Source organism: Rhizobium sp. 0TCS1.26 (assembly GCF_050455525.1).
Classification (GTDB): domain Bacteria; phylum Pseudomonadota; class Alphaproteobacteria; order Rhizobiales; family Rhizobiaceae; genus Neorhizobium.
The window spans coordinates 1173034-1228643 of sequence record NZ_JBCIYV010000001.1 but is presented as its reverse complement, the minus strand read 5'-3'; the positions used below and the strand labels follow the sequence as shown (position 1 = coordinate 1228643).

At 63.1% G+C, this 55610-nt stretch carries 58 protein-coding genes (2 of these 58 only partly in view); 33 read left to right on the top strand and 25 right to left on the bottom strand.

The window, feature by feature from the left end:
• From AAIH46_RS06070 to AAIH46_RS06045, 6 genes are all read right to left on the bottom strand, one after another.
• A protein-coding gene (locus tag AAIH46_RS06070) for an ABC transporter ATP-binding protein (protein ID WP_430304739.1) crosses the window boundary here: on the bottom strand, positions 1-557 show its 5' portion. It extends 250 nt beyond the left edge of the window; only the first 557 of its 807 coding nucleotides appear in the window; the start codon lies at positions 555-557; its stop codon lies beyond the left edge, outside the window.
• A 4-nt stretch (positions 558-561) separates the two neighbouring features.
• The gene (locus AAIH46_RS06065) at positions 562-1566 is read right to left on the bottom strand and encodes an ABC transporter substrate-binding protein (protein WP_430304737.1); all 1005 of its coding nucleotides are present in this window, start codon (positions 1564-1566) and stop codon (positions 562-564) included.
• A 50-nt stretch (positions 1567-1616) separates the two neighbouring features.
• Positions 1617-2798, bottom strand: a complete 1182-nt coding sequence (ssuD, locus tag AAIH46_RS06060; RefSeq protein WP_430305017.1) for an FMNH2-dependent alkanesulfonate monooxygenase — start codon at positions 2796-2798, stop codon at positions 1617-1619.
• A gap of 153 nt (positions 2799-2951) precedes the next feature.
• The gene (locus AAIH46_RS06055; RefSeq protein ID WP_430304736.1) at positions 2952-3806 is read right to left on the bottom strand and encodes an NADPH-dependent oxidoreductase; all 855 of its coding nucleotides are present in this window, start codon (positions 3804-3806) and stop codon (positions 2952-2954) included.
• Between the two features lie 171 nt (positions 3807-3977).
• Positions 3978-5441 carry a glycogen synthase GlgA gene (gene glgA, locus AAIH46_RS06050; RefSeq protein WP_430305016.1) on the bottom strand — a complete coding sequence of 488 codons (1464 nt, stop codon included), beginning with the start codon at positions 5439-5441 and terminating at the stop codon, positions 3978-3980.
• Positions 5442-5727: 286 nt separating this feature from the next.
• The gene (locus AAIH46_RS06045) at positions 5728-6060 is read right to left on the bottom strand and encodes a DUF2934 domain-containing protein (RefSeq protein WP_430304735.1); all 333 of its coding nucleotides are present in this window, start codon (positions 6058-6060) and stop codon (positions 5728-5730) included.
• Between the two features lie 176 nt (positions 6061-6236).
• Between AAIH46_RS06045 and AAIH46_RS06040 the strand changes: the two genes are divergently transcribed.
• Complete coding sequence (locus AAIH46_RS06040) at positions 6237-6449, top strand: hypothetical protein (RefSeq protein ID WP_430304734.1); 213 nt, start codon at positions 6237-6239, stop codon at positions 6447-6449.
• Between the two features lie 101 nt (positions 6450-6550).
• Here the strand turns inward: AAIH46_RS06040 and AAIH46_RS06035 are convergent, their stop codons facing one another.
• The 4 genes from AAIH46_RS06035 to AAIH46_RS06020 form a co-directional block, all read right to left on the bottom strand.
• Positions 6551-7048 carry a ferritin-like domain-containing protein gene (locus tag AAIH46_RS06035; protein WP_430304733.1) on the bottom strand — a complete coding sequence of 166 codons (498 nt, stop codon included), beginning with the start codon at positions 7046-7048 and terminating at the stop codon, positions 6551-6553.
• Positions 7049-7150: 102 nt separating this feature from the next.
• Positions 7151-7312, bottom strand: coding sequence for a hypothetical protein (locus tag AAIH46_RS06030; protein WP_430304732.1), 162 nt, complete (start codon positions 7310-7312; stop codon positions 7151-7153).
• Entirely contained in the window at positions 7312-7524 is a 213-nt protein-coding gene (locus AAIH46_RS06025) for a hypothetical protein (protein WP_430304731.1), read from the bottom strand. The genes AAIH46_RS06030 and AAIH46_RS06025 overlap by 1 nt, the downstream gene beginning before the upstream one ends.
• A gap of 75 nt (positions 7525-7599) precedes the next feature.
• Positions 7600-8184 (bottom strand): cysteine hydrolase family protein, encoded by a 585-nt coding sequence (locus tag AAIH46_RS06020; RefSeq protein WP_430304730.1) that lies wholly within the window; start codon positions 8182-8184, stop codon positions 7600-7602.
• Positions 8185-8357: 173 nt separating this feature from the next.
• On the opposite strand from AAIH46_RS06020, the gene AAIH46_RS06015 reads away from it, so the two are divergent.
• Positions 8358-8699 carry a hypothetical protein gene (locus tag AAIH46_RS06015; RefSeq protein WP_430304729.1) on the top strand — a complete coding sequence of 114 codons (342 nt, stop codon included), beginning with the start codon at positions 8358-8360 and terminating at the stop codon, positions 8697-8699.
• Here AAIH46_RS06015 and AAIH46_RS06010 read toward each other — a convergent pair.
• Positions 8696-8875 (bottom strand): hypothetical protein, encoded by a 180-nt coding sequence (locus AAIH46_RS06010; RefSeq protein WP_430304728.1) that lies wholly within the window; start codon positions 8873-8875, stop codon positions 8696-8698. The two genes, AAIH46_RS06015 and AAIH46_RS06010, sit on opposite strands and share 4 nt — an antisense overlap.
• A gap of 191 nt (positions 8876-9066) precedes the next feature.
• On the bottom strand, positions 9067-9381 hold the full coding sequence (locus AAIH46_RS06005) for a hypothetical protein (RefSeq protein ID WP_430304727.1): 315 nt from the start codon (positions 9379-9381) through the stop codon (positions 9067-9069).
• A gap of 198 nt (positions 9382-9579) precedes the next feature.
• Here AAIH46_RS06005 and AAIH46_RS06000 point away from each other — a divergent pair, with 198 nt between their 5' ends.
• A complete protein-coding gene (locus AAIH46_RS06000; protein ID WP_430304726.1) occupies positions 9580-10392 on the top strand; it encodes a Ku protein in 813 nt (270 codons plus the stop codon).
• A gap of 95 nt (positions 10393-10487) precedes the next feature.
• Here the strand turns inward: AAIH46_RS06000 and AAIH46_RS05995 are convergent, their stop codons facing one another.
• Complete coding sequence (locus AAIH46_RS05995) at positions 10488-11384, bottom strand: Ku protein (protein ID WP_430304725.1); 897 nt, start codon at positions 11382-11384, stop codon at positions 10488-10490.
• Between the two features lie 178 nt (positions 11385-11562).
• Here AAIH46_RS05995 and AAIH46_RS05990 point away from each other — a divergent pair, with 178 nt between their 5' ends.
• Positions 11563-12063, top strand: a complete 501-nt coding sequence (locus AAIH46_RS05990) for a sigma-70 family RNA polymerase sigma factor (RefSeq protein ID WP_430304724.1) — start codon at positions 11563-11565, stop codon at positions 12061-12063.
• Positions 12064-12088: 25 nt separating this feature from the next.
• Here AAIH46_RS05990 and AAIH46_RS05985 read toward each other — a convergent pair whose 3' ends face one another.
• Positions 12089-12724 carry a UdgX family uracil-DNA binding protein gene (locus tag AAIH46_RS05985; protein ID WP_430304723.1) on the bottom strand — a complete coding sequence of 212 codons (636 nt, stop codon included), beginning with the start codon at positions 12722-12724 and terminating at the stop codon, positions 12089-12091.
• A gap of 165 nt (positions 12725-12889) precedes the next feature.
• Between AAIH46_RS05985 and AAIH46_RS05980 the strand changes: the two genes are divergently transcribed.
• On the top strand, positions 12890-15232 hold the full coding sequence (locus AAIH46_RS05980; RefSeq protein ID WP_430304722.1) for a glucose/quinate/shikimate family membrane-bound PQQ-dependent dehydrogenase: 2343 nt from the start codon (positions 12890-12892) through the stop codon (positions 15230-15232).
• A gap of 101 nt (positions 15233-15333) precedes the next feature.
• On the opposite strand, the gene AAIH46_RS05975 is transcribed toward AAIH46_RS05980, so the two are convergent.
• Together AAIH46_RS05975 and AAIH46_RS05970 are read right to left on the bottom strand one after the other, a co-directional pair.
• Positions 15334-15603, bottom strand: coding sequence for a BON domain-containing protein (locus AAIH46_RS05975; protein ID WP_430304721.1), 270 nt, complete (start codon positions 15601-15603; stop codon positions 15334-15336).
• Positions 15604-15659: 56 nt separating this feature from the next.
• Complete coding sequence (locus AAIH46_RS05970; RefSeq protein WP_430304720.1) at positions 15660-17210, bottom strand: ATP-binding protein; 1551 nt, start codon at positions 17208-17210, stop codon at positions 15660-15662.
• Positions 17211-17374: 164 nt separating this feature from the next.
• On the opposite strand from AAIH46_RS05970, the gene AAIH46_RS05965 reads away from it, so the two are divergent.
• The 7 genes from AAIH46_RS05965 to AAIH46_RS05935 all read left to right on the top strand — a co-directional run bounded on the left by AAIH46_RS05965 (position 17375) and on the right by AAIH46_RS05935 (position 26355).
• Positions 17375-17980, top strand: coding sequence for a TetR/AcrR family transcriptional regulator (locus AAIH46_RS05965; RefSeq protein ID WP_430304719.1), 606 nt, complete (start codon positions 17375-17377; stop codon positions 17978-17980).
• 43 nt (positions 17981-18023) lie between these two features.
• Positions 18024-19160: an efflux RND transporter periplasmic adaptor subunit gene (locus AAIH46_RS05960; RefSeq protein ID WP_430304718.1), complete on the top strand. Its 1137-nt coding sequence runs from the start codon at positions 18024-18026 to the stop codon at positions 19158-19160.
• Positions 19161-19183: 23 nt separating this feature from the next.
• On the top strand, positions 19184-22336 hold the full coding sequence (locus tag AAIH46_RS05955; protein WP_430304717.1) for an efflux RND transporter permease subunit: 3153 nt from the start codon (positions 19184-19186) through the stop codon (positions 22334-22336).
• 211 nt (positions 22337-22547) lie between these two features.
• The gene (cysP, locus tag AAIH46_RS05950) at positions 22548-23534 is read left to right on the top strand and encodes a thiosulfate ABC transporter substrate-binding protein CysP (protein WP_430304715.1); all 987 of its coding nucleotides are present in this window, start codon (positions 22548-22550) and stop codon (positions 23532-23534) included.
• Between the two features lie 78 nt (positions 23535-23612).
• Positions 23613-24434 carry a sulfate ABC transporter permease subunit CysT gene (cysT, locus tag AAIH46_RS05945; protein ID WP_430304714.1) on the top strand — a complete coding sequence of 274 codons (822 nt, stop codon included), beginning with the start codon at positions 23613-23615 and terminating at the stop codon, positions 24432-24434.
• Between the two features lie 2 nt (positions 24435-24436).
• Positions 24437-25324 carry a sulfate ABC transporter permease subunit CysW gene (cysW, locus tag AAIH46_RS05940; RefSeq protein WP_430304713.1) on the top strand — a complete coding sequence of 296 codons (888 nt, stop codon included), beginning with the start codon at positions 24437-24439 and terminating at the stop codon, positions 25322-25324.
• Positions 25321-26355, top strand: coding sequence for a sulfate/molybdate ABC transporter ATP-binding protein (locus AAIH46_RS05935; RefSeq protein ID WP_430304711.1), 1035 nt, complete (start codon positions 25321-25323; stop codon positions 26353-26355). Before cysW ends, AAIH46_RS05935 begins: the two co-directional genes overlap by 4 nt.
• Positions 26356-26425: 70 nt before the next feature.
• On the opposite strand, the gene AAIH46_RS05930 is transcribed toward AAIH46_RS05935, so the two are convergent.
• Positions 26426-27862, bottom strand: a complete 1437-nt coding sequence (locus AAIH46_RS05930) for an NAD-dependent succinate-semialdehyde dehydrogenase (RefSeq protein ID WP_430304710.1) — start codon at positions 27860-27862, stop codon at positions 26426-26428.
• A 231-nt stretch (positions 27863-28093) separates the two neighbouring features.
• Positions 28094-28540, bottom strand: a complete 447-nt coding sequence (locus AAIH46_RS05925; protein WP_430304709.1) for a MarR family winged helix-turn-helix transcriptional regulator — start codon at positions 28538-28540, stop codon at positions 28094-28096.
• Between the two features lie 125 nt (positions 28541-28665).
• Here AAIH46_RS05925 and AAIH46_RS05920 point away from each other — a divergent pair, with 125 nt between their 5' ends.
• Positions 28666-29043: a nuclear transport factor 2 family protein gene (locus tag AAIH46_RS05920; protein ID WP_430304707.1), complete on the top strand. Its 378-nt coding sequence runs from the start codon at positions 28666-28668 to the stop codon at positions 29041-29043.
• Between the two features lie 106 nt (positions 29044-29149).
• Here the strand turns inward: AAIH46_RS05920 and AAIH46_RS05915 are convergent, their stop codons facing one another.
• A complete protein-coding gene (locus AAIH46_RS05915; RefSeq protein WP_430304706.1) occupies positions 29150-30337 on the bottom strand; it encodes an acyl-CoA dehydrogenase in 1188 nt (395 codons plus the stop codon).
• 100 nt (positions 30338-30437) lie between these two features.
• Between AAIH46_RS05915 and AAIH46_RS05910 the strand changes: the two genes are divergently transcribed.
• The 15 genes from AAIH46_RS05910 to AAIH46_RS05840 all read left to right on the top strand — a co-directional run bounded on the left by AAIH46_RS05910 (position 30438) and on the right by AAIH46_RS05840 (position 45434).
• Positions 30438-31355 carry a LysR substrate-binding domain-containing protein gene (locus AAIH46_RS05910; protein WP_430304705.1) on the top strand — a complete coding sequence of 306 codons (918 nt, stop codon included), beginning with the start codon at positions 30438-30440 and terminating at the stop codon, positions 31353-31355.
• Positions 31356-31368: 13 nt separating this feature from the next.
• A complete protein-coding gene (locus AAIH46_RS05905) occupies positions 31369-32061 on the top strand; it encodes a phosphoribosyltransferase (protein WP_430304704.1) in 693 nt (230 codons plus the stop codon).
• An 85-nt stretch (positions 32062-32146) separates the two neighbouring features.
• On the top strand, positions 32147-33202 hold the full coding sequence (locus tag AAIH46_RS05900) for a dipeptidase (RefSeq protein WP_430304703.1): 1056 nt from the start codon (positions 32147-32149) through the stop codon (positions 33200-33202).
• Between the two features lie 48 nt (positions 33203-33250).
• Positions 33251-34891, top strand: a complete 1641-nt coding sequence (locus AAIH46_RS05895) for an ABC transporter substrate-binding protein (protein ID WP_430304702.1) — start codon at positions 33251-33253, stop codon at positions 34889-34891.
• Positions 34892-34909: 18 nt separating this feature from the next.
• A complete protein-coding gene (locus AAIH46_RS05890; protein ID WP_430304700.1) occupies positions 34910-35977 on the top strand; it encodes an ABC transporter permease in 1068 nt (355 codons plus the stop codon).
• The gene (locus tag AAIH46_RS05885) at positions 35974-36903 is read left to right on the top strand and encodes an ABC transporter permease (protein ID WP_430304699.1); all 930 of its coding nucleotides are present in this window, start codon (positions 35974-35976) and stop codon (positions 36901-36903) included. Before AAIH46_RS05890 ends, AAIH46_RS05885 begins: the two co-directional genes overlap by 4 nt.
• Positions 36900-37733: an ABC transporter ATP-binding protein gene (locus tag AAIH46_RS05880; protein ID WP_430304698.1), complete on the top strand. Its 834-nt coding sequence runs from the start codon at positions 36900-36902 to the stop codon at positions 37731-37733. The genes AAIH46_RS05885 and AAIH46_RS05880 overlap by 4 nt, the downstream gene beginning before the upstream one ends.
• Positions 37730-38482: an ABC transporter ATP-binding protein gene (locus tag AAIH46_RS05875; protein WP_430304697.1), complete on the top strand. Its 753-nt coding sequence runs from the start codon at positions 37730-37732 to the stop codon at positions 38480-38482. The genes AAIH46_RS05880 and AAIH46_RS05875 overlap by 4 nt, the downstream gene beginning before the upstream one ends.
• 47 nt (positions 38483-38529) lie before the next feature.
• Positions 38530-39462 carry a LysR family transcriptional regulator gene (locus AAIH46_RS05870; RefSeq protein WP_430304696.1) on the top strand — a complete coding sequence of 311 codons (933 nt, stop codon included), beginning with the start codon at positions 38530-38532 and terminating at the stop codon, positions 39460-39462.
• 132 nt (positions 39463-39594) lie between these two features.
• Positions 39595-41127, top strand: a complete 1533-nt coding sequence (locus tag AAIH46_RS05865) for an ABC transporter substrate-binding protein (protein ID WP_430304695.1) — start codon at positions 39595-39597, stop codon at positions 41125-41127.
• 211 nt (positions 41128-41338) lie between these two features.
• The gene (locus tag AAIH46_RS05860; RefSeq protein WP_430304694.1) at positions 41339-42286 is read left to right on the top strand and encodes an ABC transporter permease; all 948 of its coding nucleotides are present in this window, start codon (positions 41339-41341) and stop codon (positions 42284-42286) included.
• The gene (locus AAIH46_RS05855) at positions 42283-43107 is read left to right on the top strand and encodes an ABC transporter permease (RefSeq protein ID WP_430304693.1); all 825 of its coding nucleotides are present in this window, start codon (positions 42283-42285) and stop codon (positions 43105-43107) included. Before AAIH46_RS05860 ends, AAIH46_RS05855 begins: the two co-directional genes overlap by 4 nt.
• A 21-nt stretch (positions 43108-43128) precedes the next feature.
• A complete protein-coding gene (locus tag AAIH46_RS05850; RefSeq protein WP_430304692.1) occupies positions 43129-44565 on the top strand; it encodes an amidase in 1437 nt (478 codons plus the stop codon).
• A 100-nt stretch (positions 44566-44665) separates the two neighbouring features.
• The gene (locus tag AAIH46_RS05845) at positions 44666-44992 is read left to right on the top strand and encodes a DUF883 family protein (RefSeq protein ID WP_430304690.1); all 327 of its coding nucleotides are present in this window, start codon (positions 44666-44668) and stop codon (positions 44990-44992) included.
• A gap of 46 nt (positions 44993-45038) precedes the next feature.
• Positions 45039-45434: a hypothetical protein gene (locus tag AAIH46_RS05840; protein ID WP_430304689.1), complete on the top strand. Its 396-nt coding sequence runs from the start codon at positions 45039-45041 to the stop codon at positions 45432-45434.
• 75 nt (positions 45435-45509) lie between these two features.
• Here AAIH46_RS05840 and AAIH46_RS05835 read toward each other — a convergent pair whose 3' ends face one another.
• Positions 45510-46268, bottom strand: coding sequence for a Crp/Fnr family transcriptional regulator (locus AAIH46_RS05835; protein WP_430304688.1), 759 nt, complete (start codon positions 46266-46268; stop codon positions 45510-45512).
• Positions 46269-46399: 131 nt separating this feature from the next.
• Between AAIH46_RS05835 and AAIH46_RS05830 the strand changes: the two genes are divergently transcribed.
• On the top strand, positions 46400-46753 hold the full coding sequence (locus AAIH46_RS05830) for a hypothetical protein (RefSeq protein ID WP_430304687.1): 354 nt from the start codon (positions 46400-46402) through the stop codon (positions 46751-46753).
• Between the two features lie 26 nt (positions 46754-46779).
• On the opposite strand, the gene AAIH46_RS05825 is transcribed toward AAIH46_RS05830, so the two are convergent.
• Positions 46780-47346, bottom strand: coding sequence for an RNA polymerase sigma factor (locus AAIH46_RS05825; RefSeq protein ID WP_430304686.1), 567 nt, complete (start codon positions 47344-47346; stop codon positions 46780-46782).
• Positions 47343-47525 (bottom strand): NepR family anti-sigma factor, encoded by a 183-nt coding sequence (locus AAIH46_RS05820; RefSeq protein ID WP_430305014.1) that lies wholly within the window; start codon positions 47523-47525, stop codon positions 47343-47345. The genes AAIH46_RS05825 and AAIH46_RS05820 overlap by 4 nt, the downstream gene beginning before the upstream one ends.
• A gap of 170 nt (positions 47526-47695) precedes the next feature.
• Between AAIH46_RS05820 and AAIH46_RS05815 the strand changes: the two genes are divergently transcribed.
• The gene (locus AAIH46_RS05815) at positions 47696-48490 is read left to right on the top strand and encodes a response regulator (RefSeq protein ID WP_430304685.1); all 795 of its coding nucleotides are present in this window, start codon (positions 47696-47698) and stop codon (positions 48488-48490) included.
• A gap of 302 nt (positions 48491-48792) precedes the next feature.
• Entirely contained in the window at positions 48793-49803 is a 1011-nt protein-coding gene (locus AAIH46_RS05810) for a sensor histidine kinase (RefSeq protein ID WP_430304684.1), read from the top strand.
• A 311-nt stretch (positions 49804-50114) separates the two neighbouring features.
• Here the strand turns inward: AAIH46_RS05810 and AAIH46_RS05805 are convergent, their stop codons facing one another.
• The 3 genes from AAIH46_RS05805 to AAIH46_RS05795 all read right to left on the bottom strand — a co-directional run bounded on the left by AAIH46_RS05805 (position 50115) and on the right by AAIH46_RS05795 (position 53822).
• The gene (locus AAIH46_RS05805; RefSeq protein WP_430304683.1) at positions 50115-51038 is read right to left on the bottom strand and encodes an ABC transporter permease; all 924 of its coding nucleotides are present in this window, start codon (positions 51036-51038) and stop codon (positions 50115-50117) included.
• Positions 51031-52041: an ABC transporter permease gene (locus AAIH46_RS05800; protein ID WP_430304682.1), complete on the bottom strand. Its 1011-nt coding sequence runs from the start codon at positions 52039-52041 to the stop codon at positions 51031-51033. The genes AAIH46_RS05805 and AAIH46_RS05800 overlap by 8 nt, the downstream gene beginning before the upstream one ends.
• Before the next feature lie 77 nt (positions 52042-52118).
• Positions 52119-53822, bottom strand: coding sequence for a peptide ABC transporter substrate-binding protein (locus AAIH46_RS05795; RefSeq protein ID WP_430304681.1), 1704 nt, complete (start codon positions 53820-53822; stop codon positions 52119-52121).
• Between the two features lie 303 nt (positions 53823-54125).
• Here AAIH46_RS05795 and AAIH46_RS05790 point away from each other — a divergent pair, with 303 nt between their 5' ends.
• Positions 54126-55289, top strand: a complete 1164-nt coding sequence (locus AAIH46_RS05790; RefSeq protein WP_430304680.1) for a M20 aminoacylase family protein — start codon at positions 54126-54128, stop codon at positions 55287-55289.
• Positions 55290-55316: 27 nt separating this feature from the next.
• Positions 55317-55610: the start of an ABC transporter ATP-binding protein gene (locus AAIH46_RS05785; protein WP_430304679.1), read on the top strand. It continues 1554 nt past the right edge of the window; the window shows 294 of its 1848 coding nt (coding positions 1-294); its start codon is at positions 55317-55319; its stop codon lies off the right edge, out of view.

Genomic DNA, 55610 nt, shown 5'->3' with positions numbered 1-55610 from the left:
TCGCCCTGCAGCTGGGTGCGGGTGAGGGCATCGAGCGCGGCGAAAGGTTCGTCCATCAAGAGCACGTCGGCATCGGTCACCAGCGCGCGGGCGATCGCTGCGCGCTGCTTCATGCCGCCGGACAGCGTGTGCGGGTAGCTGTCGAGCACGCGCTCCAGCCCGACCTTTTTCAGTGTTGCCTCGGAGCGCTCACGAACATCCGTTCTGGACAGGCTGCTTGCCCTGTGCAGCGGGAACTCGACGTTCTGGCGGACCGTCTTCCACGGCAGAAGCTGGTCGAATTCCTGGAAGACGACGATCCGGTCGGGGCCGGGCCCTGTGACCGCGCGGCCGCGCACGCGGATTTCCCCGCCGGCAGGCTTCAGGAAGCCCGCCACTGCCTTGAGGATCGACGACTTGCCGCACCCCGAAGGCCCGAGCAGCACGAGGCGCTCGCCCTCTGCTGCGCGAAAGGAAACGTCGTCGACGGCCCGAACCGTGTGCTTCGCGGTCGGGTAGTCCAGCGTAAGGCGGTCGACTTCGAAGACGGCCGGAGGATGAGGATCGCGTGCGAGCATGGCTTCAGCTTCCGTTCTCGCCGTGCAGCTCGTCGAAGGTATAGTCCTTCCAGCTCTCGGCCTTCTTCTTGATGGCACCGGTCCGGTAGAGGAAGTCGGCGAACGCGAAGGAGCGCGATGGAACGACGGTGAACTTGCTTTCCGGAGCCTCGATCAGCGACTGGATGAAGGCGGGATCAAGCTTGGATTTCTCGACCCGCACATAGGTCTCGGCCGCCGCCTTCTTGTTGGCTTCGATCCAGGCGCTCGCTTCCTTCAGCGCTTCGAAGAAGGCCTGGAACGTCTTCGGGTTTTCTTCCCGCCACTCGGTGGTGGCGTAGAGATAGGTCGGCGTCACCGGTCCACCGAGCACATCGTAGGAGGAGAAGATCTTGTGGATCTTCGGGTCCTTCAGGGCCTGCTCCTGGAACGGCGTGTTGGAGAGGTGCGAGGTGATTTCCGTGGAGCCGGAAAGCAGCGCTGCCGTCGCATCCGGATGCGGCAGGGTGATCGTGTTGTTGTCCAGCTTGCCCTGGTTGCCTTCGCCGAACTCCTTCTCCGCCGCCATTTGCAGGATGCGCGCCTGAACCGAAACGCCGACCGCCGGCAGGGCGATCTTGTCAGTCGCGGCAAAATCCTTGAGCGACTTGATGTCGGGATTGCTGCTGATCAGGTAGTTCGGCTGATTGGCGAGCCCCGCGACGATCTTCACCTCGCCGTCCGTCCGTCCCCAGAGCGTCAGGAACGGCCCGATGCCGGCAGCGGCGATGTCGATCGAGCCGGAGAGAAGCGCCGCGTTGATGGCGTCGCCGCCGGAAAGCTGTGCCCATTCCACCTTGATCTCGTCGAGGCCGAGCGCCTTGGCGTGTTTCTCGAGGAGGTTCTGGTCGCGGATCACGTGCAGCGGCAGGTAGAGCGTACCGAACTGCTGGGAGATCCGGATCAGCCCCTCGGCGGAAGCGCCCGTGGCCGGACCAAGTGTCGTCAGCGCCAAGGCCGCTGCTGCAATGAATTTCAAGGAGTGGATCATGAAGCGGCCTCGTGAGCGAAAAAGGGAGTTATAAAAAAAGCGATCGTCGTTCAGCCGGCAGCATTGGCGAGCTTTGAGCCGCCATAGTCGCCGACGGCAAATTCGTTCGCGACACTGTCGCGCAGGCCCTGACGGCGGTTGGCGTCGATGCCGAGCAGCGGGAACAGCAGTTCGGCGACGCGGTAGGCTTCCTCAAGATGCGGATAGCCGGAGCCGATGATGGTATCGATGCCCAGCGCCTGGTACTCGCGCAGCCGCTCGACAATCTGCGCCGGCGTTCCGACCAGCGCCGTGCCGACGCCGGTCCGCACAAGGCCGACGCCCGCCCAAAGGTTGGGCGCAACGAGGAGCTTGTCTCGGCGCCCGCCGTGGAGGGCCGCCTGGCGGCGCTGGCCGACGGAATCCATCTCCTTCTGAAAACGCTGCCAGGATCGCTCGATCTGATCGTCGGAGATATGGGCGATCAGCCGGTCGGCGGTGCGCCAGGCGTCGTCCTCGTCTTCGCGGACGATGAAATGGATGCGCATGCCGAAACGGATCCGGCGCCCGGTGCGGGCAGCTTTGGCCCGTACCGTCTCGACCTTCTCCTTCACCTGCTCCAGCGGCTCGCCCCAGGTGAGGTACATGTCGGTGGCGTCGACCGCGAGATCCTGTCCGGCCTCCGACGATCCGCCGAAATAGAGCGGCGGATGCGGCTGGCCGACGGTCGGAAAATCCGAGCGGGCGCCTTTGAGATTGTAGTATTTGCCGTCGAAATCGACCGTTTCGCCGGCCAGCAGCCGTTTCCAGATGTCGAGGAATTCCGCAGCCTGCTGATAACGCTCGTCATGGCTCAGAAAGATGCCGTCCCCGGCAAGCTCGGTCGGATTGCCGCCGACGACGACGTTGAGCAGCAGCCGGCCGTTGCTCAGCCGGTCGAGCGCCGCCGTCTGGCGCGCTGCAAAGGTGGGGGAGGTGACGCCGGGACGCAGCGCCACGAGGTATTTCAAGCGCTCGGTGACCACCGACAGTCCGGTCGCGGTGATCCAGCTGTCTTCGCAGGACTGCCCGGTCGGCAGGAGGACGCCTTCGAAACCGAGCTCGTCGGCGGCGATGGCAACCTGCTTGAAATAGCGGAATTCCGGCCTGCGGCTCAGATGCTCGGTGCCGAGATAGGTGCCGTCTCCATGCGTCGGGATGAACCAGAAGAAGTTCAGCGGTTCTGTTCTACCTGCAGCATTTCCAGCAGTGATCATCGACTTCTCCTACCCAAGTTGAGGGCAAGGCTAAAGTCGACCGGATCGATAGAGAAGGAAGATTATTCTGTTCTGCCGGGCCGGGCGCCACGGGAAAACTACTGCCGGGTCAGGATGGCGAACCGCATTTCGAGTTTGAACGGCGGCGCCCTACTTCACCTTGAAGCCCATCCGGCGGACCGTTTCGAGCAGCCTGTCGCGGCCCTTCAAGGCTGCGGTATCGGCGATGCGGCTGGCGGCGACGCTTGTCCAGCCGCGCGTTGCCATTGCCTGACCTGCCTGGAAGGCGCGCATCCGGTCGTCATAGGCCTGGAGATCGGCGTCGGGTGCTGCCTGCTGATAGTGCTCGCGATGCAGGACGAGGGACTGCGGCAGGCGCGGCTTGATCTCGGTCGCGACCGCCGGATCGGGGTAGCCAACGGTCATGCCGAACACCCCGAAGGCTTCCGGAGGCAGGCCGAGCATCTCCGCGACTTCGGCCGGATGGTTGCGGATGCCGCCGATATAGCATGTGCCAAGTCCGAGCGATTCCAGCGCCACGAGTGCATTCTGGGCCGCCAGCGCCGCGTCGATTGACGCCAGCAGGATGCTCTCGAAGTAATCGAGACCTTCGCCGGTGCGGCCTTCGCGGCTGGCGATGCCGCGCAGGCGGGAGAGATCGGCGAGCCAGACGAGGAACAGTGGCGCCGAAACGATCTGCGGATTGGGGCCGGCGAGCTTTTCCAGTTGGGCACGACGGTCACGATCCTCCACCGCGACGACGCTCCAGGCCTGCAGGCTGGAGGATGTCGGCGCCGACTGTGCAGCAGCGATGGCCAGTTGAAGCACGCCCTCGGGAACCGGCTTGGGCAGATAGGTGCGCACCGAGCGGTGCGACAGCATGGCGTCGAGGGCCGCGTTCCAGTCGGATGTGTCGGCCGGCTGGCTTTCGCCGTAGCGACGCTGCAGGAGTTCGTCGTGGGAACCTTGCGCGGCGGAGGCGGCTGCGAAGCGAGGGGAGGACATCTGGCGGCACCTTATCTCGGTTTCGGGTCGATCTGGCGTGTGTTTTGCCTATAGGGCGTGTTTCGCCACAGAACAACCGCGTCACCAGCCGCCGCGTGGAGCCCCAGACAGAAAAACCGGCGTCTTGCGACACCGGCTTTGGGTTTTTCCGAGTTTCGTCGATCTCGATCCTCAGGCGTCGAACGCCTGTGCATCACCGACCCTACGCCGGACCAGCTCCCGGTAGATCGCGGCGTATTTCTCGGCGCTGCGCTCCCAGGAAAATCGGGTCTTCATGCCCTGGTTCTGCAGGCGCGCCCAGTTGCGGGTATCCGAATAGGTGTCGAGTGCCCGGCGCAGGGCGAGACGCAAGCCGTCCGGGTTGACCGGGTGGAACTGGAAGCCGGTCGCGACGCGGGCGGACATGGCCGCATCATTGGCGTCGATGATGGTTTCCGATAGACCGCCGGTTCGCGAGACAACGGGCACGCAGCCGTAGCGCAGGGCGTAGAGCTGCGTCAGGCCGCAGGGTTCGAACCGCGACGGCTGAACGATGGCATCGGAGCCGGCATGGATCAGGTGGGCCGTCGGTTCGTCGTAGCCGATATGGACCGCCATGCGGCCCGGGAAGCGGGCGGCCGTCCGCTTCAACGCTTCTTCGATCTCGTGGTCGCCCTTGCCGAACACGATGATCTTGCCGCCGCGATAGAGAACCTCGTCAGCGGTATCGGCGAACATGTCCATGCCCTTCTGCCAGGTCAGGCGCGTGACGGCCGAAAAGACCGGGCCATCGTCTTCCTCCAGGCCGAAGCGCTGCAAAAGCACGTTGCGGTTCTCGCGCTTGCGCTTCAGCGTCGTGGCGCCGTAGTTGCGCGGCAGAAAAGGATCGGTCGCCGGATCCCAGACGTCGAGATCGATGCCGTTGACGATGCCGCGCAGCGACATCACCCGCTCGTTCAGGACGCCGTCGAGGCCCATGCCGAAACGCGGCGTGAGGATCTCGCGGGCATAGGTGGGGCTGACGGTGGTGATGGCGTCAGCCGTCTGCAGCCCGCCCTTCAGGTAGGAGATGTCGCCGAAATATTCGAGGCATTCGGTGGTGTAGGTGCTGTCGGGCAGGCCGATCGCGTTCAGCCGGTCGGCGCCGTACTGGCCCTGGAAGGCGAGGTTGTGGATGGTGATCACCACCGGCACCTTGCAGCCCATCTCGCGCATGTAGACGGATGTCAGCGCCGACTGCCAGTCGTGCGTGTGAACCAGATCCGGCTGCCAGTCCGGCAACAGGCCATTGGCGATTTCGGCCGCCGCCCGCGACAGCGCGGCAAAGCGTTTCCAGTTGTCCGCATGATCGTTCCCGTCGGCGTCGACATAGGGTCCGCCCGGCCGGTCGAATAGCGCCGGCGCGTCGAGGACGAACAGGTCGAGGCCGTCAAACTCGCCGCGCAGCAGCGTCGCCTGCTCACCCAGAAGATTGTCGAAATGCATGACGGGAACTGCAGTGTCGAACTGCTGCTTTACCCCCGGATATCCGGGGAGAAGCGAGGTGGTCTCCATGCCGCAGGACATGAGAGCCTTGGGCAGTGATCCGGTCACATCGGCCAGTCCGCCAGTCTTCACCAAAGGAAACAGTTCCGAAGTAACCGAAAGCACTTTCATTCGTGGCAGATCCCGCTTCCACTGGTTCGTACCGCTGAAACCGTCCCGGCTGCCGAGCCTGTTCCGGCGATCATCGAAGGTAAAGGGAGCGTTCATCATTGCGAACTTCTCCGCGCATCCATCGCGTCCTGGCAAACGTGGAGAGCAAGTCCAGCGTTCCATGCGAGTGAGGAAATCGGATCACGACCGAAGCGAGATTGCATGCCATATCCACAGAACTGTACAGAACACTTGCCGCCGCGAAGCGTTTCGCGGCGGGCCATAGAGATTGGATTGTGATTGTGCGCTAGGTTGTGGAGGCCTTGCGCGCCGGTCGCTTCTTCGCAGCTGATCCGGCATCCGGTTTGGTGATTGCTGCCGCTTTGGGCGCTATCTTCTGCTTACCGGTGGATGCCCCGGCAGGTTTCGCCGGTGCCGTGTCGATGACCGGGTCAGTCGGTGCAGGCTCCGCGGCAATGCCCTTCTTACGGTCTGAACCGTTCTTGGCGCCCGTGCCGTTCTGCGAGGAATATTCCTGTCGTGCCTGTTCCCAATGCTCTGCGTGCTTGCCGTGGGGGCGTCCTTCCTCCTCCCACAGCGCGTAGGCCCTGCTTTTAATCCACTCGTCTGAGACCGCCATCTTCCTCTCCATTCGCCCAAGCTCAACAACACCAAGCGAGCCGGAAGGTTCCGCGCCCTAATTAATTTTGTGCGCTGCAACTAAGGCTGGCAATCCCCATTTGTGCCCTTTTTTCGCCTTTATGAGGAACTTCTTTTCTTCAGCAGCGTTCGGTGCGCGAGTTAGGAGGAACTCCCATGGAAAAGCGCTTCGATATCCTTCCGCACGAAACGGGCTGGATCTACCTTGCCGATGGCCAGCCGTCGGCATCATACCCGTGCTACGATCTCGCCCTGAAGGCGGCAAAGGTCCATTCCGCCAAAGAGATGAGCGCCATGAAGCGGATCGTCTTCCGCACCCAGGCGCTGAATGGCGAGATGGTCAAGATCACGTCGCCGATCCATCCCTGAGCTGCATCGTCTGTCTGCATAGGTAACCCGCGGCCTCGACCGCGGGTTTTTTCGTTCTGGTGGAGAGATGCGGTCCGCTCGTGGAGCAGACCGCGGGGAGATCAGGCAGCCTTCTGAGCTGCGGAGTTGACGGTGCTTTCAGCAAGCTGGGTCAGCGCCTCGTCGGTCTTGGTTTCTTCGGCAAGCGTTTCTTCCAGAAGCGCGATCGCTTCCTTCATGCCGAGCTGCTTGGCCCATGCGCGCAGCGAACCGTAGCGGCTGATCTCGTAATGCTCGACGGCCTGGGCGGCAGCGAGCAGGCCAGCGTCGAGCGCCGGAGTGTCCTTGAACTCCTCCATGATCTCTTCGCTCTCTTCGATGATGCCATCGATCGCCGCACAGGTCTTGCCGCGGGCGCGCTTGCCGATCAGTTCGAAGACCTGCTGCAGACGTTCGATTTGCGTGTCGGTCTCTTCCTTGTGCTTCAGGAACGCCTGCTTCAGGGCGTCGCTCTGGGCGCCGCGCGCCATCTTCGGCAGAGCACGGGCGATCTTGCGTTCTGCGTAGTAGATGTCCTTCAACTGTTCGTAGAACAGGTCGTCAAGCGTCTTGGCAGCCATGATACTTCTCTCCTCGATTCATGGATGTGGATGATTGATGGTGCGGTGGATTAACCGACATCGGCTGATAAGGTTCCGGCGGACACCTCAGCCAGACCTCTATCAAGAGCGCGTCGTCGGCTTGTCGTAGAGGTCGGCGATCGCGGCGGTCTGCGCGTTCTTCTCACGCTCGGAGAGACGCCGGCGGCGCATCATTGCAAAGACGATGGCGCAGCCGAGCAGCACAGGCCCAACGGCGACGGCAAACAGCCAGAACTTGTCCATCAAGAGCGCTCTCCCTGTGCGCGTTCGTCGCGCTTGAGATCGTCGGTCGGGTAATCGTCGGCGGTCCGCTTCTTTTCGCCCTCGGGATCGTCCGCGAAGATGTTGGCCTCGCCCTGGACATAGCCGCTCGGGCGATTTTCCGCCGGTCCTTCCCAGCGCGGCCACTGTGAGATCTCGCCGGGCTTGCCGTTGGTTTTGGGTTCGTGTCGCATGGGGGTCCTCCTGTCGGATTTCTCTGTATGCCTGACCTGTCCAACCCTTCCGCCGGAGTTTTTGTTCCGCTTGCGTCAGGGCCACCAGGCGCGCACTTCGTCGGCAGTCTTCAGTTCGAGCTGGACCGAGAAGCGGCTGGCAAACAGCTGGAGGGAGGCGTCGTAAGTTTCATCCGAGGCGCTGCAAATAGCGTCCTTCACCAGCACCACCTTGTAGCCGAGGTCGACGGCGCCAAGGATCGCCGCAAGCACGCAGACATCAGTCTCTCCGCCCGACACGACAAGCGTATGCGCGCCTCTTTCCTGCAGATGTGCATGCAGTCGGCCATCGAGCCACGGCGAGTAGATCGGCTTGTCGAAGACCATTGCCGGCGGCACAAGTTCACGCAGTTCCGGCAGGATGTCGATCATCGCCTCTCCCTGGGCGAGACGCGTCATGTTCGACCATTTCTCGTAGTAGGACCGCCACATGCCGACCGCATCCTCCGGTCGGTCGGGCGGCACGAACCGGGTAAAGATGGTCGCCTGCGGATGTGCACGGGCGATGCCGGCCACCGGGCCGCGTACTTTCTCCATCCAATCGATGTGCCAGGGCGTGTCCTCGGCAAAAATCCGCTGCATGTCGACGCAAAGATGAATTCGGCCACTCGGCACGTCCATGATCTGCTCCTGCTTTTGTCGATGGCAGACGCAACCGAAAAGCCGTCCCGAAAGTTCCTGCCGTGGCCGGCACCGGATCGCCTCGGAATGAAGCAGATGGTGGCCGAACGCCGCACAGGATGTCGGGCCGGCAGTGTTTGCCGACTGGCCGCAGAAGAACGAGGAGATTCGATATGGAGCTGGAGTTGAAGATCTACCGCCTTGTCCCCACTGCGCCGGCAGATGATCCGCAATGGATGGACCGCCCGCCGCAGAGAGAGGTGGTGGTCCGCGCGTTGACCACTGGCGATGCACGGCTGGTGGCAAGCGAGGCGGAGCTCGATTTCACCGATACCGACGCCAAGCCGGCCGAGGGCAATTCGACGGAGATGGCCAGCTCCTTCCGGAGCGAAAAGCTCTACACCGTGATCGAGGATGACAGCGGCAGGTATGTCGCCGACGGCCCGCGCGGCGTGGTCGACGGGTCGGTCAGACGCGATACGATCGCGCCGGTCGAAAGCGGCCGAGGCCTCTAGCCGGCGTTGTTGTCGAGCTTGTCGGCAAGAGCCTTCTGCAGTTGAAGAGCAAGGTCGAGCAGCCGGTCCGGCACCGGCTCCTTCTCGATTTCCGTCAGGAGGTGAGCCACCTTGGCGCTCACCTTGTTGCCAAGCACGGCCTTCCCCCCGGTCGTCGCAGCGATCTCTTTCGTCATTCTGACCTCTCCGGACCTGTTCATTGCAAGGCTGCCGATCCAACGGGGCCTGAACGGCGCCGATATCGACACCTGCTAGAACTACTGGAAAACGCAGAATGGTCCCGCTTGTCAATCGCAACGAACAGCAAAGCAACGCCCGGAGGTGCGTTCTGCCGCCGGGCGTTGCTTATTCATCAGTGCTTGCGGGATCAGCTGGCGCTGTTTCGCCCGGGGATCGAGGTGATCGTGGCGGACACCGGGTCGCTTGCCGGGAAGGTATCTTCCAGCCCTTCGTCGAGCTGCTGCTCAAGGTCACTGTCGCTGACATTGGTATCTGAAGCGACGGTCGCGGCGCGGCCGTCCTGGTTTGCGCCGTCGATCATCTCGTCCGGCAGGTCATTGTTCTGGACCAGGCGGCTCAGCAGTTCCTTGGCTTTGCCAACGGCGTTGGTCCGGTTGACCCCCCCCGTTCCGGACCGCAGGCTGACCGATATCACGTCGCCGCTCTGGTCGATGAATTCCACCGTGTAACCGGAGGTTCCGCTTCCTTCCGCGATTACCTGCGTGCCAACAATGCTCATGGTCTGGACCTTTCACAGTTCTTAATCTTGTCGCAGCAGGAAACGGGATGGGGCGATCTTTGTTCCTTTGCCTGATCGGCCATCGGCATCTGGAACCTCAAAGGCCTGTCAGGGGTTTCCTGCTCGAAAAGAGAGGGTCCCATGGCACCGCGCGTCTTCTGGAAAGGCTATCTGAAGCTGTCGCTCGTCACCTGCCGCGTCACCATGACGCCGGCGGTCTCCGAGGGCAACAGGGTCCGCTTCCACAACCTCAACGCCAAGACCCATAACCGGGTGCTCAGCCAGTATGTCGACGCCGTCACCGGAAAGCCTGTCGATGACGACGATCAGGCAAAGGGCTACGAGCGCGGCGAGGGCGACTATGTCCTCCTGGAGGACGACGAACTGGAGGATGTCGGCCTCGAAAGCAGCCGCACCATCGATATCGAGACCTTCGTGCCGATGGGCGACATCGGCTGGATCTGGTACGACCGGCCGCATTTCCTGGCGCCGGACGACAAGGTCAGCGAGGAGGCCTTCTCGGTCATCCAGGCAGCGATGAAGGTTACCGGCACGGCAGGTATCGCGCGGCTGGTGATGTATCGCCGGGAGCGGGCGGTGCTGCTCGTGCCGCGCGACAACGGCATCGTCGTCTGGACATTGCGTTACGGCGATGAGGTGCGCGATCCGGACGCCTATTACGAGAAGGCGGATGCCGGCAGTGCCGACCGCAAGCACCTGTCGATGATGAAGAAGCTGATCGCCGAGCGCACCGAAGCCTGGGATCCGTGCATGGCGGAAGACCCGGTGCAGGACAAGCTGCTCGAGATCATCGAGAGCCGAAAGAAGAAGACCCGCAAGACGAAGAAGAAAGAAGAGCCGGCGCCGGAACGCCGCGACAACGTCATCGACATCATGAGCGCCCTGAAGAAGAGCCTCGAGAGCGAACGGAAGGGGCCGGGGCGCTCTCGCTAGGTCCAGAAGAACCAGGCGCCGCAGAGCGGCTGAATTTTCCCTCGGAACTCGGAACGGCAGATACGCATTCAGCCTGAGTTATTGCAGCTGTGTCGTCAGCTCGCCTTTCGCGGCGTCGATGCGGTGGCGCGCTTGGATCCACTTGCGGTCTTGGTTTTCGTCTTGGCAGCCGTCTTCGTCTTGGCAGCGGCCTTGGGCTTCGCACCCTTCTTCTCGACGCCGGCGCCGGCGCTCTGGCGAAGCGCCTCCATCAGGCTCGTGACGTTGGTTTCCTTCGGCTTCGGCCTTGCCGGCAGCTTGCGACCTTCGATCTTCGCCTTCACCAGTTCCTGCAGCGCAGCCTCGTAACGATCATCGAACGCGGAGGGGTCGAAACGTCCACGCTTGGTGTCGATGATATGCTTTGCCAGATCGAGCATCTCTCCCTCGATCTTCAGCTCCGAAATGTCGGCAAAGACCTCGGCGGACGAGCGCACCTCGTATTCGTAGTTAAGCGTGCTGGCGATCAGTCCGTCGTCGTAGGGGCGGATCAGCAGCGTGCGTAGCCGACGGAACAGGACGGTGCGTGCGAGCGCCGCGACCTTTCCTTCCTTTAGCCCCTGCCGGATGAGATCGAAGACCTCGGCGGCCTGGCCGTCGCTCGGCGCAAGATAATAGGGACGATCGAGATAAAGCGTGTTCACGTCACCGCAGGGAATGAAGGTTTCCAGCGCAAGCGTCTTGTCGCTCTCCGGCACTGCCGCCTTGATCTCCTCGGGATCCAGGATGACATAGTCGCCGTTCGAGGTTTCGTAGCCTTTGACGATATCGTCGTGCTCGACTTCCTTGCCCGTGTCGCTGTCGACCATTTGACGATGGACCCGGTTGCCGGTGCGGCGGTTGACGATATTGAAGCTGACGCGGTCGGACGTCGACGCCGCGGTATAGAGAGCAACCGGGCAGTTCAGCTCGCCAAGCGTCAGGTAGCCTTTCCAATTTGCGCGCGGTGCCAAGACAGTTCCCTCCAGTGGACGCGATTCAACAGAAATTGATCCCGTTTGTTCCCTCGAAAGGTGCTGTCAACAGAGGCATAACGGCTCGTCAGGACAACATAAACAAGCGGAACCAAATAGACATTGGAGACGTTTGCCAACCGTCACCCCCACCCATGGAACTGGAGAGGTTGCAACGGTGTCTGAATCACAGTTGAGTCGCGATCCTGCACGTGCAGACATTGTCAGGCTCATCCCCGCTCTGCGCGCCTTCGCCCGTACGTTTTGCCGCAACTCTTCGGATGCGGACGACCTGGTGCAGGAGACGCTGATGAAGGCTCTCGCAAACCTCGACAAGTTTGAGCCCGGGACCAAGCTGAAGTCCTGGCTGTTCACCATCATGCGGAACACCTTCTACACGCGTGCCAAGGTTCTTGGCCGCGAGGCGCCGGGTGTCGAGGAGTGCGTCTCGGGCGATTCGCCGATGGAGGCGACGCAGGAAGTCCAGGCTCGGACACGCGAGGTCCAGCGGGCGCTTGAAAAGCTGCCACCCCATTACCGCGAGGTGCTGACGCTGGTCGCCATTCTCGGCGAGAGCTACGAAGCGGCGGCGGAGATCTGCAACTGTGCCGTCGGCACGGTAAAAAGCCGGCTCAACCGGGCGCGCCACCAGATCCTCCAGGAACTCGGCGAAGATTGACTGGGTATCGCCTGTCCGGCTCCCTTCAATCAAGATAGGCACCGATGCGGTGCAGGTCTTCGACGAACCGCGCCTTCTCCCGCTCACGATCGGCGGGGTCCGGCAGCCGCAGCAGGTAGGACGGATGTATGGTCATCAGTACCTCACTGCCATCCATCGACTTCAGCACCTGACCGCGGTCGCGGGTAACCTTGGCCTTCGGTCCCAGTAGCGAATAGGCGGCGGTGGCACCGAGTGCGACCGTCAGGCGCGGCTTGATCAGCCGACGTTCGGCGTTCAGCCACCAGGCGCATGCCTTGATCTCACCGGTATTCGGCTTGGCGTGGATCCGCCGCTTGCCGCGCGGCGTGAACTTGAAGTGCTTGACGGCATTGGTGACGTAGCAGAGACCCCGATCGATCCCGGCGTCTTCCAGGCACGCGTCGAGCAGTCTCCCGGCGGGTCCGATGAACGGCCTTGCGGCCAGATCCTCCTTATCTCCCGGCTGTTCACCAACCAGAAGCACCCGCGCGTCGTCGTTTCCCTCGCCGAACACCAGGTGGGTGGCATCCTGGTAGAGGGGACATCGCCGGCAATCCTCCGCGTCCGACGCCACGTCCGCCAGCCGATCGCCGGGTGCTGAACCGGCCTGCCACTGGGCGATCTCGGACGATACGTCCATGCCTGCCTCCCTGGTCTTCGTTGCCTCTCTTCGAACCGCGAGGTGCTCCGATCGTTCCGGCTGGAACAAGTCGGCCGCCCAGCCTGGAACTAACTGCCATTGTTCCAGTTATCCCGGCCGGGGAAGGCCCCACCTTCAACTCCTCTCTGACTTGGGATTTGACACATGTCCGTTACGATCACAGCGATCCTGTTCACCTTGATCGGGATCGCGCTGGCGGCCGGCGGCGCTCAGCTATTGATGCTCGGTGGCAGCGCTTACTACATCATCACCGGCATCGCGTTTCTGGTAACCGCGCTTCTGCTGTTCCTCCGGCGCCCTTCGGCGCTGCTCGTCTACGCAATCGTCGTTATCGGCTCGCTGATCTGGGCCGTCTGGGAAGTCGGTCTCGACTGGTGGCAGCTCGGCCCGCGCGGCGGCGTTGTCATCATCCTCGGTCTCTGGATGCTGACGCCTTGGATCCGCCGACCGCTTGGCTTCCGCAGCCCGACGACCGGCTTCCGCTATGGTGCAAGCGCAGGTCCGCTTGCTGCTGCCGTCGTCGTGTCTATTGCGGTTGCGCTGCTGTCGATGTTCGTCAACAGCACGGACGTCAACGGCAATCTGCCGGAAGAGCAGGTCGCCGCAGCGCCTGTGCTCGGCGGCAACGTGCCGGCCGGCGAATGGCACCAGTATGGCCGCACGCCTTACGGCCAGCGCTACTCGCCGCTCGACCAGATCAATCTTGAGAACGTGTCGAGCCTTCAGGAAGTCTGGCGCTACCAGACCGGTGACGTGAAGCTGCCCGAGGATGTCGGCGAGACGACCTACCAGGTCACACCGCTCAAGATCGGCAACTCACTTTATCTTTGCACGCCGCACAACTGGGCGATCGCGATCGATGCGACGACCGGCAAGCAGCAGTGGAAGTATGATCCGAATGTGGGTCTCAACCCCGATCGCCAGCATCAGACCTGCCGTGGCGTCAGCTACTATGCGGAGCCCACGGCCCAGCCCGGCACGGCTTGCGCGCAGCGCGTCTACCTGCCGACCTCGGATGCTCGGCTTATCGCGCTCGATGCGACGAACGGCCAGGTCTGCACGACGTTTGCCGACAACGGCGTGCTGCACCTCGAACAGGGAATGCCGTACAATCCGGCAGGCTACTACTACTCGACCTCGCCGCCGGTCATCGTCGCCGGCAAGATCATCATCGGCGGGGCGGTCAACGACAACTACTCGACGCAGGAGCAGTCCGGCGTCATCCGTGCCTTCGACGTCAACTCCGGCGCACTTCTGTGGAACTGGGATTCGGGCAACCCGACACAGACCCAGCCGCTGCCGCCGGGCCAGACCTACACCGCCAACTCGCCCAACAGCTGGTCGGTGTTCAGCGTCGATGAGGAACTGGGACTTGTCTACATCCCGCTCGGCAACCAGGTTCCCGACCAGCTCGGCATGAACCGCTCGGAAAGCGTGGAAAAGTATTCGTCCTCGATCGTCGCGCTCGACATCAATACCGGCGCCGACCGTTGGGTTCGCCAAACCGTCCACCACGACCTGTGGGACATGGACGTGCCGGCCCAGCCGGTGCTCGTCAACCTGAACCGGGATGGCGCTGTCGTGCCGGCGCTGGTCGGTCCGACAAAGCAGGGCGACATCTACGTGCTCGACCGGCGCACCGGCGAGCCGATCATCCCGGTCACCGAACAGCCGGCTCCGGGCGGTGCCATTCCGGAAGACCGGACGGCCCCGACGCAGCCGATCTCGGCGCTCAACTTCCGTCCGCGGACGCTTGAGGGCCGTGACATGTGGGGTGTCACCATGTTCGACCAGATGGTCTGCCGCATCAGATTGGAGCAGCTGAAATACGAGGGGCAGTACACCCCGCCGTCGCTCGAGGGCAGCATCGTCTATCCGGGCAATTTCGGCACCTTCAACTGGGGCTCTGTCGCCGTCGACCCGGAACGCATGGTGATGTTCGGCATGCCGACCTACCTGGCGTTTACCTCGCAGCTCGTTCCGCGCGCCGAGGTGCCGCCGAAGGGACAGGACGAGAAGGGCTCGGAACAGGGTCTGAACCGCAATGACGGCGCTCCTTACGCCGTGCGGATGGGGCCGTTCCTCGGTCCGCTGCAGATCCCCTGCCAGGCACCGCCTTGGGGCTATGTCGCCGGCACCGATCTGCGCACCGGCAATGTCGCCTACAAGAAGAAGAACGGCACAGTCCACGACATGACGCCGCTGCCGCTGCCCTTCAAGCTCGGCGTCCCGGGTATCGGTGGGCCGATGATCACCAAGGGTGGCGTCGCCTTCCTCGGTGCGGCCGTCGACAACTACCTGCGCGCCTATAACCTCACCAATGGTGAGCAGCTGTGGGAAGCCCGTCTGCCGGCCGGCGGCCAGGCAACGCCAATGACCTATTCGGTGGATGACGGGCGCCAGTTCGTGGTGATGGTCGCGGGTGGTCACGGCTCGGTCGGCACTAAGCCGGGCGACTACGTGATCGCCTACGCCCTGCCGCGCTAGGCAAGGAGCATACTAATGACGAAAACGGCCCGGGCAGCGATGTCCGGGCCGTTGTCGTTATTCGGTCGATCGAACTGGTGACGGTAGTCGTGAGTGCGAGACTACTGCGATGCGCTGAGTTCGTTGATGGCAGCTGTCACTCCGGGGACGGAGAGTGCCACCTCTTCGGCCCGCACGCGTTCTCCCTCCTGCAGGACCGAGCCGCGCAGGGTAACCGTCGAGCCGCTTGCGATTACGGACACATCCGACGCATCAAGGCCGCCGGCGCTTGCCAGAGCTGCGGCGACCGCCGTTTCCAGCTCGGCCACCGGCGGAAACTCGGCCTCGACGGTCGGTTCTGCTTCATGAAAGGTCTGAGGTTTGTTGACCATCGTCGGTTCTCCCTGTTCTGTCCGTGGTGGAAGAACGCCGGACGCGGCACAATGGTTCACGGCTGGACGAGAACCGTCCTGATGATGTCGCGCAACTGGTTCTGCGAGAATGGTTTGGGTAGCCGCGGCAGTTGCGAGCCATCTCCGGAGGGCAGTTCGGCATAGCCGGTGGCAAGCACGACCGGCGTCTGCGGGTGGCTGTCGCGAACGCGGGAGGCGAGCTCGGCCCCCGTCATCTTCGGCATCGAGTGGTCGGTGATGATCAGGTCGATCGCCCGTCCGCTTTCGATGACCGCCAGCGCCTCTTCACCATTGTAGGCCTCGATCACCGTATGCCCGAGATCCTCCAGCATCAGCGTCGTATTCATCAGCACCAGCGCATCGTCATCGACGGCAAGCACGGTGAGAGGTCGGTCGGCGTCTGGCTGCTGGGGCGTCATCGTCACTGTTTCTTCAGGTTGCGGCAGGTTGGATTCGGAGGCGGCGGGAAGGATCAGCGTCACCGTCGTTCCAGCGCCCGGAATACTCGACAGACGCAGCGCGCCGCCTGATTGCTCCATGAAGCCCTGGACCATCGACAGTCCAAGGCCGGTTCCCTTGCCGATACCCTTGGTGGTGAAGAACGGCGTCGTGGCGCGGATCAATGTCTCCTCGTCCATGCCTTCGCCATCGTCGGCTACGGACAGCTTCACGTAGCGGCCCGGCTTCAACGTTCCGTTCTGTGTCGCAATTTCGCACATTCGCGCGCCGATACGGATAGTGCCGCCTTTCGGCATCGCGTCGCGGGCGTTGACGACGAGGTTGAGGAGCGCCGTGTCCAGCTGGTTGGCGTCCCCCATGACGTGCGGCAGATCTGCGTCGCAGTCGACCTCCACCGTGGTGTTGGCGGTCAGCGACCGTCGCACCAGTTCGAGCATGTCGTCGACCAGCAGCCGGATGTCGATCGACTGAACTTCGAGTTCCTGCCGCCGCGAAAAAGCGAGCAGGCGCTGGGTCAATGCAGCACCGCGTTCGGCGCCGCGGATCGCGTTGGTGAGCAGGGGTGTGAACTGCGGATCCGGCGGCATGCGCTTCTGCAGCATTTCCAGTGACCCGAGGACGGCCATCAGAAGGTTGTTGAAGTCGTGGGCGATGCCGCCGGTCAACTGACCGATGGCCTCCATCTTCTGCGCCTGGAAGAGTTCCTCGCGGGCCTGGGCAAGCTCGATCTGGGCGTTGCGCTTCTCGCTGATGTCGCGGGTGATCTTGGCAAATCCCAGGAGGCTGCCGTCGTCGTCGACGATGGCATCGATGACGACACTGGCCCAGAAACGGCTGCCATCCTTGCGGACGCGCCAGCCTTCCTTCTCGAAGCGGCCTTCCCGCGCGGCGTTCTCGAGCCCGCGGCCCGGATCTCCAGCCTCGCGGTCTTCCAGCGCGTAGAACTGCGAGAAGTGGTGGCCGATGATCTCGTCGGCGGCATATCCCTTGAGCCGCTCGGCACCCGGGTTCCAGCTGACGACGAAGCCATCCGGGTCCAGCATGTAGATTGCGTGATCGGTGATGGCGTTGATGAGTAATCTCAGACGGTCGCCTGTCTCAAGTTGCGCCAAGCGGCGATCAGCCATGATATTCGGTTCCCCCAACCCTGCTGCCTCGCAGCGTGCCCTAACGATCTTCGGGAGCAAAGGTTCCCGCCGAAATCGCGTGTTTCGTGGTCATTGACAAGAGCCGCCGAAATGTTATGAATGATGAAATACGAAATTCGTCAGTCATCAATTAGGCAGCCCTTATGGACGATCTCTCACAGATACCATCTGACCCGGCCCGCCTGGAAACGGTTGAGCGGATCCTCGATGCCGCCGAGCGGCTTTTCAGGCATTACGGTTACTCGAAGACGAATGTCGCCGATGTTGCCCGGGACCTGTCGATGTCGCCAGCCAACATCTATCGCTTCTTCTCTTCCAAGGCCGAGATCCATCAGGCCATCGCGCGCCGCATGCTGCGGGTGCAGTGCGAGGCGCTGAAGGCGAACGCCGCGCGTCAGGTTCCGGCGGCCGACCGCCTGCGGGATCATCTGCTGGTGCAGTACCGCATGACGGTCGAGACGATGATCGACGAGGAGAAGGTCCACGAGATGGTGGTGGTCGCGATGGACCAGCAATGGCCCGTCGTCCAGGAGCATCTCGACCAGGTGCGGGCGATCATTGCCGGCATCATCGTTGACGGCATCGCAGCCGGTGAATTCCGCGAGCAGGACCCGCTGCTGGCGGCCGAGTGCTTCATGTGCTGCGGTGTTTCGCTCTGTCATCCAATGCTCGTCGCCAAGAAGATCGCCGCAGACGAACACATCACCCCCGAGGCGCTGGCGGAATTCGCAATCCGCGCCCTGAGATAATTCAGCAGCCCCGCGGGGCGTTCTTTCACGGTAGGAGCCGCACATGTCGAACATGCGATTGGCAGTTTTCAGGTCTGTGGCTCTTGGCGCGATGCTGGTCGGTCTTGCCGCCTGCAGCGATGAGACGGTTGTCGAGCAGGCGCCGGTTCGGCCGGTGAAGGTCGTCGAGGTCAAGGCGCCGGACGATGGCCGCCTGATGCAGTATTCCGGGTCTGTGCGGGCTCGTACCGAGATCTCCCTCGGCTTCAGGGTGGACGGCAAGATCACCGAACGGCTGGTCGATGTCGGGCAGCGGGTGAAGGCGGGCGACGTGCTCGCCAAGCTCGATCCGGTCGACTACGAGCTGTCGGTGCGCCAGGCCGAAGCCCAGCTGGCATCGGCTGAAAAGCAGATGGAGATCAGCAAGCTGGCGCTCCGTCGCGCCGGCATCCTGCAGGAAAAGAGCATCACCTCGCAGTCGACGCTGGAACAGAGCCAGCTTACCTATGAGCAGGCGCTCTCTTCGCGTGACGCTGCCGCATCGGCGCTGGAGCAGGCGCGCAACCGGGTTTCCTACGCCAACCTTACGGCGACCGTCGATGGCATCGTGACCGCCGTCAATGCCGAAGCGGGCCAGGTCGTTGCCGCCGGTTCTGCAGTCCTGTCGGTCGCCGCAGACGGCGCCAAGGAAGTCGAGATCGCGGTTCCGGAGGGCGACATAGCCCAGTTCAAGCCGGGCAAGAGCGTCAAGGCGACATTCTGGTCGAACAGCGGGCTGTCGCTCGAGGGCAAGGTTCGCGAAGTGGCGGGCAGCGCCAACAGCCAGTCGCGCACCTTCCTGGTCCGGGTCAGCCTGCCGGAGAACGAAAACGTCCTGCTGGGAATGACGGCGACCGTTGTTGCCAAGGCCGATGATGCGGTGCCGGCCTTCGTCCTCCCGCTTGCAGCGCTTGCGACGCAGGAGGGCAAGTCGGTCGTCTGGCTGGTCGATCGGTCCAACCAGACGGTCCATCCGCGCGCCGTTACCGTTGCCGGCGTTTCCCTGGACGGTGTCCGGGTCAGCGATGGCATCGCCGCGGGTGATCTGGTGGTCTCGGCCGGAACGCAGTTCATGCGCAGCGACATGAAGATCCGCGTCTATGAGGGTGGCACGCAGAGTGCCGGCGAGACGAACGGCGCTGGCGCCGCGTCGCGGTCGTGATCTGAGCGCGAAGGAGAGGGACCATGAGCTTTTCGCGTCAGAACACGCCGGACAAACAGCCTTTCAACCTGTCGCGATGGGCAATCGCCCATCCGAGCATCGGCCGCTTCCTGTTCGGCCTGATCATCGTCATCGGTGGCCTCGGCATCATGAACATGGGCCAGAAAGAGGATCCCGATTTCACCTTCCGGGTAATGGTGGTGCAGGCCGTCTGGCCGGGTGCCTCGATCCAGGAGATGCAGGATCAGGTCGTCAACAAGATCGAGCGGAAGCTGCAGGAAACGCCGCATCTCGACTGGGTGAAGTCGTATACGCGGGCCGGAACGTCGATCACGACGATCCAGATCAAGGGCGACACAAACGCCCGCCAGGTGGCCGATGCCTTCTACCAGGTGCGCAAGAAGATCTCCGACATCGAACAGGAGCTGCCGAGCGGCGTGCTCGGCCCCTATTTCAACGACGAGTTCGGTGACACCTATGTCACGCTGCACGCGATCACCGGCGACGGCTATTCCTATCCGGAGCTGAAGGATTTCGCCATCCAGGCGCGCGACATGCTGCTCGCGACGAAGGGCGTCGAGAAGGTCTCGATCCTCGGCGACCAGGCGCAGAAGATCTACATCGACATCTCCTCCAAGGCGCTTTCCGAGCGAAAGCTGACGCTCAACAACATCCGGGACGCGCTGTCCGGGCAGAATAACGTCGATCCCGCCGGCAGCGTGCAGACCACTACGCGGTCGGTGCGCATCGCCGTGGAAGGTGGCCTGCGGACGCCGGAAGACATCCGCGAACTGCGCATCCGCAGCGGCGAACAGGTGTTCCGCCTCGGCGATATCGCCACCGTCTCCGCCGGGCTCGTCCAGCCTTACGACCGCAAGTTCCGCTTCAATGGCCGGGATGCCGTCGAAGTCGGCGTCGTCATGCAGAGCGGCTTCAAGGTCACCGACGTCGGCACATGGATCGACGAGACCTACCACACTTTCGAGGCCTCGCTGCCGGTCGGCGTCGGCGTCGAACAGGTCGCCAACCAGCCGGAAGTCGTGCACGAGGCGATCGGGGAGTTCACCCAGGCGCTGCTCGAGGCGCTGGTCATCGTGCTCATTGTCTCGCTGCTGTCGATCGGCTGGCGCTCCGGCATCGTCATCGCCATCTCCATCCCGCTGGTTCTCGCAGCGACCCTGGCGATCATGTACGAGCTCGGCATCGAGCTGCAGCGCATCTCGCTTGGCGCGCTCATCATCGCGCTCGGCCTGCTTGTCGACGATGCGATGATCGTCGTCGAAATGATGGAGCGCAAGCTGGAGGAGGGGCTCGAGAAACTCGATGCCGCAACCTTCGCCTACAGCTCGACGGCCTTTCCGATGCTGACCGGCACGCTGATCACCACGGCGGGCTTCATTCCGGTCGGCTTTGCCGATTCCACCGCCGGCGAATATGTCCGCTCGCTGTTCTACGTGGTCGGCATCGCGCTCGTCACCTCGTGGTTCGTCGCCGTCTATTTCACGCCCTGGCTCGGCTACATGATCCTCAAGCAGAGGCCGCATGTGGGCACCCATCACGATGCCTACGACACGCGCTTCTACCGCGGCCTTCGCTCGACGGTGACCTGGGCCGTCAGGCACCGGCTGATCGTGCTGATGCTGACCGGCGCCGTGTTCGTCACCAGTCTGTGGTCGTTCCAGTTCATCCCGCAGAGCTTCTTCCCGCAATCATCGCGGCCGGAAATCCTCGTCGACATGTGGCTGCCGGAAGGCACTGCGATCGAGGAGGTTGAGCGGCAGGCCAAGGCCCTGGAAGCGCGGGTGATGGACGATCCGGACAAGAAGTTCGTCGCCACCTTCATTGGCGAGGGTGCGCCGCGCTTCTTCCTGCCGCTCGACCAGCAATTGCTTTATCCGAACTTCGCCCAGTTGCTGGTAATGTCGAACGGGCTGGAAGAGCGCGAGCGGCTCATCGTCAAGCTGCGCAAGATCCTTGCGGAGGATTTCCCCGACGTGCGCGGCAAGGTCGACCGCCTGTTCCTCGGCCCGCCGGTCGGCTGGGCGGTGCAGATGCGTGTCGTCGGACCGGACAGGGCCGAGGTCCGTCGCATCGCCGACCAGGTCAAGGAGCGTTTCCACCAGAACCCGCTGCTCGGCACCATCCACGACGACTGGCTGGAACCGGTCACGAGCCTGAAGCTGGTGATCGACCAGGATCGCGCCCGGGCGCTCGGCGTCACCTCGCAGCGTGTGCGCCAGATGCTCTATGCAGCAGTGTCCGGTGCGGAACTCGACCAGTTCCGCGAAGGCGAGGAGACCATCTCCATCGTCGCCCGCGAACCCGATGCCAACCGCAACCTGCTGACGGCGATCGAATCCGTCTACGTCCCGAGCGACAACGGCAGCTTCGTGCCGATCTCGCAGATCGCCCGGCTGGTTCCGGTGCAGGAGAACGGCATCGAATGGCGCCGCGACCGCCTGCCGACGATCTCCATCAAGGCGACAGTGCCGGATGGCGTCGAGCCGAACGACTTGGTCATGAAGATGTACAACGGCATGGACGATCTGAAGCAGGCACTGCCGGCCGGCTACAAGCTCGAGATCCAGGGCGGCGCGGAAGATGCGACCGAAAGCCAGATGTCGATCGCCGCGAAGGCGCCGGTCATGCTGTTCGTCATCGTCGCGCTGCTGATGATCCAGCTGCAGCATTTCGGCAAGGCGATGCTGGTGCTGTCCACCGGACCGCTCGGCATCATCGGTGCGGCAGCGGCGCTGCTGATCACCGGCGCGCCGTTTGGTTTCGTGGCGATCCTCGGCGTCATCGCGCTGCTCGGCATCATCATCCGCAACTCGATCATCCTTGTCGACCAGATCGACCAGGACATCGCCAGCGGTCATCCGCGTGCCGAGGCAATCATCGGCGCTGCGGTGCGGCGTTTCCGGCCGATCATGTTGACAGCGCTGGTGGCAGTCCTGGCGCTCATCCCCATCTCGCGGGGACTGTTCTGGGGGCCGCTCGCCTATGCGATGATGGGCGGCATCCTGGTCGCCACCGTGCTCACCATCCTGGTTCTGCCGGCCGGTTACGCCCTGTTCTTCGGCCGCGAGCCGAAAACCAAAAAACCATCCTCCGGCGAAAACGATGATCAGCCGAAGGAACAGATGTCGCTCAACCTGTCCACCGCCGCTGAATGAGCGACCTGCGGGAAGCGGTTTCCCTGCCGCTTCCCGCGCCAGTTTCGGAGCCGATCCACCTGTTTCCGTAGCGTCCTGGAATGCCTGTTGCGCAATGGGCCCGGAAAGAGTGGAAATTTCTCCAGCGACGTTCCCGGCTGGTCGGCGGTTCCTCGCGTCGCGGCGCGCCTCGCTCTAGGTTTCTGTCAATCATCTTGACCGGAGTCCCCGCATGAACCGCCTTCTCATTCTCGGCACGGCGCTCGCCGCCCTCGTTGCCGTTCCGGCGCTGGCCCAGCAGCCGACCAAGCTCCTCAACGCGTCCTATGACGTCGCCCGCGAGCTGTTCGTCGCCGAGAACGAGGCGTTCCTTAAGGGGCATCCGGGCGTCAGCATCGATCAGTCGCATGCCGGCACTTCCAAGCAGGCGCGTGCCATCGTGGAAGGTCTGGAGGCCGACGTGGTCACCTTCAACCAGGTAACTGACATCGATTTCCTGGTGAAGCAGGGCTTTGTCTCGGCCGACTGGCAGAAGGATTTCCCCAACGCCTCGTCGCCCTTCTATTCCTTCCCGTCCTTCCTGGTGCGTGCCGGCAACCCGAAGAACATCAAGGACTGGAACGATCTCGTCCGCGACGACGTGAAGGTCATCTTCCCCAACCCGAAGACCTCCGGCAACGCCCGCTACACCTATCTGGCAGCGGCGGCCTACGCCAAGGAAGCCTTCGGCGGTGACGAGGAAAAGGTCGAAGCCTTCCTCAAGAAGATCTTTGACAACGTGCCGGTGTTCGACACCGGAGGCCGCGCCGCAACGACGACCTTCGTCGAGCGCGAGACGGGCGACGTGCTGATCACCTTCGAGGCAGAGACGCGCGGCATCGCCAAGCAGTACGGTGCCGACAAGGTGGAAGGCGTCATCCCCTCGGTCTCGCTGCTAGCGGAGTTCCCGGTCGCCATCGTCGACAAGGTCGCCGACAAGCGCGGCTCGCGGGAGCTTGCCAAGAGCTATCTCGACTTCCTCTACAGCGAGGAGGGCCAGCGGGTCGCCGCTCAGTTCGGCCATCGCGTCCACAACGAGAAGGTGACCGGCGAGTTCAAGAAGGATTTCCCCGAGATCCGGCTGGTCAATGTCGATCAGGTGTTCGGTGGCTGGGAGAAGATCCAGAAGGAGCACTTCGCCTCCGGCGGTACACTCGAGAAGTTGTACGGCAGCCGCTAACCGACAATACTGGTTATACCGTGGAACCCGGCGGATCCATCTCCGCCGGGTTTTGGCGTGAACAACGGGAAGCGGATCGTGAAACGCAATGTCCTGCCCGGATTGCGGCTGTCGCTCGGGATTACTCTCTTCTACGTCGGCCTGATCGTCGTGCTGCCGCTGGCGGCGCTGACGGTGAAGGCCGCGAGCCTTGGTCCCTCCGAATACTGGTCGATCGTCTCGTCGCCGCGGGCCGTGGCCAGCTACCGGGTGACGCTTCTTGCTGCCCTTGCGGCGACGCTCTTCAACCTCGTCTTCGGGCTGGCGCTCGCCTGGGTGCTGACGCGCTACCGCTTTCCCGGACGCCGGTTGATCGACGCCATGGTGGATCTGCCGTTTGCGCTGCCGACGGCGGTGGCCGGCATCTCGCTCACCGCGCTGTTTTCCAGCAACGGCTGGTTCGGCGCGCTGCTCTCAGACTTCGGCATCAAGGTGGCCTATACGCCGATCGGCATCATGATTGCCATGTGCTTCACCAGCCTGCCGTTCATCGTGCGCACGGTGCAGCCGGTTCTGGAGGATCTCGATCCGGCGCTGGAAGAGGCGGCGCAGTCGCTTGGCGGCTCCGACTGGACGATTTTCGCCAAGGTCATCCTGCCGTTGCTGATGCCCGCGCTGCTGGCCGGAACGTCGCTGTCCTTCGCCCGCTCGCTTGGCGAGTTCGGCGCCATCATCTTCATCGCCGGCAACCAGCCGATGTCGACGGAGATCACCGCATTGCTGATCTTCATCCGGCTGGAAGAGTATGACTACCAGGCGGCAGCGGCCATCGCCTCGGTGCTGCTGATTGCCGCCTTCGTCATGCTGGCAGTCACGAACTGGATGCAGGCGCGCGCCCTGCGCTACACGGTGAGGGGATAATCATGAGCCAGCCGTCTTCCCGCCGCAAACCGCCGCGCGTCGGCGACAATCCGTTCTTCCGTCGGGCGCTGATCGGCATCGTCCTGGTAATCGGCGCGCTGCTGGTTCTGGCGCCGCTGATCGTCATCGGCGTCGAAGCGCTTAGCCAGGGCTGGAAGGCCTATGTGGCGACGCTCAACCATCCCGACACGCGCCACGCGATCCTGCTGACGGTGATCACCGCGCTGATCGCCGTGCCGATCAACACGATCTTCGGGATTGCCGCGGCCTGGGCGATCACCAAGTTCGACTTCCGGGGCAAGCGCCTGCTGCTGGTGGTCATCGAGATCCCGTTTTCCGTCTCGCCCATCGTCGCCGGCGTCGCCTACCTGTTCGTCTACGGGCTGCAGGGGCTGTTCGGGCCGCTCCTCGACGCCTACGAGATCAAGATCCTGTTCGCGCTGCCGGGGATCGTGATTGCCTCGATGTTCGTCACGGCGCCGTTCGTGGCGCGCGAACTCATCCCGCTGATGCAGGCGCAGGGGCGCGATCTCGAGGAGGCGGCGACCTCGCTTGGCGCATCCGGCTGGCGCACGTTCTTCTCCGTGACGCTGCCGAACGTCAAATGGGCGCTGCTCTACGGCGTCGTGCTCTGCAACGCCAGAGTGATGGGCGAGTTCGGGGCGGTGTCGATCGTGTCGGGCAATATCCGCGGCCAGACGAACACGCTGCCGCTGCATATCGAACTGCTCTACCACGATTACCAGGCCGCCGGCGCGTTTGCCTCAGCCTCCATCCTGGCGGTCATCGCCGTCTTCACCATCATCGCCAAGGTGGCGCTGGAGCGGCAGGGCGCCGGTCGCCGCGCCAAGCCCGCCACGGCCCCCATCACGCCGGGAATACGCCCATGAAAATCCGCCTCGATACGGTCGTCAAGACCTTCGATACCTTCCGGGCCGTACACGGCGTGTCGCTGGAGATCGAAAGCGGCGAACTGGTCGCGCTGCTCGGCCCGTCTGGATCCGGCAAGACGACGATCCTGCGCATGGTCGCCGGCCTCGAATATGCGGAGGAAGGGCGGATCTTTTTCGGCGACCAGGACGCGACGGATATCCCGGTGCGCGACCGCGGCGTCGGCTTCGTCTTCCAGCATTATGCGCTCTTCCCGCACATGACGGTGGCCGAGAACATCGGCTTCGGCATGAAGGTGTCGAAGGTGAAGCGCAACCGGGCCGAGATCGAGACGCGCGTCGCGGACCTTTTGCGGCTCGTGCGGCTGGAGGGTCTGGGCGACCGCTTCCCGGCGCAGATCTCCGGCGGACAGCGTCAGCGGGTCGCGCTCGCCAGGGCGCTGGCTGTCGATCCCAAGGTGCTGCTGCTCGACGAACCGTTCGGCGCGCTGGATGCCAATGTCCGCCACGACCTGCGCCGCTGGCTGCGCGAGATCCACCGGGAACTCGGCATCACGACGATCTTCGTCACCCATGACCAGGAGGAAGCGCTGGATCTCGCCGACCGCGTGGTGATCCTCAAGGAGGGCAGGATCGTCCAGCAGGGCACGCCGCAGGAAGTGTGCCGCGATCCGAAGGATGCATTCGTGCTCAAATTCCTCGGCGACGCCAACCGCCTGACCGGCACCGTCATCGACGGACGGGCGCTTGTCGGCGAGGCAGATGTCGCGGCTTCGGACCTTGCCGACGGTCCGGCGGAAATCTTCGCCCGTCCGCGCGATCTCGACTGGTCGGCCACCGGGCCGGGTTTGGCAGCCACGGTTACCCGCGTTCTGGACCGGCCGGGCGAGCGGCGCGTTATTGCCACGGCCTCGACCGGCGAACCGCTGGAATTCGACGTGGAGCCGGAGCAGGCTGTCAGCGCAGGCGATACGGGCTTCGTGACGCTTCGGCGGGCCAAAGTGTTTTCGCTGGGGGGAACGTCGGCGTGACCCACAACGCTGTCAAGGAAAAAGGCGCCGGTTGCCCGAAGCCCTTCGAATTCAGAAAAGGTGAAAAACCTCAGTTCATCTGGCTGACGAAGCGGGTTTCCATGTAGGCTTCGACGGCTTCCGAGCCGCCTTCCGTGCCGTATCCGGAATCCTTGATACCGCCGAACGGCACTTCCGGGATCGCCAGACCATTGTGGTTGATGGTCAGCATGCCGGCTTCCAGCTTCTGGCTGAGCGCATGGGCAGTCTTCACCGAGCCGGTGAAGGCATAGGATGCGAGGCCGAAGGGCAGGCGGTTGGATTCTTCCAGTGCGTCTTCCAGCGTCGAGAAGCGGTTGACGATGGCGATCGGCCCAAACGGCTCCTCGTTCATCATCGTGGCGGAGGTCGGCACGTCGGTCAGAACCGTCGGTTCGAAGAAGTGGCCCTTGTTGCCGATCCGCTTCCCGCCGGTCTTCAGCACGGCGCCCTTCGATACGGCGTCCTGGATCATCTCTTCCATGGCCGGGATGCGGCGCTCGTTGGCGAGCGGCCCCATGGTGATGCCGTCTTCAAGCCCGTTGCCGACCTTCAGGCCTTCCGCATATTTGACGATACCGTCGATGAACTGGTCGGCGACGCCGTCCTGGATCAGGAAGCGGGTCGGGGCAACGCAGACCTGGCCGGCATTGCGGAACTTCGCCATGGCCGAGACTTCGATTGCCTTTTCCAGATCCGCATCATTGAAGACGACGACCGGCGCGTGGCCGCCGAGTTCCATCGTGGCACGCTTCATGTGCTTGCCGGCGAGGGCTGCGAGATGCTTGCCGACGGGGGTGGAGCCGGTGAACGAGATCTTGCGGATGACCGGGTGCGGGATCAGGTATTCGGAGATTTCCGCCGGGACGCCGTACACCAGGTTGACGACACCGGCCGGCACGCCGGCATCGGCGAAGGCACGGATCAGTTCGGCCGGCGAGGCCGGTGTTTCTTCCGGTGCCTTGATGATGATCGAGCAACCGACCGAGACGGCAGCCGACAGCTTGCGGACAATCTGGTTGATCGGGAAATTCCACGGCGTGAAGGCGGCAACCGGGCCGATCGGGAACTTGATCGCCATGTTGGAGACGCCGCCGAACCGGGCCGGAATGATCTGCCCGTAGGTACGGCGGGCTTCTTCGGCGAACCAATCGATGGTGTCGGCGGCGTTGATGATCTCGCCCTTCGACTGGGCGATCGGCTTGCCCTGTTCGCGGGTCATCAGCCAGGCGATCATGTCGATGCGTTCCCGCAGCAGGTCGGCGGCCTTGCGCATGATCTTCGAGCGCTCGAAGGCCGGCGTATCGCGCCAGATCTTGAAGCCCTTGTCAGCCGCTTCCAGCGCCAGGTCGAGGTCGGCCTTTCCGGCATGCGCGATCTTGCCGATGATTTCCTGCGTTGCCGGATCCTCGACCGGGATGGTCCTGCCATCGATTGCATCGCGCCATTCGCCTGCAATGAACAGCTTTACGTCGGGATAGGTGTGCATAGGAACCTCAATTCGATCTGAAAGTCATGGGAAGCCGAACCCTGTCGCAGGGCCGTGCATTCCCGGGAAAGGCTTGAGGCCCTGACGTAGGACAATTGCCTTCGACATTCAACGCTGATGGTCAAAAGTATGATTAAATAAAGATGACAGCGCATGTCGCCGTCATCGAGATCTTGTGCGATGGCGCGGGGCCCGAGCGCGCTCCGCGGACTTGTCGTGTCCAAGGCCGGACTACGGCTCCTGGTGCGAGATCTTGTCCAGGTTGCCGATCAGCCGCTTAAGGAGGTCGACCAGCAGTACCGCTTCCGCATCCGAAAAACCGGCCAGCGCCTGGCGGTTGCCATCGAAGAGCGTGGTGATTGCGGCGGGCATGCGTTGCCGGGCTGTTTCGCTGAGGACGATGCGGCTGCTGCGGCCGTCGTCCGGGTCGGGCGTCCGTTCGATCAGCCCGTCGCGTTCCATGCGCGCCAGCATCTGGGCCATCGGCGGCTGTTCGATCCGCGCGAAGCGCGCGAGGTCGCGTTGTGTGCTCGCATCGCCGTTCTGCAAAGCGACCAGCACCGGCAGATGTCCGACGCCGAAGCCGAGCGGCTTGAGGCGCTGCTCGCTGAGGCGGGCGAAGCCGCGTGCCGCCAGCGAAATCAGATGACCGGGCGTCGACAGCACGTCTCTGTCCATTGCGAACCTTCCAAATGAGTGCTTGACCGTAATTTATATATTTACGTATGTATCATGGTACAGGCGCCCGGGCAATGACGTCCGACGCACCATACACCGGCCATTCAGCGTAGCGAGAACCACAAATGCCGACAGATGTCGTTCACCTCATCAAGAGCCTATACGACCGCTTCAATGCAAGAGACATGGAGGCGGTGCTCGCGGTCCTCGCCGACGATGTTGCCTGGGCGAACGCCATGGATGGTGGTCACGCCCATGGCCGGGAGGCCGTGCGCGACTACTGGACGCGCCAGTGGGCGGTTGTCACCGCGCATGTCGAGCCGGTGACCTTCGAGACGGCCGAAGACGGCAGCGTCGTGGTCGAGGTCATCCAGTCGGTGTTCGACCTGAACGGCCGGCCGCTGCAGGGGCAGAGCCATGGCCTGCGGGACAAGACGGTGACCCACGTCTTTCGCATCCAGGGCGACAGGGTCGTTCGCTTTGATATCAGGGATCGTCAGTAGATCATCAGGGCAGGGCAGCCGGTTTCGCCTGCGCTTCGAGACGTCTGCAGTCCCGGAATAAAAGGGGCGGCGTGTATGCTTCCGCCCCTTCCAAGAATGATCAGCCTCAGAAAAACGCCTGGATTCCGGTCTGGGCGCGGCCGAGGATCAGCGCATGGACGTCATGCGTGCCTTCGTAGGTGTTGACCGTCTCCAGGTTCTGCGCGTGGCGCATCACGTGGTACTCGATCTGGATGCCGTTGCCGCCGTGCATGTCGCGCGCCTGGCGGGCGATGTCGAGCGCCTTGCCGCAGTTGTTGCGCTTGACGATGGAGATCATTTCCGGCGCCATGCGGTGCTCGTCCATCAGCCGGCCGACGCGCAAGGATGCCTGCAGGCCAAGCGCGATCTCGGTCTGCATGTCGGCGAGCTTCTTCTGGTAAAGCTGGGTGCCGGCGAGCGGCTTGCCGAACTGCTTGCGGTCGAGGCCGTACTGGCGGGCCCGCAGCCAGCAGTCTTCGGCCGCACCCATGACGCCCCAGGAGATGCCGTAGCGAGCTCGGTTGAGGCAGCCGAACGGACCCTTGAGGCCCGAAACGTTCGGCAGCAGCGCATCTTCGCCGACTTCGACGCCATCCATGACGATTTCGCCGGTGATCGAGGCGCGCAGCGACAGCTTGCCGCCGATCTTCGGGGCCGACAGACCCTTCATGCCCTTTTCCAGCACGAAGCCGCGGATCTCGTTGTTGTGGGCTTCCGACTTCGCCCAGACGACGAAGACGTCGGCGATCGGCGAGTTGGAAATCCACATCTTCGCGCCGCGCAGACGGTAGCCGCCCTCGATCTTTTCGGCGCGGGTTTTCATGCCGCCGGGATCGGACCCGGCGTCCGGCTCGGTGAGACCAAAGCAGCCGATCAGCTCGCCGGAGACGAGGCCCGGCAGGTACTTCTTCTTCTGTTCGTCCGAGCCGTAGGCGAAGATCGGATAGATGACCAGCGACGACTGGACGCTCATCATCGAGCGGTAGCCCGAGTCAATGCGCTCGACTTCGCGGGCAACCAGACCATAGGCGACGTAGCCGGCATTGGCGGCGCCGTATTCTTCCGGCAGCGTGATGCCCAGCAGGCCAGCCTGGCCCATCAGCCGGAACAGTTCCGGCTCGGTCGTTTCGCCGAGATAGGCCTCGTTGATGCGCGGCAGGAGTTCAGACTTGCCGAACGCAGCGGCGGCTTCGCGGATCATCCGCTCGTCTTCAGTCAGCTGGTCGTCGAGCAGGAAGGGGTCTTCCCAGGAAAATGCCGCGCGGTCGCTCATGTGAGCCTCCATCTAGAAAATCGTGGTCGGACTATCGGCAAAACCCGGAGGTAGGTAAAGCGCAGTTTACTCACGAAGCCATGAGCTATAGGAATGCGGGATGACCAATCTCAGCCGCCGACTCCTGCCATCGACAGCTGCTCTGGCCGCTTTCGAGTCGGTCGCGCGGCTTGGCAGCTTCTCCAGCGCCGCCGACGAGCTCTCGCTGACGCAAGGGGCGATCAGCAGACAGATTTCCGGGCTGGAAGAGCAGCTTGGCATCGTGCTGTTCGACCGCTCGTCGCGCGGCGTAGCACTCACTGAGCCCGGCCGATCCTATGCCAAGGCGATCGGCAGCGCGCTGTCGCAGATCCGCGCCGCCTCGCTGCAGGTCATGACCAAACGTCATGGCGATGCGCTGAACCTTGCCATGCTGCCGACCTTTGGCACGCGCTGGCTCTTGCCGCGCATCCCGCGTTTCGTCGCCCAGCATCCGGATATCACGCTGAACTTCGCCACCCGTATCGGCATCTTCGACTTCGAGCGCGACGGCCTCGACGTGGCGATCCATATCGGCCAGCCCAACTGGCCGGGCGCCGAATGCACCTTCCTGATGGATGAGATGGTGGCGCCCGTCTGCAGCCCCACATTCCAGGCAGACAACCCGGTCCGGTCGGCTGAAGACCTGATGCGGCTGCCGCTGCTGCACATGGCCTCCAGGCCGGGCGGCTGGGCGCATTTCTTCGAGACGCTGGGCGTTCCCGGCGCGCCGTCGCAAGGCATGCGCTTCGAGCAGTTTGCCAGTGTCGGCCAGGCCTGCAGCGCAGGCCTCGGCGTAGCGCTGATGCCGCTCTTCCTCATCGACGCCGAACTGAAGAGCGGGGCGCTGGTGCAGGCACTGCCGCAGCAGGTCCGCAGTCCCAGTTCCTACTATCTCGTGGCGCCGATCACCAAGATGGATTTTCGCCCGGTGGCGCTGTTCCGCGCCTGGCTGATCGACGAGGTCGGCCGCTACAGCAACGAACCCGACTACGCCTGAGGACCGCGCATTCATGCAGCCAAACGAGTTTCGGCCACACGATTTCTGGCAGGAGATCCATCCCGCCGGGAGTTTTTCGACCAGCGGACCCTTCGGGAGCTTCTTCCCGGCGACACTGAGGGACGAAAGACAGTTGCGGTTGCCGATCCGGCCACTGCCCGACGGGCAGCATGCGCTCTGCTCGCTGATCATCAACCAGGCAAGTTTTCCCGTCGTCGATGCGCTGGCGCAGCAGCTTGCCGAGCAGGTCGCGCCACTCGATCCGCAGGTCGTCGTCGGACTGCCGACGCTCGGCCTGACGCTTGCCGCAGCACTGGCCCAGAAGCTCGGCCATCCGCGCTACGTCGCTTGCGGCACATCCCGCAAGTTCTGGTACGACGAGGGGCTTTCCGTGCCGCTGTCGTCGATCACCACGCCGGAGCAGGCAAAGCGCCTGTATCTCGACCCGCGCATGCTGCCGCTGCTCGAGGGACGGCGGGTCGTGCTGGTCGACGACGTCATCTCCAGCGGAACGTCGATCGTCGCCGGCCTGTCGCTGATGCGGGCGGTCAACGTGCAGCCTGTCGCCATCGCTGCGGCAATGCTGCAGTCGGAACGCTGGCATGCGAGCCTCGACGCTTACGGTCCGGATTGGCGCGAACGCGTACACGGCGTGTTCCGCACGCCGCTGCTGACGCGCTCAGGCGAGGCGGGATGGCTGCCTTAAGTTCCACTTTGCGGCTTGCGGTCGGTTTCCCGATCGGCCTAGGATCAGCTTCACCTATCCTGGAATATCAATTCGGAAACTTCTGATGGAATTCGTGTTCGACGGTCACAACGACGTGCTCCTTCGGCTGTGGCGCACCTTGCGCAACGGAGCCGATCCGGTGGAGGAGTTCCTGCACGGGACGCCCGACGGCCATATCGACGGCCCTCGCGCCAAGGCCGGTGGTCTCGCCGGCGGTCTCTGCGCGATCTACATTCCGTCCGGCGACCTGATCCTCAAGGAGCCCGATGACAGCGGCCACTATCACACGCCGCTTGCCGCGCCTCTCGATCACGCGCCGTCGCTCGGCATCGCCCTGGAGAAGTTCGCGCTTGCGCTGCGGCTGGAGCGGGCAGGCGCCTGGCGGATCTGCCGGTCGACGGCAGACATCCGCTCGGCCATGGCGGACGGCATCTTCGCCGCCGTCGTGCATATGGAAGGCTGCGAGGCGATCGGCCCGGATCTTTCCGAACTGGAGGTCTTCCATGCCGCCGGACTCCGGTCTCTCGGGCCGGTGTGGAGCCGCAACAACATCTTCGGGCACGGCGTGCCATTCGCCTATCCGTTGACGCCCGACACCGGGCCAGGGCTGACCGCTGCCGGCTTCGAGCTCGTCAAGGCATGCGACCGGATGGGGATCGCCATCGATCTCGCCCACATCACCGAGCAGGGCTTCTGGGATGTCGCCAAGACCTCCGAAATGCCGCTGATCGCCAGCCACTCGAACGTCCATGCGCTCACCCAGGTGGCGCGCAATCTGACCGATCGCCAGATGGATGCAATCCGCGAGCGTCACGGCATCGTCGGCCTCAACTATGCCGTGACAATGCTGCGGCCCGACGCACGCGACGATGCGGCGACCTCGCTCGACCTGATGGTCCGGCATATCGACTACATGGTGGAGCGCATGGGAATCGATTGCGTGGCGCTTGGATCGGACTTCGACGGGGCCACCGTTCCCGAGAGTATTCGCGATGCGGCCGGCAACCAGAAACTGGTTGCAGCCCTGAAAAGCGCGGGCTACGCTCAAGACGATCTTGCCAAGCTTTGCCGGGAAAACTGGATGAGGGTTCTTGGCCAGGTCTGGCGGGAAACCCGCTGAGAGACCTGCTCGCGACTTGCTCAACATAAAAAAATGGGAACATACGACATGAAGAACGCGATTGATCGCACGCTTAGAATTCTGACGACCAGCGCCGCGCTGTCGCTCGTCATGCTGTCGGCTCCGCAGGCGTTCGCCGCCACGCCGGCAGACACGCTCGTCGAGGGCTTCGCCATCGACGACATCATCTCGCTCGATCCGGGCGAAGCGTTCGAACTTTCGGCGGCCGAAGTCACCGGCAACAGCTACAGCAAGCTCGTCACGATCGACATCAGCGACACGTCGAAGGTCATCGGTGACCTTGCCGACAGCTGGACGACCTCGGAAGACGGCCTGACCTATACGTTCAAGCTGAAGTCCGGCCTCAAGTTCGCTTCCGGCAACCCGCTGACGGCAGCCGACGTCGCCTATTCCTTCGAGCGCGCCGTCAAGCTCGACAAGTCGCCGGCCTTCCTGCTCACGCAGTTCGGCCTGAAGGGCGACAACGTGACGGAAAAGGCAAAGGCAACCGACGACGCGACCTTCGTGCTGACCGTCGACAAGCCCTATGCACCGAGCTTCGTGCTGAACGTGCTGACCTCGACCGTCGCATCGGTCGTCGACAAGAAGCTGATCGAAGAGAAGGCCAAGGCCGTCACGCCGACCGCCGACTACAAATACGAGACCGATTTCGGCAACGAATTCCTGAAGACCGGTTATGCCGGTTCCGGCCCTTACAGAGTGCTCGGCTGGAAGGCCAATGAAGCCGTCATCATGGAGGTCAACCCGAACTACTACGGCGAGAAGCCGAAGCTGAAGCGGGTCGTCTACCGTCACATGAAGGAAAGCTCCGGCCAGCGTTTGGCACTGGAGAACGGCGATATCGACATCGCCCGCAACCTCGAGCCGGGTGACGTGGAAGCCGTGTCCAAGAAGGACGGCCTCAGCACGACGTCGGCGCCGAAGGGCACGCTCTATTACTTCAGCCTCAACCAGAAGAACAAGAATCTGGCCAAGCCCGAAGTTGTTGAAGCCTTCAAGTATCTCGTCGACTACGACGCGATTGGCGAGACGCTGATCAAGGGCATCGGCGAAATCCACCAGACCTTCCTGCCGAAGGGCCAGCTCGGCGCGCTCGACGAGAAGCCTTACAAGCTCGACGTCGCCAAGGCGAAGGAACTGCTGGCCAAGGCAGGCCTGGCAGAAGGCTTCACCGTAACCATGGATGTGCGCAACACGCAGCCTGTGACCGGCATTGCCGAAAGCGTGCAACAGACGCTGGCGCAGGCCGGCATCAAGCTCGAGATCATCCCGGGCGACGGCAAGCAGACGCTGACCAAGTTCCGCGCCCGCACGCACGACATCTATATCGGCCAGTGGGGTTCGGACTATTTCGACCCGAACTCGAATGCCGAGACCTTCACCATCAACTACGACAACTCCGACGAAGGCAAGAATAAGACGCTTGCCTGGCGCAACGCCTGGGACGTTCCGGAACTGACGAAGCAGACGCAGTCGGCGCTGCTCGAGAAGGATAGCGCCAAGCGCGCGGCAATCTACGAGGACCTGCAGAAGAAGGCGCTCACCACCAGCCCGTTCGTGGTGATCTTCCAGCAGACCGAAGTTGCCGGCTATTCCGCGAAGCTGAAGGGCTTCAAGCTCGGACCGAGCTTCGACACCAACTTCGTCTACAATATCTCCAAGGATTGAACCGGTTAGGTTCCCGCTTTGAGCATCGTTGAGACACAAATGCGCGCGGGGCGCGGCAGACGCCGCGCCCACGCCCGCGGCCGGGCACTCCTCGGCTTCATCATCACCGTCATCACCACCTTCCTGGGGCTGATGGCGGTGACCTTTTTCATCGGCCGGGTCATTCCCATCGATCCGGCACTGGCGATCGTCGGCGACCGGGCGCCGGCGCATGTCGTGGAGCGCGTCCGCGAACAGCTGGGCCTCAATCTGCCGCTATGGCAGCAGTTCTTCCTCTACATGAAGCAGGCGCTGTCGGGTGATTTCGGCATCTCGGTGCTGACCACCAATCCGGTGATGACCGACATCAAGCGCGTCTTTCCGGCGACCATCGAACTTGCGACGCTCGGCACGCTCATCGGCTCGGTGCTCGGCATTCCGCTGGGCGTCCTGGCGGCCGTCAAGCGCGGCAGCATCGCGGACCAGATCGTCCGGATCATCGGGCTGATCGGCTATTCGGTACCGATCTTCTGGCTGGGCCTTCTGGCGCTGCTGGTGTTTTACGCCCGGCTGAACTGGGTGGCCTATCCCGGCCGCATGGATCTGGTGTTCGAATTCACCTTCACTCCGCAGACCGGCTTCTATCTGATCGATGCCCTGTGGCAGCGGCAATGGGACGTGCTGTGGGACCTGTTCCGCCACATCATCCTGCCGGCCGGCCTGCTCGGCTATTTCTCGCTTGCCTATATCAGCCGGATGACGCGGTCCTTCATGCTGAACGAACTCAGCCAGGAATACATCGTCGCGGCGCGCGCCAAGGGGCTTTCGGAGACCCGCATCATCTGGTTTCACGCCCTGCGCAATGCCGCGGTGCCGCTGGTGACGGTGATTGCTCTTTCGTATGCCGGTCTGCTCGAAGGCTCCGTGCTCACCGAGACGATCTTCGCCTGGCCTGGACTTGGCCTCTACATCACCAATTCGCTGCAGAACGCAGACATGAACGCCGTGCTCGGCGGCACGATCGTCATCGGTGCCGTGTTCATCGGCATCAACCTGTTCTCCGACCTGCTTTACCGGACGCTCGATCCAAGGACACGCAGCCGATGAGCGCCGCGACCGACCTCAAACCCTACAGCCGCGATTGGCTGCTCTCCGACCGGCCAACATCGCGCCGGCAGGCTAAGCTCGGACGCGCCTATGTCATCTGGCAGCGCTTTTCGGAAAACCGGCTGGCGCTTGTCGGGCTCGGCATCATCCTGGCGCTGCTGTTCATCGCGGCCTTCGCCGATATTCTGGCGCCGTACAATCCGGTGCAGGGCGATCTGCGCAATGCTCGCCTGCTGCCGCCCGGCACCGCCGGCTACTGGCTCGGCACCGACGACCAGGGTCGCGACATCCTCTCGCGCCTGCTGCACGGCTCGCGGCTGACGCTGTTCGTGGTGGTGCTGGTGGCGATCATCGCCGCGCCGATCGGGCTGATCGTCGGCACCGTGTCCGGCTATGCGGGCGGATGGGTCGATGCCATCCTGATGCGCATCACCGACATCTTCCTGGCGTTCCCGAAGCTGGTCCTGGCACTGGCGCTGGTTGCGGCACTCGGTCCCGGCATCGAGAACGCAGTGCTGGCGATCGCCGTCACCTCCTGGCCGCCCTATGCGCGCATCGCCCGGGCCGAGACGCTGACCTTCCGCAACTCAGAATTCATTTCGGCAGTCCAGTTGATGGGCGCGTCGCCGTTCCGCATCGTGTTGCGCCACGTCATGCCGCTCTGCACCTCGTCGCTGATCGTGCGCGTCACGCTCGACATGGCCGGCATCATCCTGACCGCTGCCGGGCTCGGCTTCCTCGGTCTCGGTGCCCAGCCGCCGCTGCCCGAATGGGGCGCGATGATCGCGTCGGGTCGCCGCTTCATTCTCGATCAGTGGTGGGTCGCGGCCATGCCGGGCTTTGCCATCCTCATCGTCAGCCTCGGCTTCAACCTGTTGGGCGATGGTCTGCGCGATGCGCTTGATCCGAAGGAGGCCGGCCAATGAGCACGCTTCTGACAGTCGACAACCTGCGGGTATCCTTCCCGACGCGCACCGGCGTTATTGATGCGGTGCGCGGCGTATCGTTCACGCTCGGCAAGGAGCGGCTGGGCATCGTCGGCGAAAGCGGCTCCGGCAAGTCGCAGACCGGCCGGGCGATCATGGGGCTCACCCCAGGCCACGCGAAGATCACCGCCGACAGGCTGAACTTCGACGGCATCGACCTCCTGTCGGCTTCGGCCCGCCAGCGACGCGATCTGCGTGGCAAGCGGGTGGCGATGATCCTGCAGGACCCGAAATACTCGCTCAACCCGGTCATGCCGATCGGCAAGCAGATCATCGAGACGCTGCGCACCCACGAGCGCGTCTCGGCCAAGGAGGGCAGGGCGCGGGCGCTGGCGATGCTGGAGGCGGTGCAGATCCGCGATCCGGACCGGGTCTTCGATCTCTATCCGCACGAAGTCTCCGGCGGCATGGGCCAGCGGGTGATGATCGCCATGATGCTGATCTGCGGCCCGGAACTGCTGATCGCCGACGAGCCGACCTCGGCGCTCGACGTGACGGTGCAGCTCGACGTGCTCGGCATTCTCGACAAGCTCGTGGCAGAACGCGGCATGGGGCTGATCTTCATCAGCCACGACCTGCGGCTGGTCTCCTCGTTCTGCGACCGGGTACTGGTGATGTATGCCGGCCGGGTGGTGGAGGAACTATCCTCGGCCAATCTTTCCGAAGCAAGGCATCCTTATACGCAGGGATTGCTGAACTGCCTGCCGACGATCGGTTCCGACCGGCATCCTCTGCCGGTCCTGGAGCGTAAGCCGGAGTGGGCGGCATGACGGCGAGTGCAGTTTCCATCCGTGACATGGTCGTCGCCTTCGACGAGTTCGTGGCGATCGACGGCGTCAGTCTCGACGTGGCCGAGGGGGAATCGTTCGGCATCGTCGGCGAATCCGGCTCCGGCAAGTCGACGCTTCTGCGGGCGGTGGCCGGCCTCAACGCCTTCGAATCCGGAACGCTGTCGGTCTCCGGCCACAACTATACCGGCCGCAAGCGCGACAAGAGCTTCTATCGCACCGTGCAGATGGTGTTCCAAGATCCCTACGGCTCGCTGCATCCGCGCCAGACGGTCGACCGGCTGCTGCTGGAGCCGCTCGAGATCCACGGCTTCACGGATGTGGATACGCGCATCGCCCGGGCACTGGACGAGGTCGGCTTGGGCGCCGGCTTCCGGTTCCGCTACTCGCACCAGCTCTCGGGCGGTCAGCGGCAGCGCATCGCGATTGCCCGGGCTCTGATCCTCGAGCCGAAAATCCTGCTGCTCGACGAGCCGACCTCGGCTCTCGACGCCTCGATCCAGGCGGAAATCCTCAACCTGCTCGAACAGGCGCGCAGGGATCGCGGCCTGACCTTCATCATGGTCAGCCACGATCTCGGCGTCATCAGCCACATGTGCGAGCGACTTGCGGTGATGCGCAAGGGCAAGGTCGTCGAGACGGTGTCGGTCGAGGCGCTGGAGCAGCGGGAATTCTCCGCCGATTATACGCGCCAGTTGCTGGTCGCCAGCGAAGGCTTCCGCCGGACCTGAGCGAGGTCCGGCGTCGGGAACATGTCATTGCGGCGGGCGGACCCTCCATGCAGCTTCGTGCCCTCATGTATTTCGACGAGCTGGTGCGCACCAGTTCCATGCGCGCGGCCGCCGAGAACCTCAACGTCGCACCGACTGCCGTCAGCCGGCAGATCGAGAACCTCGAGCACTATTTCGGAACGACGCTGGTCGAGCGCTCCAATCGCGGCATCCGGCTGACCGCAGCCGGGGAGCTTCTGGCGGCGCGGGCAGGGCGGACGCTGCGCGAGCTGGAACATGTCCACCAGCTGATCGACGACCTGCAGGGGCTGCAGCGCGGCAAGGTCACCATCTATGCCAACGGCGCGACGGTCGCCAATCTGCTGGCGCCGGTGCTGGCACAGTTCAGCCTGCGCTACCCGAAGCTGCGGTTCGAGGTGGCGATCACCAGCGCCCGCCAAGCAATCGAGGCGCTCGCCAGTGCCGAGGCGGATCTGGTGGTGACCCTGTTTGCGCAGAAGATGGCCGGCGTGAAGGTGCGGCTGCGCTCGGAGATCACCTACGAGCTGATCACCTGGGGCAACCATCCGGCCGCCGGCCGCCCGGAGATCACGCTGAAGGAGATTGCTACCCTGCCGCTGGCCCTGCCGGACAAGACTTTTGGCGCTCGCCAGGCGTTCGAGGAGCAGTTCGCCAAACTTGGCATCGAGCTTGATCCGGTCTTCGTCACCGGCTCTCTGGAAATGCTGAAGGAACTGGTGCTGCGCGAGGCGGCGGTGACGCTGCTGCCGGCGCTGACCGTGCAGCGCGAGGTCGATCTCGGCTTGCTGGCCGCCATCCCGATTTCGGCCGGCAAGGGCGTGCGCACGGCCATCGACCTCTGCGTAGCGCCGGACCGCCAGCTGTCCTATGCCGCCGGCAAGCTCGTCGATTTCATCGAGGCATTCATGCACGGTGCGGAGCATGCGAAGACCGGTTCGAGATCGAAGAAACCGGTGTAGCGATTACCGCTACACGCAGCACACAAAAATGCTAATTGTGTGTGCGCATGCGAAGTGCCACTCTCTTCGCATAAATGTCCGCCGGCCGGTCATCGACGTTCGGCAGGACGAGAAACAAGGGGATTTCGACGCATGGCCAGCAGGTTCCGCTCCAACTCGACGGCCTTGACACGCCGCGCCCTTTTCAGCCTCTCGATCACCGCCGGGCTGCTGCTATCCACCGGCGTCGCGGTGCAGGCGGCACCGAAGACCGGGTTGACGCTGGGCATGGCGGTTGAGCCGGCAGGCCTGGACCCGACGATTGCCGCTCCAGTGGCGATCGGTCAGGTCACCTGGCAGAATATCTTCGAGGGGCTGACCGCGATCGATCGCCAGGGCAAGGTGCAGCCGCAGCTTGCCGAGAGCTGGACCATCGCGCCGGACGGTCTGACCTATACGTTCAAGCTGCGCTCGGGCGTCAAATTCCACGACGGCGAGGTCTTCGATGCCTCCGTCGCCAAGTTTTCCATCGACAGGGCGCGGGGCGCGGATTCCGTCAATCCGCAGAAGCGCTACTTCGCCTCGATCGATACCGTCGAGGCGCCCGACGCTGCCACGCTGGTGCTGAAGCTGAAGCAGCCGGCCGGAAGCCTGCTCTACTGGCTCGGCTGGCCGTCCTCGGTGATGGTGGCGCCGAAGTCGGCAGACAACAACAAGACGACGCCGGTCGGGACCGGTCCCTTCAAGTTTGCCGGCTGGGCCAAGGGCTCCAAGGTCGATCTCGCAAAGAACGGCGACTACTGGAATGCGGCGGCCGCCGCGAAGCTGGAGAAGGCAACGTTCCGCTTCATCGCCGATCCGCAGGCGCAGGCGGCCGCCCTGAAGGCCGGCGATGTGGACGCGTTTCCGGAATTCGGGGCGCCGGAACTCATCGAAAGCTTCAAGGACGATCCCCGGCTGGCGACGGTGATCGGCAATACCGAGTTGAAGGTGGTTGCCGGCATGAACAATGCCAGGAAGCCGTTCGACGACAAGCGGGTCCGGCAGGCGCTGATGATGGCTATCGACCGCCCGTCTGTAGTGGAAGGCGCATGGTCGGGCTTCGGCACGCCGATCGGCAGCCACTATACGCCCAATGACCGCGGCTATATCGACCTGACCGGCACTCAACCGTATGACGTGGACAAGGCCAAGGCACTGCTGACGGAGGCGGGATATCCCGATGGCTTCTCGTTCACGATGAAGGCGCCGCAGATGGCTTATGCGCAGCGCTCGTCGCAGATGCTGCAGGCGATGCTTGCGGAGATCGGTGTGACCATGACCATCGAGACCACAGAGTTTCCGGCGAAATGGGTGGCCGACGTGTTCAAGGGCGGCAATTTCGACATGACCATCGTCGCCCATGCCGAGCCGATGGACATCGATATCTACGCTCGTGATCCGTACTACTTCGGCTACAAGAACCCGGCCTTCAACGAGATCCTGAAGAAGGTGGAGGCGACGGCCGACGCTTCCGAGCAGGAGACACTTTACGGCGAGGCGCAGAAGATCCTTGCCGACGACGTGCCGGCGCTGTTCCTGTTCGTCATGCCGAAGCTCGGCGTGTGGGACAAGAAGGTGCAGGGTCTGTGGGAGAACGAGCCGATCCCGTCGAATGTGCTCTCCGAGGTTCATTGGGTGGAGTGATCATGACCTCCGCCGAACCGCGCGCCGGTGAAGTCCCACTCTTTCCTGCCGGCCATTTCCTCGCCAGGGGGATGGAAGATGTACGGCACCCGCGCACCTTGATCGAAGCTCGGCGGTTCGGTCCGGTTCAGCCATCCCGATTGTGGAAAGGGCGGGGAGAGGTTCTCAAGCGGTCAGCGCTGTCGAGCCAGTTTTTAGGGGCGCGGCTGCGATGATCTCACTGCTTGCCCGCCGGCTCGCGGGTCTCATCGTCACGCTGATAGTCGTGTCACTGCTGATCTTTACGGTCATGGACCTGCTGCCGGGCGATCCGGCCTCCGTCATTCTGGGCACGTCGGCAAGCCCGGATACGCTGGCGGCCCTGCAGAAGGAGATGGGGCTCGACCGGCCGCTCGCCGTTCGCTACCTCGCCTGGCTTTTTGGCGTCCTGCAGGGCGATCTCGGGCAGTCCTACACCTACGGCGTCCCGGTCGCCGGACTGATTGCCGAACGGCTGGTGGTAACGATCCCGCTCGCGCTGATCGCCGTTCTTCTGTCGGTGGCCATCGCCGTGCCGCTCGGCGTGCAGGCGGCGCGCCACCAGAACGGCCTGATGGATGCGGTGGCCGGGCTGTTCTCGCATCTCAGTATCGCGGTGCCGGCATTCTGGGTCGGGCTGCTGCTGATCATCCTGTTCTCGACGATCCTCGGCTGGATGCCGGCGGGCGGATTTCCCGGTTGGAGCGCCGATCCGTTTGCCGCTCTGAAGGCGCTTGTGCTTCCGGCCGTGGCACTGGCCCTGCCGCAGGCGGGGGTACTCACCCGCGTCACGCGCTCGGCCGTGCTGGAGGTGATGAACGAGGATTTTGTTCGCACCGCTCGCTCGAAGGGCCTGTCGGAGGGGCTTGCTCTCTGGCGCCATGCCGTGCCGAACGCCCTGATCCCGGTCGTCACCATGCTCGGGCTGCAGTTCACCTTCCTGATCGCGGGGGCGGTGCTGGTCGAGAACGTCTTCAACCTTCCCGGCGTCGGCAGGCTCGCCTTCCAGGCGCTGGCCCAGCGCGACGTCGTCGTCATGCAGGACGTGGTGCTGTTCTTCGCGGCGCTGGTGATCGTCATGAACTTCATCGTCGATGTCGCCTATCTGGTGATCGACCCGAGACTGCGGGCAGGCGCATGAGAAGGCTTTCGGTTCTGCGCCGCCCGACCTTCGTCATCGGGCTTGTCGTGACGCTGTTGCTGGTGGCCGTTGCACTCCTGTCGCTGGTCTGGACGCCGATGTCGCCGACGAAGATGCAGATCGTCCACAAGCTGAAGCCGCCTCTGGCGCAGGGACTGCTGGGCACCGACCAGTTCGGCCGCGACGTGGCGTCGATGCTGATGGTCGGCGCCTGGAACTCGCTCTCCACCTCGGTGCTCGCGGTCGCGCTTGGTGCTACGCTCGGCACCGCGCTCGGCGTTTCCGTCGCCGCGCTACGGGGCTTTTTCGAAACCGTCGTCATGCGCGGCTGCGACATCGTGTTTGCCGTGCCGCCGATCCTCTCGGCCATGCTGCTCGGCGCCTTCATCGGCTCCGGGCGGTTCACGGCAATCATCGCCATTGCCGTGTTCATGGTACCGGTTTTCGCCCGCCTGACGCTGGGTGCCGCGCGACAGATCTGGGCTCGCGACTACGTGACGGCCGCTATCGGCATGGGCCGCAACCGGACGAAGATCACGCTGACGCATATCCTGCCAAACATCTCCAACCAGATCATCGTGCAGGTGACGATCCAGCTTGGCCTCGCCATCCTCACCGAGGCCGGCCTCAGCTTCCTCGGGCTTGGCATGCCGCCGCCGACGCCCACCTGGGGGCGAATGCTGGCCGATGCCCAGACCTACCTCGGTCAGGCCCCCTGGCTCGCCCTTCTTCCCGGCCTTGCCATCGCGCTTGCGGTGCTCGGCCTTAACATGCTGGGCGACGGCCTGCGCGACCTGCTCGATCCCCGTGACCAAAGCTGACCTCGAGACGAAGACATCGCCATGAACGAACTGCTGACGTTGACCATCCGGCAGGTCCGGGACCTGTTTGCTGAGAAAAAGCTGTCTCCCGTCGAGTACTGGCAGGCGGTGGAGGAGCGCGTGGCAGCCTTCGAGCCGCACGTGCAGGCGCTCTATCTGTACGATCCGGAAAGCGCACGGGCGCAGGCGGCGGCCTCGAGCCATCGCTGGATGCACGGCGAAACGCTCGGCGTACTCGACGGGATCCCGGTGACGCTGAAGGAGCTGATCGCCACCAAAGGCCAGCCGGTGCCGCTCGGGACGAGGGCGGTCGAACTCGTTCCCGCCGCAGAAGATGCGCCGATCGCCGCACGCTGCCGTGAAGACGGGGCGGTGATTTTTGCCAAGACCACCTGTCCGGACTACGGCATGCTGTCGTCCGGTCTTTCAAGCTTCCACAAGCTGAGCCGCAATCCGTGGGACCTCAGCCAGAACCCCGGCGGATCGAGCGCCGGTGCCTCGGCGGCGGCGGCTGCCGGCTTCGGCCCTCTGCATATCGGCACGGATATCGGCGGATCAATACGGCTGCCGGCGGGTTGGACCGGGATTTTCGGCTTCAAGCCGAGCCATGGCCGCATCCCGGTCGATCCCTATTACGTCGGCCGCTGCGCCGGCCCGATGACGCGTACCGTCGAGGATGCAGCTCTGTCGATGGCAACGCTGTCGCGCCCCGACTGGCGCGACGGGACATCGCTGCCGCCCAATGACTTCGACTGGCTGGACCTCGACATCGACGTGCGCGGCTTGAAGATCGGCCTGATGATGGACGCCGGCGTCGGCCTTGCCGTGGAGGCAGAGGTCGCTGATGCGGTGCTTGCCGCCGCCCGCCTGTTCGAGCAGGCGGGCGCCGAGGTGATCCCCGTTGGACCGGTCATGACGCGTGGCATGCTGGACGGCCTCGACAATTTCTGGCGGTCGCGGTTCTGGGGAGACATCGAGGCGATGAGCGATGAACGCCGCCAGATGATTCTCCCCTACATCTACGAATGGGCGAAAGGCGGCGCGGACGTCTCGGGAGCCGATGCGGTGCGCGGCTTCAACCAGACAATCGAGATGCGCAAGAGCTGCGGCAGGCTGTTTTCCGGGCTCGACGCGGTCATCTCGCCGACCAATCCGATCGTTTCCTACCCGGCGGAGTGGGCATCGCCGACCAATGATCCCGCACTGCCCTTCGAGCACATTGGCTTCACCGTCCCGTGGAACATGTCCGAACAGCCGGCGGCCTCGATCGATTGCGGATTTTCGCGATCCGGCATGCCGATCGGGCTGCAGATCGTCGGCCCGCGCTATGCGGACCAGTTCGTGCTGCGCCTATCGAAAGCGTTTGAAACATGGAGCGGCGGGGTGGCGGCATGGCCGGAGCCACCGTCGTCTACGGTCGGTGCGGCAGATGGAACAAAATCGGCCGATCGTCGTTGACGGGGCGAAACGGCCGACTGCGGACTTCTTCCGCGCGGGCGAGAGATGATGGGAGCAACTGTTCCGGTCGTCTAAGCTTCAGTTCCTTGAGGAGAACGATATGTCCATGAATTCGCCGAACGACTTTTCGCGTGCTGGCTCGCAGGCAGACATCGAGAAGCAGTTGCACCAGCTGCGCGAAGATATTGCCGGCCTGGCCCGCGCAGTCGCCGCGGCCGGCAATTCGAAGGCGGATGATCTCAAGGTCAAGGCACGCCGGGCTTCCAACGAAGCGATGGGCGCCTCTGCGCAGATGATGGATGCCGCGCGCGCCCAGGCAATGTCGATGGAAAAGGACTTGGAACGCCAGATCCGCACCAAGCCGCTGCAGTCGGTGGCGATCGCCGCCGGCCTCGGCTTCCTCTTCGCGCTGCTGTCGCGTCGCTGATATGGGCGGATTAGCGCCTCTTCTGGCGTCGCTTCTGGCGGTGGACATGCGTGCCACCGTCGGACGCCTGCGACGTACAGCCGTCTTTTATGCGATTGCCGGGCTGTTCATCCTGACGGCTTATGGTGCAGGTGTTGCCGCGCTGGCGATCTACCTGTCGACGATGATGCATCCGGCGGCAGCGTTCGGTCTGATCGCCCTTGTGTCACTGATCATCGCGCTGATCGTCGTCGGGATCCTCGCTCTCAAGAACAAGGCGGAGGAACGCCATCGGCGCGAAGCTGCCGCGGGCAATCGCACGCTGATGGTGACGGCGGCTCTTTCGGCGCTTCCGATCATGATGAAGTCGCGCCCGCTGATGGCTGCCGCCGTCACTGGCGGCGTCGGTCTCGTAGTGCTCCGTATGCTGGGCGGTTCTGCCCGCAACACGCCGGGCGAATAGGCCGGTTCCGCTCTCATAGAGTATGTGTTGCGTGCCTGCGAGAGATTGACGTCCACCGCTACAAACTGCGCTCGGTCAGATGAACGGGCGCAGTTTTTCGTTAGCCGGTCGCCAGCCTGCAATATCCATCAGCTTTTCCCGCTCCAGAACCTCGCAGCCGCGATCCAGCCACCGAATGGTGCCGAGATCGGCAAGTTTGCGGAGCGTCTTGTTGGTATGCACCAGCGATAGGCCCAGCGTATCGGCGACGTGCTGCTGGGTCAGCGGCAGGATCTTCGGGCCATCCTCGCCGAACACGCCAACCACGTGCGCACGGTTGTCGAGGAACGACAGCAGATAGGCCGCCCGCTCGATTGCCGTGCGCCGGCCGATGCTCAGCAGGTGCTCGTCGAGCATGGATTCCTCGCGCGACGCGATCCAGGTGAGGTCATAGGCCAGCGACGGATGATTGCGGAACAGCGATGTCAGCCGGTCGCGCTCGAAAATGCACAGCGTCATGCGCGTCAGCGCTTCGACCGAATGCAGCATCTCCGTCATCAGGGTTCCCTGCAGACCGATCAGGTCTCCCGGCAGGATATAGTTGAGGATCTGCCGGCGGCCGTCCTCGAGGATCTTGTAGCGGAAGCCCCAGCCGGCCATCGCCGTGTAAAGCTGCGGGTGCATCTCGCCCTCGACGATGATCGTCGCACCGGGATCGGTCGCCAGTTCGCCGATCTTGAAGGACGAAACGAAGGCCAGTTCTTCGGCGGTGAAATCGCGAAAGCTCTCGCGCCGACGCAAGGGACAGAGTTCGCAGGGAATTCGTGAGGGGCTTAGCGGCTTGGTCTGTGCCATCTACGACTCGGAAATACGGGATGTTGATCGACCTTAGATGAACAATCCCGATTCCGATGTGTCTTTTTTAAATGACCGGCATCGAATTAGTTGGTCTACGCCACTTGTCCTCGTGACAAGGGAATAACCGTGTGCACGTCCTTATCATCGACGTTGAATTTCTTGTAGCCCTCGAATCGGAACAGGTTCTGGGCGATTCATTGGGATGTTCGACTGAAATCGTCGTTCCGCGCGATGCTGCAGCGTCGATCGAGACGTCGCATGCCGACGTCATCCTCATCGATACGGAACTGCTGTCGGATCCGGTTGTGGCGCTGCTTCAACGGCGCCGCCGGAGCGGAACCGGACTGGTATTCTCGTCCGTCGACAAGCGCGAGCGGCTCGGACTTGCGGATTTTCCCGGCGTAGCCGTGATTGCCAAACCATTCGACGACGAAAAGCTGGTGGAAGCCGTGCTCGCCGCCTCGCAGGGTGAGATGGCTTGAACGGCTTCCACCGGCTCTAACGTCTTTTAGCTGCCGAAAGCGCGCGATGTGATCGCTGCATCCCCCGGATCAGGACCGTAGTCGCCTTCACCCGCGACGCCCAGAAGTTCCTGGAGACGGGTGCGGGCGCGGCTGACACGGCTCTTGATGGTGCCCACGGCGCAGCCGCAGATCGATGCGGCTTCCTCGTAGGCAAAGCCTGCGGCGCCGACCAGGATGATCGCTTCGCGCTGGTCGTCCGGAAGCGTGTCGAGCGCCTTGCGGAAATCCTGCAGATCGAGGCGGCCATACTGTTCCGGATGCACGGAAAAGCGTTCGCTGAACAGGCCATCGCTGTCCTGAACTTCGCGACCGCGCTTACGCATCTGGCTGTAGAATTCGTTGCGCAGGATCGTAAACAGCCAGGCACGCATGTTTGTGCCAGGCGTAAAGCTGGTCTGGTTGGCCCAGGCCTTCATGATGGTGTCCTGCACCAGGTCGTCGGCCTTGTCGTGCCGGCCGGTCAAAGAAACTGCAAAGGCGCGCAAATTCGGCAGGGATGCCAAAAGGTCGCGCTTAAAAGCGCGGTCGACGTCCTCGTCCTTGTTTGTCATTTCGCAGTCACCGACTTGGCGTTCTTTTCGGCCTCGTCGAGACGCTCGAGAAGCTCCAAAAACCGATCCGGGATGCCCTCTTCCTGGACAGCGTCGTAGAACTCCCGCAGCTTGCGCGAAATCGAGGCGTTCGGCTGCGGAGCGCCTGCCCGGATGCTATTCGATTGTGCTGTCGTCATCTTTTCTTGTTTTCTGGTTTCGTCGTCACTCATCACGCAGGCAGCCTATTGCGGTATCGTCGGATGGGAATGGATGGAATTAAAAATAGTTCCCCACAGACGGAACTATTTTGTCTAGATGTCCGTTGATACCACGTAAATTGCCCATTGGGCATCAGGGGAGATTCTGTATGTCACTCACCACACGCGTTGCGTCCCACCTTCCTTATCTGCGCCGTTACGCTCGTGCCGTAACCGGCTCGCAGACGTCGGGAGACGCATATGTCGCTGCGGTCCTGGAAGCGTTGATCGCCGATGTTTCCATTTTTCCGGAGACGTCCAAGGACCGCGTTTCGCTTTACAAACTCTTCGTCAAGATCTTTGGTTCCACCGCCATCGAGATCCGCCCGATCGAATCTCCCTTCGCCTGGGAGCAGCGCGCGGTTGCCAATCTTGCCAATCTTCCCTCCCAGTCCCGGCATGCTTTTCTGCTGATCTCGGTCGAAGGCTTCACGCTTGAAGAGACGGCCGAAATCCTCGAAGTCGACATGGAAGAAGTCACCCGCCTCCTGGATGAGGCATCGCGCGAAATCTCGCGTCAGGTTGCGACCGACATCATGATCATCGAGGACGAGCCGCTGATCGCGCTCGACATCGAGCAGATGGTTCAGGACCTGGGTCACCGCGTCACCGGCATCGCCCGCACCCACAAGGAAGCCGTTGCTCTGTTCCAGAGCTCGCATCCGAAGATGGTACTGGCCGATATCCAGCTTGCCGATGGCAGCTCGGGCATTGATGCCGTCAACGAGATCCTCAAGGCCACCACCGTGCCGGTCATCTTCATCACCGCATTCCCGGAGCGCCTGCTGACCGGCGAACGTCCGGAGCCGGCCTTCCTGGTCACCAAGCCGTTCAACCCGGACATGGTGAAGGCTCTGATCAGCCAGGCACTCTTCTTCAACGAGGCGGTCAAGGCAGCCGCCTGAACCCAGCCTCGTACTCCATCCTGCGGAACCTTCTCAGCAACCGGACGTTTTTGGCTGCGGAAGGCTCTGCGGGATGTCTCTCAAAGAGCTTTTGTCGCATCAGGCGGCTCGACAATCGTCGAGGCGGAGCTGAATTTCGTGGGCTGACAGGGGCTTTCCGATAGCTGTCGCCTTGCCACAATTTCACCTTTCGTCGGGTTGTTCTGACGTGGTGAAACTCATATAACCGGCGTGTTGTCCGATCAGGTTGCGCCTCCTGCAACTTCGAACGCACGGGCCAAAAAAGAGGCGGAGTGGAATTCTTGTCGCATCAGCTGACATGGAAACAGGCTGGTGAGAGTGACGACAAGTTGCGTGAATTCTTCATGCCGGCACTTGTCGACCTCGGTGCCAGCGTCATCATCCAGGATCTCCAGCGCGACTACCTGTTTGTTACCAACCTTCCGCCCGTCTGGTCGGCCGGTCTTGGTAACGCTCCGAGCGACCTCAGCCTGTTTGGCGAGGACATCGCTGAAAAGCTGCGGTTGCTGAAGGACGGCATCGCCGAGACCGGCGAAAAGAGCCATCTCGAAGTCACCGTGAACGCTGACCTCGTCTATGAATTCCGCGTCCAGGCCATCAACCTCACGGGCGGCGGCCGGCATCTTGTCACCACAATCGTCGACCGCTCCGAGGAGCGCCACCGTGAGCGCCTGCTGCGGGCGCTGCTGCGCGAAGTCAGTCACCGGTCGAAGAACCTGCTGGCGATCATCCAGAGCATTGCGCTGCAGACGGCGCGGTATTCGGTAACGCTCGACATGTTCCTCAACAAGTTCCGCGGCCGGCTGTATTCGCTGTCGCAGTCCCAGGACCTGATCACCGATTCAAGCTGGCGTGGCGCTTATTTCTACGAGCTCGTTCAACAACAGACCGAGAAATACCTTCCAGAGAATGCTCATCTGGTGAGAGTGAGCGGCGACAATGTCCTGCTGACGCCGAATGCATCGCTGCACTTGGGGCTGGCGCTTCATGAGCTGATCGTCAATGCCGTGTCGCACGGATCACTGGTCAAGAACGGTCGGGCGATCATGGTCAACTGCCACCGGGTGCAGGCCAATGGTCAGGATTCCCTCGAGATCCGCTGGGAAGAGGGCCTGGTATCGCCGGCGAGAGGGCTGACTGGCCATGAGGACGAGACGCTGAAGGCGCATTTCGGCAGTACCGTCCTCGAACGCGTTGTCCCAGCCTCGGTCAATGGCAAGGCGCGCTACCAGATCTCGCACGACCGGATCACCTACAGCCTGGTGTTCCCGATGGACCACGCTTCCGAATAGCACCTAAGACAGACATGCATTCGCGTCGCCTTTGCTAAAGAGCATTGGCGAGCGCCTGAGACGTAGTGTCCTGAGTAAAACGAAAAACGGTCTCGGTTTCCAGGGAAACCGAGACCGTTGGCCTCTTCGAGGGGGATGAAGAGTCATCTGGAAGCTTGAAGGGCGGGGGACGGGGGCGCTTCCAGATGTGTTAATAACGAGCGTCAGGATGCTTGGTTCCCGAAGGTCCAAGAATTTTTCGAAAAAAGTGGATTTGCCAGTTTTACGCGGCTGGGCGTCCCGCTTCGATCGAAGCGGAACGCCATGGCCGATCAGCGCGAAAGCGTGCGCGGGTCGAGTGCATCTCGCACCGCATCGCCGACATAATTGACGCTGAGCACCGTCAACGAGATGGCAAGCCCCGGCCAGATCACGCGCGATGGGGTGATCTGCAGGAAGTTCGCCCCATCGAACAGCAGCCGACCCCAGGTGGGAAAATCGGACGGGAAACCCAGTCCAAGGAAGCTCAGTGCCGACTCTGTGATGATGGCGGAGGCGATGCCGAGCGTCGCAGACACCATGATCGATGACAGGACGTTCGGCAGGATGTGCCTCAGGACAATCCGGTACTCGCGCATGCCACTGCTTTTTGCCGCGACGATGTACTCCTGGCTCTTCACAGACAGCACGTCGCCACGGACGATGCGCGCGGTGTGCATCCAGCTGGTGATGCCGATGACGAAGACGATCAGGATGAAGATACCCGTCTCGGGACCAAAAGCCGCCCGCAGCGTATCGCGAAACAGCATGATGATGACCAGCAGCAGCGGCAGCAGCGGCAGGGCTAGAAACAGGTCCGTCAGACGCATCAGCGGCCCGTCGAGCCTGCGGAAGTAGCCGGACACGACGCCGACCAGAGTGCCGAGCAGCAGCGACAGGAGCATGGCCGTCATGCCGACGGCGAGCGAAATCTGCCCGCCGGCCATCACCTGCGCCAGCATGTCGTGGCCGAGATTGTCGGTGCCGAACGGGTGCAGCAGCGACGGTCCCTGGTTCTTGGCGCGGATGTCGATCTTGTTAGGGTCGACCGTGTGGACCAGCGGGCCCAGATAGACGACGACCAGGATGGCGACGAAGACGATCAGCCCCGCGACGCCGCCCTTGTGAGCGGAAAACTTGCGGCGGAAGACCTTCATCGGCGTGTCGGTGTCGGCCTTGGCGAGGACCGGCGTGGTCACGATGGTCGCGTCAGTCATAGCGGATCCTCGGATCAAGGATGCCGTACAGAACGTCGGCGATCAGGTTGAACAGCACGATCAGCACCGCGAAGATGAAGGTCAGCGTCTGGACGAGCGGGATATCGGCGCCCTGCACGGCGGTGATCAGCAACTGGCCGAGCCCGTTCACGCGAAAGATCTGCTCGGTGATGATGGCGCCGGAGAAGATCGTTGGCACGCCGAGCGCGATGACGGTGACGACCGGGATCAGGCTGTTGCGCAGCACATGCACCAGCAGCACAGCCTTTTCCTTGACGCCCTTGGCGCGGGCGGTTCGCACATAGTCCTGCGTCAGATTGTCGAGCATCGAGGCCCGCACGAAGCGGGTGATCTGCGAGGCGTTGTAAAGCGACAGAACCGTCACCGGCAGAACCATCTGCTTTACCTGGGCGACGAAGCTCGACCAGTCGTTCACCTGCAGGTTCGTGTCGTAGATCGACGGAAACCACTGCAGGTAGGAGGAGAAGATGACGATCAGCAGCACACCCGTGAAGAAGGTCGGCACCGAATAGCCGACCATGGTGACGAAGGTGCCGACCTGGTCGAAGACCGAATACTGTCGGTAGGCGGAGATGACGCCGACGGGAATGGCGATCAGGATGCCGAACACATAGGCCATTCCGACGACCCATAGCGTCTGCGGCAGGCGCTGGACAATCAGATCGACGACCGGGCTGCGGGTCGCCCAGGACAGCACCCGCATGCGCTCACCCGAGCCGATGGTCAGGCCGGTCAAGCGCTCGAAGATGTTGAGGGGCTCGTTGATGAAGAACTGCTGCAGCCATTTCAGGTAGCGGATCAGGAAGGGCTGATCCAGCCCCATCGCGGCACGGATCTGCTCGCGGACTTCCGGCGGAATGGTGAGCGGCAGGTCGCCTAGCGGATCGTTCGGCGCAAGATCCAGCAGTGCGAAGATGACGAAACTTATGACAAGCAGCGTCGGTACGGCGAACATCAATCGCCGGATCGTAAAGGTGAACATCAGTCGGTCTCCAGACGGTCTCGGAGAAGCAATTACCGGCCCCGCCCTTTGAGGGAGCGGAGCCGGCGCATCATCGATTACTTCTTGCGAGACCAGTCAGCGACGTTCCACAGTTCGCTGTCCCAGGCATTCATTCTTACGCCTTCCAGCGTGACCGCATGCGAAGAGATCTGGCCGCGGTGGATGAGCGGGATGTGCGCTCCTTCGGCGGTCAGCATGTCGTTGGCCTTCTTGGCGATCTCGGCACGCTTGCCGAGATCCGCCGTCTTCGACAGTTCGGCGACGACCTTGTCGTAGTCCGGGTTGCAGTAGCGCGGCATGTTCTGGCCCTGCCAGCCGTTGGACGGTGCGGGGATCTTGTCGCACAGCCATTCCGTCAGATACTTTTCCGGGTCCGTGCCATCGAAGTTGTTGGTGTACATTTCGACGTCGGCATAGAACTTCTGGAAGGTGTCCGGGCTTGCCGGGTCGCCGCCGAAGAAGACCGAGGCGGAAACGTTGCGCAGTTCCGCTCCGACGCCAATCTGCGACCACATGTCCTTCACCAGCGCCTGGGTGCCCTGGCGGACGGAGTTGGTCGAGGTCTGGTAGAGGTAGGAGAGCTTGACGCCGTCCTTGGCGCGGATGCCGTCGCCGCCCATCTTCCAGCCAGCTTCGTCGAGCAGCTTGTTGGCGCCTTCGATGTCCTGCTTCAGGCACCAGTCATTGGCGCTCGACACATAGGCATCGGGAGCCGGCACGATGTTGCAGGTCGGTTTGCCGGCTTCGCCGTAACCGGCTTCGTCGATGATGTCGCGATCGATCGCCATGGACAGGGCCTTGCGCACGGCCGGGTCCGAGAGCGACGGATGCTTGCCGCCTTCCTTCGTCGAGCGCTTGTCGCCAAGCGCCGGGTCGGGGTTGGTCCAGTTAAGGTTGATACGCTCGACCTGGGTGCCGAATGCGGTCACCAGTGTGCCCTTGCCGGCCTTCATCATGGTTTCGAGCACTTCCGGCTCGACCTGCATGTTCCAGCCGTAGTCGTATTCGCCGGTTTCCAGAACCGCGCGTGCTGCCGATGCCGCGTCGCCGCCGCCCTTCAGCGTCACCGTGGCGAAGGCAGGCTTCGAGGCATCGCGGAAGTTGGGGTTGGCGGTAAAGGTGATCACGTCGTTTGGCTTGAATTCCTTGACGACGAACGGACCGGTGCCGACCGGGCCAAAATTGGCTGCGGTGCAGCCCGGAGCCTTGGCACCGAGGCAATCCTTGAACTGCGCCTTCTGGATGATCGGCGACTGGGCGCCGACAAAGGCGCTGTAGGGGTAGTATTTGGGCTCGGTGAAGGACACCTTGACGGTCGCCGGATCGATCGCTTCAACCGACTTGATGCCCTGGTACTGGGCTTTCTGGGCGCAGCCGCCATCCGGAGCCGTGCAGTACTGCCAGGTGAAGACGACGTCTTCGGCGGTAAAGGCGGAGCCGTCCGACCACTTGACGCCGGGCTTCAGCTTCCAGGTGACGCTCAGCATGTCCTTGGCGACGCCGCCATTGTCGACGGTCGGGATCTCGCTGACAAGGAACGGCACCAGCTTGCCGGTTTCGTCGTAACGGGCGAGCGGCTCGATGACCATCGACGAGCTGTAGATTTCCTTGGTGCCGCCCGACAGGTACGGATTGAGCGTCGAGACCGCCTGCCAGAACAGGATCTTCAGGTCTCCGTCGGTTCCACGCTCGGCATGGGCCGATCCGGCGAGCGCCAATGCCGCCACGGTCCCTGCGAGCAGGATGTTTGTTCTCTTCATCGTTTTCCCCTTGATGATATTTATCGTTGCGGCCGTTGTGGCCACGGTCGCCAGACCACATCCCCAGCCGACTGTTTCCTCCCAGTCGGTGGTGAATTCTGCGTATCGTCTCCTTCGAGATCCCGGGCTGCACGTCCACGTTTTCGCGGTTCCGGCGCCAAATTGACCAAATTTTAAGCCATCTAAGCACAAGCCTATTTTCCGTTCAAGAACGAAAATTGAGGCTTGCTAAATCGGCCGATCCAGTCCCATTATCCCCGCCAACAAGCAGGGAAACAGCTGAAAAATAACGGGGTTGCCGCAATGCCAGTTCTCAATCGTGCCGCAGAAATGCAGGAAGAAGTTGCCGGGTGGAGGCGTCACCTTCACGAAAATCCGGAGCTTCTCTACGACGTTTTCCTGACGTCTGCGTTCGTGGCCGACAAGCTGAAAGCCTTCGGTTGCGACGTGGTGGAAACCGGCATCGGCCGGACCGGCGTCGTCGGGATCATCAAGGGAACGCTCGGCGACGGACCGGTGATCGGCATGCGCGCCGACATGGATGCCCTGCCGATCGTCGAAGACACCGGCATGCCGTGGGCCTCGAAGACCCCCGGAAAGGCGCATTCCTGCGGCCATGACGGTCACACCGCCATGCTGCTCGGGGCGGCTCAGTATCTGTGCGAGACGCGCCGCTTCGCCGGCTCGGTCGCGGTCATCTTCCAGCCTGCCGAAGAGGGTGGCGCCGGCGGTCTGGCGATGGTCGAGGACGGCATGATGGACAAGTTCGGCATCAAGGAAGTCTACGGCATGCACAATTCGCCGGGTCTGCCGCTCGGCGATTTCTCGCTGCGCAAGGGCGGCCTGATGGCGGCCGCCGACAGCTTCGAGATCGTCGTCAAGGGCAAGGGCAGCCACGCCGCGCAGCCGCATTTTTCCATCGATCCGGTTCTGACATCGGCGCATATCATCATCGCCCTCCAGTCGATCGCCTCGCGCGGCGTCGATCCGCTGAAGTCGGTGGTCGTGTCCGTCACCACAACGCACGGCGGCGACGCCTTCAACGTCATCCCGATGGAGGTGAAGCTGACCGGCACGGTGCGGACGCTCGATCCGGCGGTGCGGGATTTTGCGGCAAAGCGGCTGGTCGAGGTGGCCGAGAGCACGGCGCTCGCGCATGGGGCGATTGCCGAGGTGACCTATCACCGGGGTTATCCGGTCACCGTCAACCATCCCGAGCAGACGGATTTTGCCGCCTCCGTGGCCGCCAATGTGTCGGGCGAGAAGCGCGTCGAGACCAATGCGCCGCCGAAGATGGGTGCCGAGGACTTTTCCTACATGCTGGAGGCGCGTCCGGGTGCCTTCATCTTCCTCGGCGTCGGCGAGACCGCAAACCTTCACCATCCGGCCTACGACTTCAACGACGAGGCGATCCCCTACGGCATCAGCTACTGGGTAACGCTTGCCGAAACCGCGCTAGCCGCCTGATCCGTCAGCGAAACCGAGGAGAAACCGGTGCTTCTTTCCGCGACACTTTCGGAGCAGACGGGGGGCGCGGTGACCCCGGTCCTCTCCGTCGAAAACCTGACGACCTCGTTCCGCGTCAATGACGAGTGGCGGTCGGTCGTCCGCAACATGAGCTTCTCGGTTGCGCCGCGGGAAACCGTCGCCATCGTCGGCGAAAGCGGCTCCGGCAAGAGCGTCACCTCGCTGTCGATCATGCGGTTGCTGCCGAAGAATTCGAGCCGCATCGAGGGCAAGGTCATGCTCGGCGGCAAGGAGTTGTTGTCGCTGCCCGAAGAGCAGATG

Bases quoted from the DNA above. Each gene is read 5' to 3' on its own strand.
- AAIH46_RS06065 (WP_430304737.1), bottom strand. From the start codon at position 1,566: ATGATCCACTCCTTGAAATTCATTGCAGCAGCGGCCTTGGCGCTGACG.
- AAIH46_RS06055 (WP_430304736.1), bottom strand. From the start codon at position 3,806: ATGTCCTCCCCTCGCTTCGCAGCCGCCTCCGCCGCGCAAGGTTCCCAC.
- glgA (WP_430305016.1), bottom strand. From the start codon at position 5,441: ATGAAAGTGCTTTCGGTTACTTCGGAACTGTTTCCTTTGGTGAAGACT.
- AAIH46_RS06045 (WP_430304735.1), bottom strand. From the start codon at position 6,060: ATGGCGGTCTCAGACGAGTGGATTAAAAGCAGGGCCTACGCGCTGTGG.
- AAIH46_RS06040 (WP_430304734.1), top strand. From the start codon at position 6,237: ATGGAAAAGCGCTTCGATATCCTTCCGCACGAAACGGGCTGGATCTAC.
- AAIH46_RS06035 (WP_430304733.1), bottom strand. From the start codon at position 7,048: ATGGCTGCCAAGACGCTTGACGACCTGTTCTACGAACAGTTGAAGGAC.
- AAIH46_RS06030 (WP_430304732.1), bottom strand. From the start codon at position 7,312: ATGGACAAGTTCTGGCTGTTTGCCGTCGCCGTTGGGCCTGTGCTGCTC.
- AAIH46_RS06025 (WP_430304731.1), bottom strand. From the start codon at position 7,524: ATGCGACACGAACCCAAAACCAACGGCAAGCCCGGCGAGATCTCACAG.
- AAIH46_RS06020 (WP_430304730.1), bottom strand. From the start codon at position 8,184: ATGGACGTGCCGAGTGGCCGAATTCATCTTTGCGTCGACATGCAGCGG.
- AAIH46_RS06015 (WP_430304729.1), top strand. From the start codon at position 8,358: ATGGAGCTGGAGTTGAAGATCTACCGCCTTGTCCCCACTGCGCCGGCA.
- AAIH46_RS06010 (WP_430304728.1), bottom strand. From the start codon at position 8,875: ATGACGAAAGAGATCGCTGCGACGACCGGGGGGAAGGCCGTGCTTGGC.
- AAIH46_RS06000 (WP_430304726.1), top strand. From the start codon at position 9,580: ATGGCACCGCGCGTCTTCTGGAAAGGCTATCTGAAGCTGTCGCTCGTC.
- AAIH46_RS05985 (WP_430304723.1), bottom strand. From the start codon at position 12,724: ATGGACGTATCGTCCGAGATCGCCCAGTGGCAGGCCGGTTCAGCACCC.
- AAIH46_RS05980 (WP_430304722.1), top strand. From the start codon at position 12,890: ATGTCCGTTACGATCACAGCGATCCTGTTCACCTTGATCGGGATCGCG.
- AAIH46_RS05975 (WP_430304721.1), bottom strand. From the start codon at position 15,603: ATGGTCAACAAACCTCAGACCTTTCATGAAGCAGAACCGACCGTCGAG.
- AAIH46_RS05970 (WP_430304720.1), bottom strand. From the start codon at position 17,210: ATGGCTGATCGCCGCTTGGCGCAACTTGAGACAGGCGACCGTCTGAGA.
- AAIH46_RS05965 (WP_430304719.1), top strand. From the start codon at position 17,375: ATGGACGATCTCTCACAGATACCATCTGACCCGGCCCGCCTGGAAACG.
- AAIH46_RS05960 (WP_430304718.1), top strand. From the start codon at position 18,024: ATGTCGAACATGCGATTGGCAGTTTTCAGGTCTGTGGCTCTTGGCGCG.
- AAIH46_RS05955 (WP_430304717.1), top strand. From the start codon at position 19,184: ATGAGCTTTTCGCGTCAGAACACGCCGGACAAACAGCCTTTCAACCTG.
- cysP (WP_430304715.1), top strand. From the start codon at position 22,548: ATGAACCGCCTTCTCATTCTCGGCACGGCGCTCGCCGCCCTCGTTGCC.
- cysW (WP_430304713.1), top strand. From the start codon at position 24,437: ATGAGCCAGCCGTCTTCCCGCCGCAAACCGCCGCGCGTCGGCGACAAT.
- AAIH46_RS05935 (WP_430304711.1), top strand. From the start codon at position 25,321: ATGAAAATCCGCCTCGATACGGTCGTCAAGACCTTCGATACCTTCCGG.
- AAIH46_RS05930 (WP_430304710.1), bottom strand. From the start codon at position 27,862: ATGCACACCTATCCCGACGTAAAGCTGTTCATTGCAGGCGAATGGCGC.
- AAIH46_RS05925 (WP_430304709.1), bottom strand. From the start codon at position 28,540: ATGGACAGAGACGTGCTGTCGACGCCCGGTCATCTGATTTCGCTGGCG.
- AAIH46_RS05920 (WP_430304707.1), top strand. From the start codon at position 28,666: ATGCCGACAGATGTCGTTCACCTCATCAAGAGCCTATACGACCGCTTC.
- AAIH46_RS05915 (WP_430304706.1), bottom strand. From the start codon at position 30,337: ATGAGCGACCGCGCGGCATTTTCCTGGGAAGACCCCTTCCTGCTCGAC.
- AAIH46_RS05910 (WP_430304705.1), top strand. From the start codon at position 30,438: ATGACCAATCTCAGCCGCCGACTCCTGCCATCGACAGCTGCTCTGGCC.
- AAIH46_RS05905 (WP_430304704.1), top strand. From the start codon at position 31,369: ATGCAGCCAAACGAGTTTCGGCCACACGATTTCTGGCAGGAGATCCAT.
- AAIH46_RS05900 (WP_430304703.1), top strand. From the start codon at position 32,147: ATGGAATTCGTGTTCGACGGTCACAACGACGTGCTCCTTCGGCTGTGG.
- AAIH46_RS05895 (WP_430304702.1), top strand. From the start codon at position 33,251: ATGAAGAACGCGATTGATCGCACGCTTAGAATTCTGACGACCAGCGCC.
- AAIH46_RS05885 (WP_430304699.1), top strand. From the start codon at position 35,974: ATGAGCGCCGCGACCGACCTCAAACCCTACAGCCGCGATTGGCTGCTC.
- AAIH46_RS05880 (WP_430304698.1), top strand. From the start codon at position 36,900: ATGAGCACGCTTCTGACAGTCGACAACCTGCGGGTATCCTTCCCGACG.
- AAIH46_RS05875 (WP_430304697.1), top strand. From the start codon at position 37,730: ATGACGGCGAGTGCAGTTTCCATCCGTGACATGGTCGTCGCCTTCGAC.
- AAIH46_RS05870 (WP_430304696.1), top strand. From the start codon at position 38,530: ATGCAGCTTCGTGCCCTCATGTATTTCGACGAGCTGGTGCGCACCAGT.
- AAIH46_RS05865 (WP_430304695.1), top strand. From the start codon at position 39,595: ATGGCCAGCAGGTTCCGCTCCAACTCGACGGCCTTGACACGCCGCGCC.
- AAIH46_RS05860 (WP_430304694.1), top strand. From the start codon at position 41,339: ATGATCTCACTGCTTGCCCGCCGGCTCGCGGGTCTCATCGTCACGCTG.
- AAIH46_RS05855 (WP_430304693.1), top strand. From the start codon at position 42,283: ATGAGAAGGCTTTCGGTTCTGCGCCGCCCGACCTTCGTCATCGGGCTT.
- AAIH46_RS05850 (WP_430304692.1), top strand. From the start codon at position 43,129: ATGAACGAACTGCTGACGTTGACCATCCGGCAGGTCCGGGACCTGTTT.
- AAIH46_RS05845 (WP_430304690.1), top strand. From the start codon at position 44,666: ATGTCCATGAATTCGCCGAACGACTTTTCGCGTGCTGGCTCGCAGGCA.
- AAIH46_RS05840 (WP_430304689.1), top strand. From the start codon at position 45,039: ATGCGTGCCACCGTCGGACGCCTGCGACGTACAGCCGTCTTTTATGCG.
- AAIH46_RS05835 (WP_430304688.1), bottom strand. From the start codon at position 46,268: ATGGCACAGACCAAGCCGCTAAGCCCCTCACGAATTCCCTGCGAACTC.
- AAIH46_RS05825 (WP_430304686.1), bottom strand. From the start codon at position 47,346: ATGACAAACAAGGACGAGGACGTCGACCGCGCTTTTAAGCGCGACCTT.
- AAIH46_RS05820 (WP_430305014.1), bottom strand. From the start codon at position 47,525: ATGACGACAGCACAATCGAATAGCATCCGGGCAGGCGCTCCGCAGCCG.
- AAIH46_RS05815 (WP_430304685.1), top strand. From the start codon at position 47,696: ATGTCACTCACCACACGCGTTGCGTCCCACCTTCCTTATCTGCGCCGT.
- AAIH46_RS05805 (WP_430304683.1), bottom strand. From the start codon at position 51,038: ATGACTGACGCGACCATCGTGACCACGCCGGTCCTCGCCAAGGCCGAC.
- AAIH46_RS05800 (WP_430304682.1), bottom strand. From the start codon at position 52,041: ATGTTCACCTTTACGATCCGGCGATTGATGTTCGCCGTACCGACGCTG.
- AAIH46_RS05795 (WP_430304681.1), bottom strand. From the start codon at position 53,822: ATGAAGAGAACAAACATCCTGCTCGCAGGGACCGTGGCGGCATTGGCG.
- AAIH46_RS05790 (WP_430304680.1), top strand. From the start codon at position 54,126: ATGCCAGTTCTCAATCGTGCCGCAGAAATGCAGGAAGAAGTTGCCGGG.